General features: G+C 42.2%; 47 protein-coding genes (1 of these 47 running past the window's edge). 16 read left to right on the top strand and 31 right to left on the bottom strand.

Annotated elements, in window-relative coordinates:
• On the top strand, positions 1-187 hold the 3' portion of the coding sequence (locus tag FE394_RS15810) for a Grx4 family monothiol glutaredoxin (protein WP_319927349.1). Its footprint begins 164 nt before the window's first position; the window shows 187 of its 351 coding nt (coding positions 165-351); its start codon lies beyond the left edge, outside the window; the stop codon is at positions 185-187.
• Between the two features lie 80 nt (positions 188-267).
• Here FE394_RS15810 and rnt read toward each other — a convergent pair whose 3' ends face one another.
• The gene (gene rnt, locus FE394_RS15805) at positions 268-936 is read right to left on the bottom strand and encodes a ribonuclease T (RefSeq protein ID WP_319927322.1); all 669 of its coding nucleotides are present in this window, start codon (positions 934-936) and stop codon (positions 268-270) included.
• Between the two features lie 241 nt (positions 937-1,177).
• Positions 1,178-1,585, bottom strand: a complete 408-nt coding sequence (gloA, locus tag FE394_RS15800) for a lactoylglutathione lyase (protein WP_319927321.1) — start codon at positions 1,583-1,585, stop codon at positions 1,178-1,180.
• 328 nt (positions 1,586-1,913) lie between these two features.
• Here gloA and FE394_RS15795 point away from each other — a divergent pair, with 328 nt between their 5' ends.
• Together FE394_RS15795 and slyA are read left to right on the top strand one after the other, a co-directional pair.
• Positions 1,914-2,153: a DUF1289 domain-containing protein gene (locus tag FE394_RS15795; protein WP_319927320.1), complete on the top strand. Its 240-nt coding sequence runs from the start codon at positions 1,914-1,916 to the stop codon at positions 2,151-2,153.
• A 678-nt stretch (positions 2,154-2,831) separates the two neighbouring features.
• Positions 2,832-3,269, top strand: coding sequence for a transcriptional regulator SlyA (slyA, locus tag FE394_RS15790; protein ID WP_319927319.1), 438 nt, complete (start codon positions 2,832-2,834; stop codon positions 3,267-3,269).
• A gap of 79 nt (positions 3,270-3,348) precedes the next feature.
• On the opposite strand, the gene FE394_RS15785 is transcribed toward slyA, so the two are convergent.
• On the bottom strand, positions 3,349-3,822 hold the full coding sequence (locus FE394_RS15785) for an outer membrane lipoprotein (RefSeq protein ID WP_319927348.1): 474 nt from the start codon (positions 3,820-3,822) through the stop codon (positions 3,349-3,351).
• Between the two features lie 358 nt (positions 3,823-4,180).
• Between FE394_RS15785 and anmK the strand changes: the two genes are divergently transcribed.
• The 4 genes from anmK (at position 4,181) to pdxY (ending at position 8,519) form a co-directional block, all read left to right on the top strand.
• On the top strand, positions 4,181-5,290 hold the full coding sequence (gene anmK / locus FE394_RS15780; RefSeq protein ID WP_319927318.1) for an anhydro-N-acetylmuramic acid kinase: 1,110 nt from the start codon (positions 4,181-4,183) through the stop codon (positions 5,288-5,290).
• Between the two features lie 157 nt (positions 5,291-5,447).
• Positions 5,448-6,101 (top strand): pyridoxamine 5'-phosphate oxidase, encoded by a 654-nt coding sequence (gene pdxH / locus FE394_RS15775; protein WP_319927317.1) that lies wholly within the window; start codon positions 5,448-5,450, stop codon positions 6,099-6,101.
• Between the two features lie 184 nt (positions 6,102-6,285).
• Positions 6,286-7,557, top strand: coding sequence for a tyrosine--tRNA ligase (gene tyrS / locus FE394_RS15770; RefSeq protein ID WP_319927316.1), 1,272 nt, complete (start codon positions 6,286-6,288; stop codon positions 7,555-7,557).
• An 83-nt stretch (positions 7,558-7,640) separates the two neighbouring features.
• Positions 7,641-8,519 carry a pyridoxal kinase PdxY gene (gene pdxY / locus FE394_RS15765; protein ID WP_319927315.1) on the top strand — a complete coding sequence of 293 codons (879 nt, stop codon included), beginning with the start codon at positions 7,641-7,643 and terminating at the stop codon, positions 8,517-8,519.
• 265 nt (positions 8,520-8,784) lie between these two features.
• Here the strand turns inward: pdxY and fabI are convergent, their stop codons facing one another.
• The 7 genes from fabI to pspF form a co-directional block, all read right to left on the bottom strand.
• On the bottom strand, positions 8,785-9,573 hold the full coding sequence (gene fabI / locus FE394_RS15760) for an enoyl-ACP reductase FabI (RefSeq protein WP_319927314.1): 789 nt from the start codon (positions 9,571-9,573) through the stop codon (positions 8,785-8,787).
• A 256-nt stretch (positions 9,574-9,829) separates the two neighbouring features.
• A complete protein-coding gene (gene sapF, locus FE394_RS15755; RefSeq protein ID WP_319927313.1) occupies positions 9,830-10,639 on the bottom strand; it encodes a putrescine export ABC transporter ATP-binding protein SapF in 810 nt (269 codons plus the stop codon).
• A complete protein-coding gene (sapD, locus tag FE394_RS15750) occupies positions 10,640-11,632 on the bottom strand; it encodes a putrescine export ABC transporter ATP-binding protein SapD (protein WP_319927347.1) in 993 nt (330 codons plus the stop codon).
• Positions 11,632-12,519, bottom strand: coding sequence for a putrescine export ABC transporter permease SapC (sapC, locus tag FE394_RS15745; protein WP_319927312.1), 888 nt, complete (start codon positions 12,517-12,519; stop codon positions 11,632-11,634). The genes sapD and sapC overlap by 1 nt, the downstream gene beginning before the upstream one ends.
• A complete protein-coding gene (gene sapB, locus FE394_RS15740) occupies positions 12,506-13,471 on the bottom strand; it encodes a putrescine export ABC transporter permease SapB (RefSeq protein WP_319927311.1) in 966 nt (321 codons plus the stop codon). The genes sapC and sapB overlap by 14 nt, the downstream gene beginning before the upstream one ends.
• A complete protein-coding gene (gene sapA, locus FE394_RS15735) occupies positions 13,468-15,240 on the bottom strand; it encodes an ABC transporter substrate-binding protein SapA (RefSeq protein WP_319927310.1) in 1,773 nt (590 codons plus the stop codon). Before sapA ends, sapB begins: the two co-directional genes overlap by 4 nt.
• 413 nt (positions 15,241-15,653) lie before the next feature.
• Positions 15,654-16,673 carry a phage shock protein operon transcriptional activator gene (pspF, locus tag FE394_RS15730; protein WP_319927309.1) on the bottom strand — a complete coding sequence of 340 codons (1,020 nt, stop codon included), beginning with the start codon at positions 16,671-16,673 and terminating at the stop codon, positions 15,654-15,656.
• A 216-nt stretch (positions 16,674-16,889) separates the two neighbouring features.
• On the opposite strand from pspF, the gene pspA reads away from it, so the two are divergent.
• From pspA to tyrR, 6 genes are all read left to right on the top strand, one after another.
• Positions 16,890-17,561, top strand: a complete 672-nt coding sequence (gene pspA / locus FE394_RS15725; RefSeq protein ID WP_319927308.1) for a phage shock protein PspA — start codon at positions 16,890-16,892, stop codon at positions 17,559-17,561.
• Between the two features lie 32 nt (positions 17,562-17,593).
• Positions 17,594-17,824 (top strand): envelope stress response membrane protein PspB, encoded by a 231-nt coding sequence (gene pspB, locus FE394_RS15720; RefSeq protein ID WP_319927307.1) that lies wholly within the window; start codon positions 17,594-17,596, stop codon positions 17,822-17,824.
• Positions 17,824-18,192, top strand: coding sequence for an envelope stress response membrane protein PspC (gene pspC / locus FE394_RS15715; RefSeq protein WP_319927306.1), 369 nt, complete (start codon positions 17,824-17,826; stop codon positions 18,190-18,192). The genes pspB and pspC overlap by 1 nt, the downstream gene beginning before the upstream one ends.
• Before the next feature lie 182 nt (positions 18,193-18,374).
• Positions 18,375-19,772, top strand: coding sequence for a YcjX family GTP-binding protein (locus FE394_RS15710; RefSeq protein WP_319927305.1), 1,398 nt, complete (start codon positions 18,375-18,377; stop codon positions 19,770-19,772).
• A complete protein-coding gene (locus FE394_RS15705) occupies positions 19,769-20,815 on the top strand; it encodes a YcjF family protein (RefSeq protein WP_319927304.1) in 1,047 nt (348 codons plus the stop codon). Before FE394_RS15710 ends, FE394_RS15705 begins: the two co-directional genes overlap by 4 nt.
• Before the next feature lie 105 nt (positions 20,816-20,920).
• Positions 20,921-22,498, top strand: coding sequence for a transcriptional regulator TyrR (gene tyrR, locus FE394_RS15700; protein WP_319927303.1), 1,578 nt, complete (start codon positions 20,921-20,923; stop codon positions 22,496-22,498).
• Between the two features lie 78 nt (positions 22,499-22,576).
• Here the strand turns inward: tyrR and FE394_RS15695 are convergent, their stop codons facing one another.
• From FE394_RS15695 to tpx, 20 genes are all read right to left on the bottom strand, one after another.
• Positions 22,577-23,569, bottom strand: a complete 993-nt coding sequence (locus FE394_RS15695; RefSeq protein ID WP_319927302.1) for a serine/threonine protein kinase — start codon at positions 23,567-23,569, stop codon at positions 22,577-22,579.
• Positions 23,570-23,582: 13 nt separating this feature from the next.
• Positions 23,583-26,237 carry a type VI secretion system ATPase TssH gene (gene tssH, locus FE394_RS15690; RefSeq protein WP_319927301.1) on the bottom strand — a complete coding sequence of 885 codons (2,655 nt, stop codon included), beginning with the start codon at positions 26,235-26,237 and terminating at the stop codon, positions 23,583-23,585.
• A 77-nt stretch (positions 26,238-26,314) separates the two neighbouring features.
• The gene (tssG, locus tag FE394_RS15685; protein WP_319927300.1) at positions 26,315-27,382 is read right to left on the bottom strand and encodes a type VI secretion system baseplate subunit TssG; all 1,068 of its coding nucleotides are present in this window, start codon (positions 27,380-27,382) and stop codon (positions 26,315-26,317) included.
• Positions 27,383-27,415: 33 nt separating this feature from the next.
• Positions 27,416-29,290 carry a type VI secretion system baseplate subunit TssF gene (tssF, locus tag FE394_RS15680; protein ID WP_319927299.1) on the bottom strand — a complete coding sequence of 625 codons (1,875 nt, stop codon included), beginning with the start codon at positions 29,288-29,290 and terminating at the stop codon, positions 27,416-27,418.
• A 17-nt stretch (positions 29,291-29,307) separates the two neighbouring features.
• On the bottom strand, positions 29,308-29,862 hold the full coding sequence (locus tag FE394_RS15675) for a type VI secretion system baseplate subunit TssE (protein ID WP_319927298.1): 555 nt from the start codon (positions 29,860-29,862) through the stop codon (positions 29,308-29,310).
• 55 nt (positions 29,863-29,917) lie between these two features.
• Positions 29,918-31,669, bottom strand: a complete 1,752-nt coding sequence (locus FE394_RS15670) for a type VI secretion system-associated FHA domain protein (RefSeq protein WP_319927297.1) — start codon at positions 31,667-31,669, stop codon at positions 29,918-29,920.
• A gap of 103 nt (positions 31,670-31,772) precedes the next feature.
• On the bottom strand, positions 31,773-32,267 hold the full coding sequence (locus tag FE394_RS15665) for an Hcp family type VI secretion system effector (RefSeq protein WP_319927296.1): 495 nt from the start codon (positions 32,265-32,267) through the stop codon (positions 31,773-31,775).
• Positions 32,268-32,294: 27 nt separating this feature from the next.
• The gene (locus FE394_RS15660; protein WP_319927295.1) at positions 32,295-32,780 is read right to left on the bottom strand and encodes a type VI secretion system tube protein Hcp; all 486 of its coding nucleotides are present in this window, start codon (positions 32,778-32,780) and stop codon (positions 32,295-32,297) included.
• A gap of 111 nt (positions 32,781-32,891) precedes the next feature.
• A complete protein-coding gene (tssC, locus tag FE394_RS15655) occupies positions 32,892-34,394 on the bottom strand; it encodes a type VI secretion system contractile sheath large subunit (RefSeq protein ID WP_319927294.1) in 1,503 nt (500 codons plus the stop codon).
• 3 nt (positions 34,395-34,397) lie between these two features.
• Complete coding sequence (gene tssB / locus FE394_RS15650; protein WP_319927293.1) at positions 34,398-34,946, bottom strand: type VI secretion system contractile sheath small subunit; 549 nt, start codon at positions 34,944-34,946, stop codon at positions 34,398-34,400.
• Between the two features lie 77 nt (positions 34,947-35,023).
• On the bottom strand, positions 35,024-36,091 hold the full coding sequence (gene tssA / locus FE394_RS15645) for a type VI secretion system protein TssA (protein WP_319927292.1): 1,068 nt from the start codon (positions 36,089-36,091) through the stop codon (positions 35,024-35,026).
• Between the two features lie 44 nt (positions 36,092-36,135).
• A complete protein-coding gene (tssM, locus tag FE394_RS15640) occupies positions 36,136-39,876 on the bottom strand; it encodes a type VI secretion system membrane subunit TssM (RefSeq protein ID WP_319927291.1) in 3,741 nt (1,246 codons plus the stop codon).
• Between the two features lie 12 nt (positions 39,877-39,888).
• Positions 39,889-41,100, bottom strand: a complete 1,212-nt coding sequence (locus FE394_RS15635; RefSeq protein WP_419836351.1) for a DotU family type VI secretion system protein — start codon at positions 41,098-41,100, stop codon at positions 39,889-39,891.
• Positions 41,101-41,126: 26 nt separating this feature from the next.
• Complete coding sequence (tssK, locus tag FE394_RS15630) at positions 41,127-42,467, bottom strand: type VI secretion system baseplate subunit TssK (RefSeq protein ID WP_319927289.1); 1,341 nt, start codon at positions 42,465-42,467, stop codon at positions 41,127-41,129.
• Between the two features lie 110 nt (positions 42,468-42,577).
• On the bottom strand, positions 42,578-43,147 hold the full coding sequence (tssJ, locus tag FE394_RS15625; RefSeq protein ID WP_319927288.1) for a type VI secretion system lipoprotein TssJ: 570 nt from the start codon (positions 43,145-43,147) through the stop codon (positions 42,578-42,580).
• A gap of 122 nt (positions 43,148-43,269) precedes the next feature.
• Positions 43,270-43,671, bottom strand: coding sequence for a PAAR-like domain-containing protein (locus tag FE394_RS15620; RefSeq protein ID WP_319927287.1), 402 nt, complete (start codon positions 43,669-43,671; stop codon positions 43,270-43,272).
• Between the two features lie 58 nt (positions 43,672-43,729).
• Positions 43,730-44,347: a DUF3540 domain-containing protein gene (locus tag FE394_RS15615; RefSeq protein WP_319927286.1), complete on the bottom strand. Its 618-nt coding sequence runs from the start codon at positions 44,345-44,347 to the stop codon at positions 43,730-43,732.
• A gap of 71 nt (positions 44,348-44,418) precedes the next feature.
• Positions 44,419-47,010 (bottom strand): DUF2169 family type VI secretion system accessory protein, encoded by a 2,592-nt coding sequence (locus FE394_RS15610; protein WP_319927285.1) that lies wholly within the window; start codon positions 47,008-47,010, stop codon positions 44,419-44,421.
• A 304-nt stretch (positions 47,011-47,314) separates the two neighbouring features.
• Positions 47,315-49,228, bottom strand: coding sequence for a type VI secretion system Vgr family protein (locus FE394_RS15605; protein WP_319927284.1), 1,914 nt, complete (start codon positions 49,226-49,228; stop codon positions 47,315-47,317).
• 507 nt (positions 49,229-49,735) lie between these two features.
• Complete coding sequence (gene tpx, locus FE394_RS15600) at positions 49,736-50,239, bottom strand: thiol peroxidase (RefSeq protein ID WP_319927283.1); 504 nt, start codon at positions 50,237-50,239, stop codon at positions 49,736-49,738.
• Between the two features lie 165 nt (positions 50,240-50,404).
• Here tpx and FE394_RS15595 point away from each other — a divergent pair, with 165 nt between their 5' ends.
• Positions 50,405-52,021 (top strand): peptide ABC transporter substrate-binding protein, encoded by a 1,617-nt coding sequence (locus tag FE394_RS15595; RefSeq protein WP_319927282.1) that lies wholly within the window; start codon positions 50,405-50,407, stop codon positions 52,019-52,021.
• A gap of 36 nt (positions 52,022-52,057) precedes the next feature.
• Complete coding sequence (zntB, locus tag FE394_RS15590) at positions 52,058-53,041, top strand: zinc transporter ZntB (RefSeq protein WP_319927281.1); 984 nt, start codon at positions 52,058-52,060, stop codon at positions 53,039-53,041.
• 292 nt (positions 53,042-53,333) lie between these two features.
• Here the strand turns inward: zntB and ttcA are convergent, their stop codons facing one another.
• Entirely contained in the window at positions 53,334-54,257 is a 924-nt protein-coding gene (gene ttcA / locus FE394_RS15585; RefSeq protein ID WP_319927280.1) for a tRNA 2-thiocytidine(32) synthetase TtcA, read from the bottom strand.
• An 866-nt stretch (positions 54,258-55,123) separates the two neighbouring features.
• Between ttcA and FE394_RS15580 the strand changes: the two genes are divergently transcribed.
• Positions 55,124-57,671 (top strand): AMP-binding protein (locus tag FE394_RS15580; RefSeq protein WP_319927279.1); only part of this gene is annotated, 2,548 nt, incomplete at its 3' end.

Genomic DNA, 57,671 nt, shown 5'->3' with positions numbered 1-57,671 from the left:
AGATATCCTGCAAAATCCCGATATCCGGGCTGAATTACCTAAATATGCCAACTGGCCGACATTTCCTCAGCTTTGGATTGATGGTGAATTGGTTGGAGGATGTGACATTCTGGTTGAAATGTATCAGCGTGGTGAATTACAAGCGTTGATCAAAGAGACTGCTGACAAGTACAGAGCTGATGAATAAGAAAAAGTCACATAATTCACCTGATTGATGACTGTTTTCCGTAAGCCCCATACTTACAAATAAGTATGGGGTTTGATACTTCAGGACTCGTTGTCAGCAGAAGCAGCAGAAGCAATAGAAGGCAATGGCCAGCCACCGAGTCGCTTCCAGCGATTGACGAGTTCACAGAACAGCAGGGCAGTCCGGTCGGTATCGTAAAGTGCGCTATGTGCCTGATTACTATCAAACGGAATTTCCGCAGTAATACAAGCTTTGGCAAGAATGGTTTGACCAAGAACCAATCCGCTGAGTGCCGCTGTATCAAAAGTGGCGAACGGGTGGAATGGATTGCGTTTAAGACCGGAACGCTCAGCCGCCGCCAGAACAAAATTATGATCAAAACTGGCATTATGGGCGACTATAATAGCTCGGTTACAGTTAGTGTCTTTCATCCCCTTGCGGATCATTTTGAAAATAGCGTGCAATGCCGTGTATTCACTAACCGCTCCCCGCAGAGGATTGGTAGGATCAATTCCTGTGAATGCCAGAGCGGCAGGATCAAGATTGGCTCCTTCAAAAGGGTCAATATGGAAATGTAATGTATCAGCAGGCATCAGCCAGCCTTCTTCATCCATTTTTAACGTGATTGCCGCGATTTCAAGTAAAGCATCTGTACGTGCATTAAAACCACCGGTTTCGACATCAATGACAACGGGATAGTAACCGCGAAAGCGTCCACTCAACATGTTTTGATCGTTTTTATTAGACATCTGATTTTCAGTTCTTAACTTCAAGGATTCTGTTTTTAACTCTGGAATAGTGAGTATTATGACAAAAATTGGAGTCCCTTGCAGAAGTAATACATATACCCAATAGATTTCAGGCTGTAGCATAGTGGCAAGGGAACGAATCCCCAGAAACATAGCTAACTGTATGTTTATAAGCATGTAACTGGGGAAGTGAGTGCAGCCAACAAATCTGCAACTGATTTATATAGGTGGGTATAATAAATTAATTTCCTAATGCACTGCTGGCACTTGTGTTTTCAATGAGTTCAATCTTATAACCATCTGGATCTTCAACAAATGCAATAACAGTTGTTCCACCTTTGACTGGTCCGGCTTCACGAGTAACTTTACCTCCCGCGAGCTTGATGCGTTCACAGGTTGCAGCGACATCATCGACACCTAAGGCAATATGCCCAAATGCGGTTCCCATTTCGTAGTTTTCAACATCCCAATTGTAGGTCAGTTCAATAACTGCACCCTGACTTTCATCGCTATAACCAACAAAAGCCAGAGAATATTTATACTCCGGGTTTTCACTGGTGCGAAGTAAACGCATACCCATCACTTGAGTATAGAAATCAATTGAGCGTTGCATGTTGCCAACACGGATCATAGTATGGAGTAAACGCATAATTACCTCTTGAATTTTATAGTCTTATTAAAATAGTCTCGTCGCGGAGTAAAAACAGTGCCTTATCGCGAACTTTGCTCATTAAGAACCCATCTCATTAAGCTATTCAAACTGCCTGCAACAATAAACGCCTACTGGGACAGGCTCTGACTGCCAATGCCTTTAACTATAACTTGTATAGATAAAATAATTCAATTTGTCCTTTCATCTATTTTGTTTCAAATGGTTATTATTTAATTTTTAATTAATATATCTGAAGCTTATACTACTGGATAAGAAAGCTTCCTCATGAGGAAGAGTTTGATAAATCTGAGGGCAGGAGGATTAGATGGCTGAACAATTAGAATTTTTTGCTATTCCAAACCCTTGTCGAGGGATTTGTGAATCTGATTCCCGTGGTTTTTGCCGAGGGTGTTATCGGAGCAGGGAAGAACGATTTATGTGGATAAAATTATCGGATAGTGAAAAAAGGAAGATATTTAGGTTATGTCGCAATAGATATCTAAGATTATTAAAATCAAAAGAAGGTTCTGGAAATAATATATCAGATCAGCCCGAATTATTTTAATTTTATTCTGAATTGATCAAAAAATAACACTTATATGAGTAATGGTTTAGGATTACCTTAAAAACAAAAAATATTTCCATTAATAAATGATATATTACATATATTATGTTGTATTTATTTGACATAAGTCGAATTAAATATCCTGTCTTATTGGCTGATTCAACCATTTCAGTAAAAATTTCTTATCAAATAATTATTTATTGAGCAATAAAAGAGCTAATTTGTTATCTTATTGTTTTTTATATTGTTTGATCTATCATTGACTCTATCTGTAAGAGAAAAATGATATTAATGTAAAAATATATAGATTAGTATTTGGATGGCGGTTATTCTTATAGAACTTTAACCGAGTGGAAATGTATATATTTTTGAAGGTTTGTGTTTTTTTTGTTGATATTTAAAAGTATAATAGTTTAATCGAGGTATTATTTTATACAGTTTATACCGTTGGTGGATTAATGCGCGATTTTATTCGATGCGCTGTAAAACTTCGCCCTTTAGGGTGACGAAGATGTCAACTTTGAATAACAAGCCAACGTGACACTAATTAGTTTATTGCGAAATTTCTGACTCTGTTAATGCAAGCATAATATAGAGTGCTTGTCCATTATTCATATGAATAAACTGATTGGATAATTCATTGATGTTATATGAGTCTCTAATTATAAGGAGGGGTAATTGGAATTGACATTGGGATCAGACCTTGCACGTTTAGTCCGTGTTTGGCGCGCTTTAATTGATCATCGTTTAAAACCGTTGAAATTAACACAGACGCATTGGGTTACTCTATACAATATTAGTCAGCTGCCACCAGAGCAGTCGCAGATACAGCTTGCGAAAGCTATTGGTATTGAGCAACCATCTTTGGTGAGAACTCTGGATCAATTAGAAGAAAAGAAACTGATTACACGTCACACATGTGTCAATGACCGGCGTGCAAAAAGAATTAAATTAACCGGAGAGTCGGAAACTTTTATCAGAGAAGTGGATAGTGTTATTGGTTCGACAAGGAAAGAGATACTTGAGGGAATTACTCATGATGAGTTAATTCTACTTGCTTCTGTAATAAAAAAAATCGAAAAAAACATTAACCAATTACATAAACAGGTAATATAAAAATTAATTGATAACAAGAAAATCGCGGTCCAGATACTGGTAAACCGCGATTTTTTTATTCTTGTGTTATTTAAGCATTTCAGAGTGGTGATACAGTCAGCGAATTTCCGCTATCGGCGATCTTGACGCGCTGGCCTCTGCTAAACCCGACGCGATCCAATTTTTGTACGACGATTATATTTTTTCCACTGTCCGTACGGATTTCTAACTCAACACCTTTAGTTTGATCTATCGCACCTTCGATTCCTTGACCAGCCATTCCTCCAGCGATAGCACCTGCGGCTGTAGCAAGTCGTTGACCCGTACCACCACCGACCGTATTACCTAGCAGCCCCCCTAAAACGGCTCCACCAATGAGTCCCAACATATTGGGATCACCAGCTTCGTTACCTTTTATAGTGACGGGACGAACAGACAGGATAGTGCCATAAGTCACAGCCTGAGCTTGCTTGGCTTGACCAATAGAATAAGTATCACTAGAAAGCGCTCCCATGTCTGCACAACCAGATAATGTGGTTACTACAACTGCACCAACCAGGAAACGTTTGAACATAGTCACTCCTAATTTTAATGCCCGATAGGGGCGCTTGATAATAAACCGATAACCAAGCATTAAGCTACTATTGTTGTTAGCAGCAGAGCTATTAATCTTAGCAGTAGAGCCAATAAATTTGCCAGCCACTAATGACACATATCAACATATATAATAATTGATGACAATGGACCAGAAAGGAATAATCCCTAACCAAAAGCTTAGCATGTTTTGTGAAGGGCTTTCCAAAACTCAGATTTTATCTCTGATAATGATCATTAAACATATATAGTCCAAATAGATGTGCTTTATAGTTTGTTCAAGATCAAATGTAATCCAATCGCTAAATGTAATCCATTCTTTAAATAGGGGAATATTTATGAAGTCAGGGCGTTATATTGGTGTGATGTCTGGTACCAGTATGGATGGAGTTGATGTTATTTTGGCGGAAATTAGTGATAAAGCTGTTGTTCAGCAAGTAAGTTATAACCATCCTTTTCCGCAGGAACTTAAACAAAAATTGCTTTCCATCTGTCAGGGCCAACAGACGACATTATCAATGGTGGGAAGATTTGATTACGAACTCGGTACTCTTTTTGCGGAAGCAGTACAAGGATTAATGGATAAAGCAGGGCTGACCGCAAGTGATATTACGGCAATCGGGTGTCATGGGCAGACTGTATGGCACGAACCCGACGGTGAAAAACCTTTTACCATGCAAATTGGTGACAATAACCGTGTTGCAGCACTTACCGATATTACAACAGTAGGTGATTTCAGACGACGTGATATGGCGTATGGTGGTCAGGGAGCACCTTTGGTTCCTGCATTCCATATGGCTGTACTGGGAGAGCCAACGGAAAGGCGTATTATTCTGAATATTGGTGGTATAGCAAATATCTCCGCCCTTTTGCCTGATTCGGCTGTTAAGGGATATGATACCGGGCCTGGTAACATGCTGATGGATGCCTGGACGTGGCGCCATCAGCAACTGCCTTATGACAAAGACGCATTGTGGGCCAGTGAAGGAACGGTCAATCAATCTTTACTTCAAAAAATGCTTTCTGATCCTTATTTCGCACGAACTGCACCAAAAAGTACCGGACGTGAATATTTTAATATGGCATGGCTGGAAAAACAGTTGGCTGATTTTTCTGATCTTGCACCAGTGGATGTTCAGGCAACGTTGGTTGAATTAACTTCTGTAAGTATTGTTAATCAAGTCATGTTGAGTGGTGGGTGTGATCGCCTTCTGGTCTGTGGTGGTGGAGCACGAAACCCACTTGTGATGAGTCGTCTATCTACCTTATTACCGGGCACTGAAGTTGCTACAACAGACAAATACGGATTAAGTGGTGATGATATGGAAGCACTGGCATTTGCTTGGTTGGCATTCAGAACCATGTCTGGACTATCTGGTAATTTGCCATCAGTCACAGGCGCGGACAGAGAAACGATCTTAGGGGCGATTTATCCTGTAGTTAGATGAAATTAGATGTAGTTATATAATCATCATTTGTATCCAATGGATTTCGGGTTGCCGCCGACAAAGCAGCAAATTAAAAGATGAAGGATATAGCCGCTAATAGTGACCTGGCCGATAACAATGATATGCTAATACTCATTAAAAAAATCGAGAGTTAGAAATGTCAGAACATAATGAAACAGCTATTGCAGAACTACGCCGCGAATATATACGTGGCGGATTAAGGCGCAAAGATCTTACGAAAGAACCGATTGAACTTTTTGAGCATTGGTTTAAACAGGCTTGTGAAGCCAAACTCAGCGATCCAACCGCAATGTGTATTGCTACGGTAGACGAACATGGTCAGCCTTACCAGCGTATTGTGCTATTAAAACATTTTGACGCTCGCAGCCTGATTTTTTATACCAACCTTGGCAGTAGAAAGGCGAAACACTTGGCTCAGAATAACCGGATCAGCCTTCATTTCCCATGGTATCAACTCGAGCGGCAGGTCAATTTTCTCGGTAAGGCTGAAAAATTATCTCCAACTGAAGTAGTCAAATATTTCCATAGTCGTCCGAGAGACAGTCAAATTGCAGCTTGGGCTTCTCAGCAATCTTCGCGGATTTCTGCCAGAGGCATTTTGGAAGGGAAATTTTTGGAATTGAAACAAAAATTCCAGAATGGTGAGGTTCCTTTGCCAAGTTTCTGGGGGGGATTTAAAGTCGAATTTGATTCGGTGGAATTTTGGCAGGGAGGAGCCAATCGTCTTCATGATCGTTTTTTGTATCGGCGTGAAGGTGATGAATGGCATGTTGATCGTCTGGCTCCTTAACAGTACTAATAACCATTTTTAATACTGGCACTTATATTACTGGCGTTTTATGCTATAGCACGTAATTTATAACGAGATACTTATACCCAATAGATTTGGGGTTGCCGCCAACAAAGCGGCAACTTGAAAGGCAAAGGGTATATATAGATATATAGGCAAAGTATACAAACTGATGGAGTCATTGATGTCTAGCAATAACCTGATTAAACAACTGCAAGAGCGGGGCCTTGTTGCCCAAGTAACGGATGAAGAGGCGTTAGCTGAGAGACTGGCGCAAGGTCCGGTTTCTCTCTATTGTGGCTTCGATCCTACCGCTGATAGCTTGCATTTGGGCCATCTGGTTCCCTTGCTGTGTTTAAAACGATTCCAACTTGCTGGGCACAAGCCTGTTGCGTTGGTCGGTGGTGCGACAGGTTTGATTGGCGATCCAAGCTTTAAAGCAACTGAACGCAAATTAAACACAGAAGATACAGTTAAAGAGTGGGTTGAGAAAATTCGCAAGCAGGTTTCACCATTCCTCAGTTTTGATGGTGAAAATGGCGCGGAGCTGGCCAACAATTATGAGTGGTTTGGTGAAATGGATGTGCTGACTTTCCTGCGTGATATCGGTAAGCATTTCTCCGTTAACCAGATGATTAACAAAGAAGCTGTAAAACAACGTTTGAACCGTGATGATGTTGGTATCTCTTACACAGAATTTTCTTATAACCTGTTACAGTCATATGACTTTGCTAACCTGAATGGTAAATACGGTGTTGAATTGCAGATCGGGGGTTCAGATCAGTGGGGCAACATTACTTCAGGTATTGATTTGACTCGTCGTCTACACCAGAAACAAGTATTTGGTATAACAGTGCCACTGATCACCAAATCAGATGGAACTAAATTCGGTAAGACTGAAGGTGGCGCTGTTTGGTTGGACCCAAAGAAAACCAGCCCATACAAATTCTACCAGTTCTGGATTAACACAGCAGATTCCGATGTTTACCGTTTCTTGAAATTTTTCACCTTCATGAGTATTGAAGAAATCAATGCGCTGGAAGAAGAAGATAAGAATAGTGGTAAAGCTCCACGCGCCCAATACGTATTGGCAGAGCAGGTGACAGGTATGGTGCATGGGGAAGCAGGTCTGACTGCTGCGAAACGCATCACTGAAAGTTTATTCTCCGGAGTTGTATCTGACCTGACCGAAGATGATCTTGCGCAATTGGCACAAGATGGTATGCCAGCGATTGAACTTGAAAAAGGGGCTGATTTACAACAGGCACTGGTCACTGCTGAGTTTGTTCCTTCCCGCGGGCAGGCGCGAACCATGATCAGTTCTAATGCGGTCTCCATCAATGGTGAAAAACAATCTGAGCCAATGTATGTGTTTGCGGATGGTGATCGTTTGTTTGAGCGTTATACTTTATTACGTCGTGGTAAAAAACATTATTGCCTTATCAACTGGAAATAATCCATAAAGGTGTTAATAAGGGCAACAGAAATGTTGCCCTTAATGTATTCATGAATCTTAAAAATAATAAACCAGGTCTTATCATGAAAAACATTCTTTCAATTCAGTCTCATGTTGTCTTTGGTCATGCAGGAAATAGTGCGTCGGTTTTTCCAATGTGTCGTATGGGGGTGAACGTATGGCCACTAAATACGGTGCAATTTTCTAACCACACTCAATATCCTCAATGGCGTGGCTGTGTGATGTCCCCAGAACATTTGGCGGAAATCGTGCTGGGGATTGGGGAAATTAATAAATTAGCGTCCTGTAATGCAGTGTTGAGTGGCTATATTGGTTCTGCTGAACAGGGTAATTATATCCTTGATATCGTGAAACAGGTTAAGCAAGCTAACCCCGATGCTTGGTATTTCTGTGATCCTGTCATGGGACATCCGGAAAAAGGGTGTATTGTCGCATCAGGTGTTGCTGAATTCTTGAGTGAGAAAGCATTACCTGTCAGTGACATTCTTGCGCCTAATTTACTGGAGCTTGAAACACTGAGTATGCGAAAAATCGAAAATGTAGAACAAGCCGTATCCGCTGCCCGTGAATTATGTGAGAAAGGCCCTAAAATCGTGTTAGTTAAACATCTGAGTCGCGCGGGCTATCGAGAAGATTGCTTTGAAATGCTTCTGGTGACTAAAGAGCATAGTTGGCATATCAGTCGTCCATTGATTGATACCGGGGAGCGTCAACCTGTTGGTATTGGTGATTTAACCAGTGGTTTGTTCCTTGTCAATTTATTGAAAAGCCCATCTTTGACAAATCTTGCACTGCAATCTGCGTTAGAGCATATTACAGCCGCCGTTTATGAGGTTATGCTGGAAACGCAAAAGAGTGAGGCGTTTGAATTACAGCTTGTTGCTGCTCAAGATAAGATGGTTAATCCAGAACATCAATTTCATGCGGTACAAATAGACTGACTCTGAGATTTGCAGTGAAGCCATGCTTCCGGTAACTCGTGATTATATTAACTGATATGTTCTGAATAAATATGCTCACTAAGTCACTGTACCGGAAGCAGTTACAGCCAGATTTAAATTATTCCTTCCGCTTTTAAAACAGGTCGATGTCTGGGAGAGTCAAGGCGAAATTGATGTTGGGAACCGAGAATTGGAAATTAGAAAAAAGGACAACCCCCAACCATAATCTTTATGGCTGGGGTTGTCTCAATATATCAATGAGTTATTACTTCAGTTCCAACTCATTCATGGCAGCGATGCTGAAACCACCGTCAACGTGCAGAATTTCACCTGTAACACCACCAGCCAGATCAGAACACAGGAATGCAGCTGAATTACCAACATCTTCTGTTGTTACAGTACGGCGAATAGGTGTGACTGCCTCACAGTGAGCCAGCATCTTACGGAAATCCTTGATACCGGATGCAGCCAGAGTACGAATCGGGCCAGCAGAGATACCGTTGACACGGATGCCTTCAGGACCCATTGCATTTGCCATATAACGCACGTTCGCTTCCAGAGAGGCTTTCGCCAGACCCATTACGTTGTAGTTAGGGATCGCACGTTCTGCCCCCAGATAGCTCAGAGTGAGCAGGGCAGAATTAGGATTCAGCATGCCACGGCAAGATTTTGCCATCGCAACGAAACTGTATGCGCTGATATCATGTGCAATTTTGAAGCCTTCACGACTGACAGCATTAACATAGTCACCATCAAGTTGATCGGCTGGCGCATAACCGATGGAGTGAACGAATCCGTCAAATTTAGGCCATACTTTGCTTAACTCGGCGAACAATGCATCAATGCTTTCATCTTCAGCCACATCACATGGCAGAACGATATTTGAATTCAGTGATGCAGCGAATTCTTCAACACGAGGTTTCAATTTGTCATTTTGGTAGGTAAAAGCCAACTCAGCACCTTGTTCGTGCATTGCTTTGGCAATTCCATAAGCGATAGACAATTTGCTGGCGACGCCAGTAATGAGAATGCGCTTGCCGGTCATGAAACCCATAGCAGTATCCTTATTGTTCTTTGTGAACGAAATAGTTCTTTGTGGTCAAACACTAACAGTCATAAGTAACAAAAAATAATATACCCAATACGACGGCAGTGTTTATTTTTAATAAACAGGGGACAATTCTATCATGCCGGAGAGAAATGTGGTGAGTTTCCCTCGCTGTTCCGATCAGTGGATAGAATACACCCAACTATAATTAAAATATTGTGGAATCCGCCGTAAACCTTCGCTCAGTACGGGCGGAGAGCCGTCACACGATATCCTGTCGCCAAGCTTCCGCAGTCAGTGCTTCACCGAAATGGCTGGCTATCAATTTGCGCGTAATATCATGAAGTGGAGAAGCCAGTACTTCTGCTGTATTACCTCGCTCAACAACTTCCCCCTGATGCATCACCAGCACCTGATCACTGATATGTTTCATCATTCCCAGATGTTGGGTTACATAGATATACGAAATACCGTGCTCTTCCTGTAGCTCCAGCATCAAATTAATGATTTGCGAACGAATGGACATATCAAGAGAAGCCAATGCTTCGTCTGCGACAATGATTTGTGGTTGTAATATCAATGCTCGCGCCAGAGCCACGCGTTGTTTTTGTCCCGAGGCGAGCATGTGCGGATAATGGTTAGCATGATCCGGTAATAAACCAACTTGACGTAATGTCTGATGAATTCGTTTCTCCCGTTTGGAAGGGGACAGTTCCGTATTCAGGATTAACGGCATATCCAGAATCTGACCAATACGCTGACGAGGATTTAATGAAGTGCTCGGATCTTGGAAAATCATGCGGATGCGTTGACTACGATAGCTATAATCTCCATAAGCCATCTTATTGCCATTAATCATGATTTCACCCGAAGTCGGTTCAATAACTCCTGATAGCATTCTTGCCAGTGTGGACTTTCCTGAGCCATTTGCACCAATGATGGCCAGCGTTTTTTTAGGCTGTAAAGTGAAGCTCACAGGCTTTACGGCATCAAGATGAAAATGACGAAAAAGCTCTGTTCGGTAGCGAAATGTTTTCGTCAGATTTTTGACTTCCAATAATGTCTCAACCACTTACGATTCCTCAATATTCAAGGGGAAATGGCAGGCGAATGCATGATTCTTAATCACCCGTAACCGAGGGGTTTCAATACAGGTTTTCTGGGCGTAAGGGCAACGCGGTCCCAAACGGCAACCTATCGGTAGATGTTCCAGTGATGGAATGGCACCGGGCAGCGTATTTAACCGACTTTTATGTGGCAGTGGGCTACCAAAATCAGGAATTGAACGGATCAGCGCTTGCGTATAGGGATGATAAGGCCTTACCAGCAATTCATCAGGCGTAGCACTTTCCACGGTTTGGCCGCAATAGAGCATATTAATGCGTTTAACCAGCTTACTCATCATCTGTATGTCATGGCTGATTAGTAGGATGGTCATGTTGTTGTTCTGATTTAAGCTCGACAGCAAGCGGAATATCTGCGCCTGAGTCGTTGGCTCCATTGCATTGGTCGGTTCATCGGCAATCAACAGTCGTGGCTGATTGGCAAGGGCAATAGCAATCATCACTTTCTGACATTCACCCTCCGTTAACTCGTAAGGATAACAGCGCATGATATCATTGTGATCTTTGATGCCAACACGATGAAGTAATTCAATCGCCCGGCGTTTTCGCCAATTAAATCTCTGCCACCAACGGCCTTTGAATGTCCAGCCCGGGATAGACTGGATAAGCTGCTTACCAACATTTTCTGATGGATCGAGACATGACTGTGGTTCCTGAAAAATCATTGAGATATTGTGACCAATCACTTTACGGCGTTCTCTTGGCGTCAGGCGCAATAAATCAATGTCATTAAAGCGAAAACGGTCTGCGGTTACGTTCAGATTATCTTTTGTTACACCACATATTGCTTTGGCAATCAAACTTTTACCGGAGCCTGATTCGCCAGCCAGCCCAAGTATTTCACCTTCTGTCAGTGAAATACTCATCCGCTCAACGGCTTTGACGGGGCCTTCTGCCGTCATGAACTCAATGGTAAGGTTTCGAATATCGAGCAATGGCATCATTCGACTCCTGCGTTAATGGCACGGTGGAGACCGTCACCCAATAAGTTTACCAGTAGGACACTAAGCATAATTGCAGCTCCCGGTAACATGACGGTCCATGGTGCAGCATAGATCAATTCCAATGAATCTCCCAACATGGCTCCCCATTCAGGTGATGGTAATTGCGCACCAAGATCGAGAAAGCCTAATGCAGCAATATCAAGGATAGCGATGGAGAGCGCGCGGGTTAACTCGCTGACGATAACCGCAGTGATATTAGGTAAAACGGCATAACGCAAAATATGATAATTTGAAGCACCATCAAGGCGTGCCGCAATAATATATTCTTTATCCAATTCATCATGTACAGCCGTATAAATGGTGCGCACTATTCTTGGCAGCAACGCCAGCCAGACCGCAATCATAGCATGTTGCAGACTGGCACCAACGAAAGCAACGACAATCATAGCCAACAGCAGTGATGGAATAGAGAGCAAAGTATCAAGAATATGATTGAGAATCGCGGACTTAAAACCGTGGGTTATTCCGGCAAGGCTACCGATGATTAATCCGACAATGGCCGCCGCAGCGGTGACAACCAATGCAGATCCGAATGTGGACGATGTGCCAATCAACAGACGGCTGAAGATATCACGCCCGAGATCGTCTGTTCCAAGGAAGAAAGCGACATTACCGTGGTGGGACCATGAAGGAGGCATAAGTTGATCCAAAAATTGCTGATCAAGCCGGTATGGGGCGAGATAGTTTCCCAGTAAGCTCAATGCAATTAAAATCAGTACGCCATAAAAGCCAGTCATTGCCAATATGTCAGAATAGAAAAATCGCCAGATAACTTTCAGTGGCGAAGGCATTTTCTTTTCCCGGTAAAAGTTATCTAAGGGCATACCATTCCTTATGCTTCAGGGGGGTAGCCATCGCCCCAATAATATCTGTCAGCACATTAACAAAGATAACCAATGTTCCCACCACCATGACGCCAGCAGAGATAGCGGCATAATCTTGTTGGCGAATAGCGCTGATGAGCCAACGCCCTAAACCGGGCCAGTTAAACACTTGTTCTGTTACCATAGCCAGCGTAAGCATGGTTGAAAATTGCAATCCCAGTTTGGGAATAATGGGTGGCAAAGCATTATGCAACAGATGGCGACGGATGATGGTCAGCCGCGATAATCCCCGTGTTGCTGCCGATTTAATATAGTTCGCGGCAGATACTTCCTCGGCACTATTACGCATCAAACGAATGACTTCGGTCATGGGAGCAACAGCCAGAGTAATAACAGGCAGAACCATATGTAAAATTACGCTCATGATCATTTCATTGCGATAAGGCGCCTTTGACAGCCAGGCGTCAATCAGTGCCGAACCCGTGACCGGCTCCATCCGGTAAAGTAAATCAAATCGCCCCGAAACCGGCAGCCATCCCAAGTAAAGTGAAAAGAGGAGGGTCAATAGTAGGGCCAGCCAAAAGACCGGGATGGAAAAACCGAATAGAGCGAATGTGCTGATAAAGATATCTACTTTTTTGTTACGCCAGACACCCGCGATAATCCCAAGAGGTATCCCGATAAGCAACGCGATGGAAAAAGAGAGAATACAGAGTTCCATAGTGGCAGGGAGAACTTCATACAATTGATCAATAATCCGTATGCCATTAATGTTGGAAACACCAAAATCCCATTGAAGCAGGCTACGAAAATAGAATACATAAGCATCTATCAATGATGCACCACTCAAAGGGCCATTAGGTGTAAAGTACATCAGGCTGAAACTGATTAATGAAAGAAAAAACAGCGTCACAACCAGAAGCAGCAAACGACGCAGGATATAAATAATCATTTGCTTTCCTTTTTATTTTCAGCAGGAGCAGACGTTTCCTGTTCGCGATACACATTGCCAAAAGAGCTGTTGCCAAATGGACTTAAAACCAATCCCTTAATGTTATAACGAAATATCTGTAAGCGCATTGAATAAGCTAATGGTAGTACAGGTAATTGTTGCGCGAGAATTTCTTGTGCAACCTGATAATTTTTGATGCGTGATGCAAGCTGCTGATTTAATAAAGCCTGATGAAGTGCATCATCAAAATCCGGATCACACCACCGGCTCAGATTCGTTTGGGATGCGATGGCGGCGCAGCTCAGTAATGGACGGAAAAAACTGTCTGGATCGTTACTGTCAGTGGACCAGCCTGCCAAAGTCATATCGTGGGTTTTGTCCATCAATTTATTTTCCTGAAAACGGCCTTCAACAGGACGAATGGACATCTTAATCCCGACTTGAGCCAAATCGGCTTGAATGAGTTCAGCCATTTTCAGGGGACTTGGGTTATAGGACTGTGACGCAGTCGGAACCCATAGTGTTAATTCCAGTCCGTTTAATCCCAATTTGTTTAACATAGCGCGGGATTTTTCAGGATTGTATTCGGTGATTTCGGCTCGATTATCATACGCCCATGATGCACGGGGTAAAATAGATGCTGCGGTTTCCGCGGTGCCATAATAAATGGATTTCATCAGGCGCTGGTTATTGATGGCATAAGCAATTGCCTGACGAACTTCCAGTTTATTCAATGGTGGTTTGCTGGTATTAAATGCAAGGTACGCAATATTCATGCCTGAACGCAGGGCCTGACGCAGGTTTGGATCATCATGCAGGATATTCCACTGGTTGGCATCGGGATAAGCCAATACATCGCATTCACCTGTAAGCAGTTTTGATATTCTGCCTGTACCACCTGCGCCAGTATCTATAACGACCTGTTCCATGGGGGATTTGCCTTTCCAATATTTATCGTGGCGAACAAGACGGATAAATTGCTCCACCCGATAATCTTCCAGCATGAAAGGACCTGTACCAACGGGTTTCCAGTCTATTTGTGCCTGCCGATTCATTTGATGTAATTTTTCAGCATACTCCTGGGACAGTATAGGCGCATAGTGTGTTGCCAGATGCCAGATAAAGGAAGCATCGGGGGATTTAAGGCGAAATTCGACGGTATACTTATCAATTTTTCGAATGTCCTGGACTGAATCACCAAATTGCAAACTATCAAAATAGGGATAGTGCCCGCCATTGACATCATGATAGTAGTGCGTTTTAACAAGGACACGACGGAAGCTGAAAATCACATCATCCGCGTTCATGGTGCGGGTCGGTGTAAACCAATCTGTCGTTTGGAAAGTAACATTATGGCGCAGGTAAAATCGATAAGTTGCTCCGTTGTCCCGGACTTCCCAGTTAGAAGCCAGTTCAGGAATCAAACGATAGGTAAGGGGATCAACCCCCAGCAGACGATTATAAATTTGTGCGGCAAGGGTATCCACGGTCAGCCCACTGATCGCCATTTGTGGATTAAATGTATTCAGGTTGCCATTAACGCAATAAATAAAGCCATTCTGACGTAAATCGGTCGAAAGATGAGACAGATTTTCCGATGCACCGTTAAGTTTCGATTCAGGAACCGCCCTAAGAGACTCAGGGGTCGCTGCCTTAATAGTTTCCGGAGTAGTCTTAATAATTTTTGGAATCGGTTTGGGAATAGTATCCTCAGCCCCCAGAGCAGGGGTTGATAGCAATAATATGATCAAGTAAATCAAATTTCGCATATAAAACTTCAGTCATAAAAAAGAGTCCGGCTATTGTAACTTAATTGGCGCTTTTTGCTCAAAAACTACGATCAGATCACGGCAATGAGAAAAGTTCTCAATAAAACGCTTTACAAATACTATTGATAAACATTATCATTTGCATCGTGCTCTCAGAGAGACTCCTTGCGATACTTTCTTGCAAGATTTATTTGCAATAAGAAGTAAGTCATCTTTCGGAAAAGGCACGACATTGCTCACATTGCTTCCAGTATTTTTTTATTAGCCGGCTCGGGTGCCGGCTATTTTTTTATCCTTTTAGCTTTTGAACTATGCCCAGAACTATTCCCAGAACTATTCCCAGAACTATTCCCAGAACTATGCTCAAAGCTATGCCCACCAAACCTACCTGATTTCAAAGAGCTGCTTTTATATCAATCAGTAATATGGTGTTTTTTGATTAACCCACGTAGCTGGTGGTAAGTCAGATTGAGCTTTTCAGCGGCTTTTTTTTGATTGAATTGACTGTCTGCCAACGCCTGTATAATCAGAAGCCGTTCACTATGATTCTGCCACTGCCTTAAATCGAGAGGCAATTGAGGGAGTGAATAATCCGTGATTTCACCATTCGTGGATGGCTTAGTGGATGGCGGAATAGAGGGAGATGAAATGGTTCGTTGTGAGGGAGAAAACGGATTGATAATAATAGTATTTAATTCATTTTCATTATCGCCGTGACGATAAATGGAACGCTCTATCACATTTTTTAACTCACGAACGTTGCCGGGCCAATGATAAGAGAGTAATTGTTGTTTGGCATCATCGGTAAATCCGGGGAAGAATGGCAGGTTCAATTCACGACACATTTGGATCGCAAAATTCTGTGCCAGTAACATAATATCTTGTTGCCGTTGGCGTAATGGGGGGATTTGAACCACATCAAATGCAAGTCTGTCGAGCAAATCAGCCCTGAACCTGCCGCTAGCGGCCATTGCGGGTAAATCTTCATTGGTTGCACAAATCAGGCGTACATCTACCTGTAATGATTGGTTACCGCCTACACGTTCCAAATGACCATATTCAATGACGCGGAGTAACTTCTCCTGTACCTGCATGGGGGCAGTGGCCAGTTCATCAAGAAACAGCGTCCCGCCATCCGCCCGTTCAAAGCGCCCTTGATGCTTTGAATGAGCACCTGTAAAGGAACCTGCCTCGTGACCAAACAGCTCTGAATCAAGCAGATTTTCATTGAGCGCAGCACAGTTCAGAGAAATGAAGGGGCCTTGCCAACGTGGAGAAAGATAGTGCAAACGACGGGCGATGAGTTCCTTTCCCGTTCCCCGCTCTCCCAGAACTAAAGCAGGTTTGTTTAACTTTGCCAGTGCAGAGACTTGTTCCAGAATTTCAATAAAACAGTTGGCTTCACCTAATAGGTTATCAATGAACTCAGACATGGTATTTTTCACCAATAGTTGGTCAATTTAACTACGTTAACTTATTATGATAAAAAGTTAAAGAAAAATTATTTAAGTAATTTCAATCGGATAAGTAAGATATAAAAGTTGGCACGCATCTTGTATTTAATTAAATGTCTCACCGTGTATCTTGTATCCGTTTTAACAGTACACAGGCATAACGTACATACATTCTAATGAAAGAGGTTTATAACTATGGGTATTTTTTCTCGCTTTGCTGATATCGTGAACGCCAACATCTCTTCTCTGCTGGATAAAGCTGAAGATCCACAGAAAATGGTTCGTTTGATGATTCAGGAAATGGAAGACACGTTGGTAGAAATTCGCTCAACCTCAGCCCGCACACTGGCAGAGAAAAAACAGCTTCAGCGCCGTATCAGCATGGGTGAAAGCCAGATTGATGGCTGGCAGGAAAAAGCCGAGCTGGCACTGAGTAAAGACAAAGAAGATTTAGCCCGTGCGGCGTTGATTGAAAAACAAAAAGTGAGTAGTTTGATTGAAACGTTAAAAAATGAACTGTCTATTCTGAATGAAACCCTTGAGCGTATTAAAGGTGAAGTCACCGAACTGGAAAACAAATTAATAGAAGCACGTTCAAGACAACAGTCATTGACCTTGCGCCATCAGGCGACGGCATCTTCCCGCGAAGTACGTCGTCAGCTGGACAGCGGTAAAATAGATGAAGCAATGGCGCGCTTCGAACAGTTTGAGCGCAGGATAGATCACATGGAAGCGGAGGCAGAATCCGTCGGGCTGGGTAAACAAAAGTCACTCGAACAGCAATTTGCAGAATTGAAAGCAGATGATGAAATCAGTGCACAACTTGAGGCTTTGAAAGCTAAAATGAGTAGCAAAGATCCACAATGATGACATCTGTCATGTACAACTAAGGAAAGATAATGGGCTATTTATTATTTCTTTTGATTCCGCTGACCATTTTTGTGCTGTTTGTCTTACCAATCTGGCTGTGGCTACATTATAACAACCAGAACGTAAACCGAGGTCAGTTAGGGAGCAATGAAATTCAGCGTTTAGAGCAATTGACAGAGAACGCACGGCGTATGCAGGAACGGATTAAAACGCTGGAAGATATCCTTGATGCAGAACATCCGAACTGGAGACAGTCATAATGTCGAATACATACCGCCGGAAACTGTACCGTATGCCAGAACAAGGAATGGTGAAAGGGGTTTGTGCCGGGCTGGCAGACTATTTTAACGTGCCTGTTCCGCTTATCCGCACCATCACGGTATTATCGCTGTTCTTTGGATTATTTGGCATAACGGTATTGGCTTATATTATCTTGACCTTTGTCATGGATCCCGCACCTGCGGGATATCTGTCAGAGGAAAAAAATAGAGAGCCATCAGCATCAGCACAGAAAATGCTGGATGAAGTAGACTATCAATTGAGAGCGGGGGAAACCCGTCTGCGTCAGATGGAGCGTTATATTACTTCTGATACTTACAGTGTGCGCAGCCGTTTTCGCAACCTCTAGAGAGTCGATAACGTGAAGTCATAAATTTAATACGCTAAATTTGATAATTCTAAATTTGATAATTCTAAATTTGATAAATAGAAAAATGAAATCTGGCCAGTGACAGTGGGAATAATGTTAATCATTATGCTGGTGTTACAGGCCGGGTTAAACCGAGCTACGGTGTCCCATTTAGGAGAAACATGAAACGATTGCAAAACGAATTGACAGCCCTTGTTAATCGTGGAATGGATCGCCATTTGCGACTGGCGGTAACAGGATTGAGTCGCAGTGGAAAAACCGCATTTATTACCTCTTTAGTGAATCAATTACTTCATGTCCACAGCGGAGCCAGATTACCACTGTTTTCTGCTGTGCGTGATGGGCGATTGCTGGGAGTAAAGAGAGTCCCGCAACGAGATTTTGGTGTTCCCCGATTTTCTTATGATGAGAACATCGCAGCATTACACGATACCCCACCTTATTGGCCGATACCGACACGCGGTGTAAGTGAAATTCGCTTGGCGTTGCGTTATCGCTCTGAAGATTCTCTACTTCGTTATATTAAAGAAACCTCGACTCTTTATTTGGAGATAGTCGATTATCCGGGAGAATGGTTGCTGGATTTGCCCATGCTGGAACAAAATTATCTGGCGTGGTCACGACATATGAATGGATTGCTTAAAGGCGCAAGAGCCAATTTGGCCAAACCGTGGCTGGAATTATGTAAACAGTGTGATCCGTTAGCCCCAGCCGATGAAAACTTACTTGCCAGAATCGCTCAGGCTTACACCGATTATTTACATCAGTGTAAACAGCAAGGATTACATTTTATCCAACCCGGCCGTTTTATATTACCGGGTGATTTAGCCGGAGCACCGGCATTGCAATTTTTCCCCTGGCCGGATATTGACAGGGTCGGAGAGCTGCAATTAGCAAAAGCGGACAAACGTACTAATCTCGGCATGTTGCGGGAACGTTTTGCCTACTATTGTGAGCATATTGTCAAAGGATTCTATAAAGAGTATTTTCTTCGCTTTGATAGGCAAATTGTGTTGGTGGATTGTTTGCAGCCATTGAACAGTGGCCCACAGGCATTTAACGATATGCGACTCGCCTTGACGCAGCTTATGCAAAGCTTCCATTATGGGAAACGTACCCTGTTCCGCCGTTTATTCTCACCTTGTATTGATAAATTAATGTTTGCGGCCAGTAAAGCTGATCATATTACGGTGGATCAACACGCCAATCTTGTTTCCCTTTTACAGCAATTAGTACAGGAAGCGTGGCAAAACGCGGCTTTTGAAGGGATAAACATGGATTGTGTAGGGCTTGCATCTGTTCAGGCAACAGAAAGTGGCGTTGTACTCCATGATGGTGAAAAAACCCCTGCCATTAAGGGGCATCGTCTGTCAGATGATAAATTACTGACATTCTTTCCCGGTGAAGTGCCGCAACGTTTGCCGAATAATGAGTTTTGGCAGAAACAAGGATTTAATTTTGAATCATTCCGGCCAAGACAAGTCAATGTCGATACACCGTTACCCCATATTCGCATGGATAGTGCGATGGAATTTCTACTGGGAGACAAATTAACATGACCGATCCTTTAAAGCCGAGAATTGATTTTGACGATCTTGCACAAACATCGTCAGAGCCGTTATTGCGATCGAAAAAAGATTTTAATGGACAAGAGAAGGCATTCTATCCAGTCCAGCCAGAACTGGAAGCGGAAGATCAAGAAAGTGAATTTGAAGGCGCATTGAATGCAGCACTGAAACCAAAGCGTAGCTTTTGGCGAAAAATTTTTTCCGGCGCAGTGTTATTGTTAGGTGTCAGTGTCATTGCACAATTCGTGCAGTGGATTTACCAATCGTGGCAGCAAAACAATTGGATTGCACTGGGCGTCGCTGCTGCGGGTAGTATGATTATTTTTGCGGCAATAGGCGCGATGATAAGGGAGTGGCGACGCCTCTATCACTTACGTCTGCGTACAGAAGAACGCGATATAGCGAAGAACTTATTACAAAGCCACGGCATCGGCAAGGGACGTCAATTTTGTGAAAAATTGGCAGAACAAGCGGGAATAGGGCAACAGCATCCGGCGTTACAGCGTTGGCAGACGGCTGTTAATGAAACTCATAATGATCGTGAAATCGTTATGTTATACAGCAAACTGGTTCAGCCTGTTCTGGATGCACAGGCTAAAAAAGAGATCGGTCGCTCTGCGGCGGAATCTGCCCTGATGATTGCGGTCAGTCCGTTGGCTATTGTGGATATGGCTTTTATTGCCTGGCGCAATATTCGTCTTATTAACCGTATTGCGGCACTGTATGGAATTGAATTAGGTTATTTCAGCCGTATTCGCTTGTTTCGGTTAGTGTTGCTAAATATCGCCTTTGCTGGGGCTTCAGAATTAGTGAGAGAAGTGGGGATGGACTGGTTGTCACAAGACATTGCTGCCCGGCTTTCGGCTCGCGCCGCACAGGGAATTGGAGCCGGATTACTTACAGCACGTCTGGGCATCAAAGCAATGGAACTGTGTCGTCCTTTGCCGTGGATAGAAGGTGATAAACCGAAACTGGGTGATTTTCGCCATCAGTTATTGACTCAGCTTAAAAGTACATTTGTCACTTCTGCTTGACATCTTACTTTATTGTAAACTTTTGCTGACAAGGGCTTCATCTATTGCACTGTAACGGGTAACATTTCAGCCAGTTATGAACATCGTGTAAATAAGGTCAGAATAATGCGATTGGAAGTTACTTGTCAGGATCGGATTGGGTTAACTCGAGAGTTACTTGATTTACTGGTTTTACGAAATATTGACCTGAAAGGAATAGAAATTTCTCCTACACGTCGTATTTACCTTAATTTTACTCAAATTGATTTCAACACATTTCGTTTATTGATGGCGGAAATCCGTCGCATTAACGGTGTGATTGATGTCCGGACAGTTGCCTTTATGCCATCAGAGAAAGAGCATAGGGCAATGTGGACACTGCTGGAATCGGTTCCTGAGCCTATTTTTTCTATTGATATGAAAGGCAGTATCGAGCTGGCTAATCAGGCTGCTCTGGCACTGTTTAGTCTCTGTAAAGATAAGGTCAGTCAAAAAAACATTGGTCATCTGATTAGTAATTACAATTTCCTGCGCTGGCTTGAAAGTGAAACGCATCAATCTCATTCGGCACATTTAGCCGTTGAAGGACGGGATTATGTGATGGATATAATTCCTATGCAGTTAACGGATGAAAATCAGGTTGTTAGATGTGTGGGTGCCGTGATTATGCTGCGTTCAGCGGGAAATTCGGCTTCGCAACAGAAAAAATTAATTGTCAATGATAATGGTGCTTTTGAACCAATCGTGGCTGCCAGCCCTAAAATGGCTCAGCTCGTTGAGCAGGCGCGTAAAATGGCGATGCTTGATGCTCCTTTACTGCTTATCGGTGAGACAGGAACAGGAAAAGATGAATTTGCCAAAGCCTGCCATCTTCGAAGTGCAAGGGGAACTCAGCCGTTTCTTGGTCTGAATTGTGCTTCCCTGCCAGACGATGTTGTAGAAAGTGAATTATTTGGTTATGCGGCGGGAGCCTATCCTAACGCCCTGGAAGGGAAAAAAGGATTTTTTGAACAAGCTAATGGCGGTACGGTTTTATTAGATGAAATCGGAGAAATGTCCCCGCAGATGCAGATCAAATTGCTTCGTTTCTTGAATGACGGAACATTCCGCCGTGTTGGTGAAGATAATGAAGTTAAAGTGAATGTCCGGATTATCTGTGCGACTCAGAAGAACTTGGTTGAGTTGGTACAAAAAGGAGAATTCCGTGAGGATCTCTACTATCGGTTGAATGTCTTAACCATCACATTACCTCCTTTACGGGAGCGTCAGGCGGACATTATGCCACTGACAGATTACTTTGTGACGCGTTTTGCAGAAGAACAAGGTTTGGAGAAGCCTAAATTTTCTCATGACTTAGCACAATTCTTGTGTGCTTATCATTGGCCTGGGAATGTGAGACAACTGCGCAATGCCATCTATCATGCATTAACTCAGCTTGAAAGTAACAAATTATGTCCACAGGATATTCAGTTACCGGCGTTAGAGACAGAGATGGCATTTAATGAAGATGTCCTTGTGGGATCTTTGGATGACATCAGTAAGCGGTTCGAGCGCTCTGTATTGACACGCCTCTACCGCCATTATCCGAGCACACGGAAACTTGCAAAACGACTGGGTGTTTCTCACACAGCCATTGCCAATAAATTACGTGAATATGGCCTGAGTGGTAAGAAACACTCAGTTGAACTTGAAGCTGATGAATAACATGAACATGATGAATAGATTGAAAAAATCTATTCATCATTGATTATTGATCATTCATTTATCACGCGTTACTTGAACCTACAGAAGGCGTGTAGGGGTCAATATATCTGATAGAGCGCCAGAACCAGATAATGTCAGGGATGGAGATGATTCTCCGGTGGATGATTCCATCAGAGTTATTAATTCGGAAATGCTCATTGGACGTTCCGAAGGCTGAAGAGCCAGAGTACAGTCAATGGCGTGTAAAAATGAGAATGAATAACCCTCAGGGCGAAGTTTGACCAAGGATTGGTAGTTATCTTCAATATTACGCACAATGCTGACCGGGGGAGGGCAGCCTGTAATCAGGGTGTAGAGAGTTGCCCCCAGAGCATAAATATCTGTCCACGCTCCTTGCTGATCTTCTTCTTCATTGTTGGTGTAGTGCTCGATTGGCGTAAAGCCCGGTCTTATAGTGACTTCAAACTCATCCGATAATCGGTCAGTTATTTTCCTTGTTGAACTGAAATCAAACAGGATGGGTACGCCATCTTCCTGAATCAAAATAGTATCCGGTGAGATATCACAGTGTAGATAACCCGCCTGATGGAGTGTGTTGATTGCATCAAGTAAAGGATACAAGATATTGCAGATCCAGCGTTGATTGATCATTTTTGGCTGTACTGCCTGCAATGTTTTTAACGTCATACCATCATAAAAAGGCGTTGCAATATACGCCGTATGGTTGTTTTGCCATAAGCGGAGAAAAAATGGCAGGCATGGATGATGGAAATAACTCATAACATGGGCTTCTTGTATAAAACGTGTCAGCCCGGTTTGATATCTTTTTTGGAAACTCCCTTTACGTAGTTTGAGTTCTAAGTCTTGCTCCCGTTTTACCAGAAAAGAGGGGATGTATTCTTTGATAGCAATCATGCAATTCAGTCGATGATCCCAAGCACGATATACAATACCAAGTTCGTCTTTATTAATGATTTTTTCGATTTCAAACTCATTAAAACAGTACCCGATCGGCAATGCATAAAGGGGAGAGTGATTATAATTACAATGGTTATTATTAGATTTTGACATGGTATGGAGTCTCTTAATCCATGAACTTAAATTGAAACTTACCTTGTTCAAGAGATACATGTAACTGATGATATTGTTGATCATTGGCGCTGGCAGAAAGCAGGTGTTGACTGATTTGCGGCAGCAGAGTGTTGGTCAGTATGGCATCTACCATACGGCCACCTGATTCGATTTCTGTGCATCGACTGACAATATGTTGAACCATTGCATTATCGAATGTGGCGGTAATGCAATGATTATCCAGCAAACGTTTTTTAATTCGCGCTAATTGCAGGTGAACGATGCTTGTCATGACTTCATCATTTAATGGATAGTAGGGAATAACTAACAAACGTCCCAGTAAGGCGGCGGGAAATACGTCCAGTAGTGGTTTTCGCAGTGCTGTACTGAGTTTTTCCGGATCTGGGCTGGGATCTTGTTGCAAACATAGTGAACTGATGAAATCAGCTCCGACATTGGATGTCAGGATGATGATGGTATTGCGGAAATCAATGTGGCGACCTTCACCATCTTCCATCCAGCCTTTGTCAAAAACCTGAAAGAAAATCTCATGAACATCTGGATGGGCTTTTTCAATTTCATCCAGCAATACCACACTATAAGGGCGACGGCGAACCGCTTCTGTCAATACCCCGCCTTCACCATAGCCAACATAGCCCGGAGGGGCACCTTTTAAAGTGGATACGGTGTGAGCTTCCTGAAATTCACTCATATTGATGGTAATCAGATTCTGTTCACCACCATAGAGTGTTTCTGCTAATGCCAGGGCTGTTTCAGTCTTACCGACCCCAGAGGGACCACAGAGCATGAAGACACCAACAGGTTTATTGGGATCATCTAATTTGGCGCGTGAAGTGCGTACCCGTTTTGCTATTAATTCCAGCGCATGATATTGACCGATAACACGTTGGTTAAGTGTGTCAGCCAACTGTAATACAGCTTCAATTTCGTCTTTTACCATGCGACTAAGAGGAATACCCGTCCAGTCAGAAACAATGGCGGAAACGACATTGCTGTCTACTGAGGAAAAGATAAGGGGAGTATTTCCCTGCACAGCCTTCAATTGTTGTTGTATTTCTGTCAGCTCAGTATGGAGGATATTAGTATCGCTGTGCTGCGGCTCATTTAACCGGATTCGCAGGTCAATAATTTTATCAACCAGAGCGAGTTCTTGTTGCCAGCGGTTTTCCAGTTTTTTTCGTTCTTCTTCCAATATAGATAATTTAGTGGACAGTTTGCTGAGGATAGCGTTTGAACGTTGCTGATCGCCGACGCCTACTCTGGATTCCCGTTCGATAATCTCCAACTCCGTTTTCAGGGCATCAATTTGATGGCGGCAATTTTCCAGCTGGGGTGGTTCTGCATGTTGACTAATAGCAACTCTGGCGCAAGCCGTATCTAGCAAAGCCACTGCTTTATCGGGTAACTGGCGGGATGGAATATAGCGATGTGAGAGACGTACAGCCGCTTCAACAGCTTCATCCAGTAAAAGAACATGGTGATGTTTTTCCAGAGTATTCACCAGACTACGAAGCATCAGTAGCGCTTTGGATTCATCGGGTTCATGGACTTGGACAACTTGAAAACGACGAGTGAGAGCGGGATCTTTTTCAATATATTTTTTGTATTCTGACCATGTGGTAGCTCCAAGAGTCCGTAACTGACCTCTGGCTAATGCGGGTTTTAACAAATTGGCTGCATCACCGGTTCCCTGTTGTCCTCCTGCACCAATCAGAGTATGAATTTCATCAATAAACAGAATGATAGATATCGGGCTTGATTGCACTTCATCAATCACTTTGCGCAAGCGGGATTCGAATTCACCTCTGACACCGGCACCCGCCTGCAACATGCCAATATCCAATAACCAGAGTTGAACATTTTGCAGAGGTGGTGGAACATCGTTTGCTGCGATCCGCAACGCCAGCCCTTCAATAACGGCAGTTTTACCAACTCCGGCCTCTCCTGTCAGTAGGGGGTTATTTTGGCGGCGACGCATCAGAATATCGATAATCTGGCGGATTTCTTCATCGCGTCCAGATACGGGATCAATATCGCCATTGCGGGCACGGGCCGTTAACTCTTGCCCGTATTGTTGCAATGCATTATTAGATGTTTGTTTAGATGTTTGTTTAGATGTTTGTTGCTTTGCTGGCTGAGTATCGGGAGATGCTGCGGTATTTTCTGCATTTTCATCACTGCTACCGCATATGGCATTGAAATTATCTATCAATGAATCAGTATTAATCCGGTCAAACTGTGGGGAAATAGCTTTCAGCGTATTGTGTAAATTGAACGTTTTTAATAGACCAATCAACCAATGCGCACTCCGGATCTTGTCAACACCGAATTTCAATGAGCCATATACCCAGGCCCGTTCTACGGAGCTGTCAATGTGTTCGGAGAGATCAGAGATTGTGCTGGCTCCGCGAGGCAGGCGATCCAGTGCTGCAACAATATCCTTTGTCAGACCGGATTCATCCAGCGCAAAATGGCGGATAATCAGCCGGAAGTCATTATTTTGTTGCTGCATAAGCTGGTGTAGCCAATGCACCAGTTCAACATAAGGATTACTACGTAATTTGCAGAATGTTGTGGCATTTTCCAATGAAGTAAATAAGACTCGGTTGAGTTTACCAAAGAGCACAGAACGGCTGATTTCTGACATAAATATAACCCGCAATAGTTGTGTTTATACCCGTCTTTCAAGCGGCAACTCGAAATCTATTGGGTATATGGGAGAATTTAACCAGAGGCTAATTGGCTTGGGTTTGTTCCGGGAAATTCTGGATTATAGATTAAATCATCATAATGGCTTGGTCTTGTTACTTTCCCAAGCCAGCTATTCAGGCCTAATTTTATCGGATCTGACAAATGCATCTCGGTTATGGCTGTTTTATTAAGTATCAACTTAATATCCCAGGCATACTCAATGCCCAAATACTGATAGACCCAATCACGTAATTGCTGCGACTTAGATTGCCCGGGAAGAAACATGTCATATTCTGTTCGTGTTAGTGGCCCTATTTCAATGCGGAATTTGTGCTGCATATCATATACCGCCGTTCCCAAAAATGTAGATTGCCCTAAACGTGGCATATAACGCCCTGCTGTTAATCTGGCCTGATCCTGAGTTTCAATTTGTAACCATTGTGGAATATTCTGGGTGATTTTTACGGGGACCCTGAAATAAAAGATCAGGATTTTCTCCAGTCCTTCCGCACTATGCCCTTGACGGGAAAGATGGCCGGAAAGTGCATAACTTGCATGGTTGCTGGTAGCTTCATGATTTTGTTGAGCGGGTAATCCCATACCTATCAGGCTGGCTAAATAATGGCAAAACCGCTGATTATCTGGTCTGTCTAGTGATGATGTGGGTTGTGCATCCGCCCAGGAACGATAGAACAGCTGTATCAGCCGATGATGAAATATATTGGCAAAAGCCCCCAACGTCGGGTCGTGATAATTATATTCCCGAGAATAGGCATATTCAGTCAGATGTAGTGGCAATGGTCCATTGGGACCGAATAATCCGAAGCTGTAAATGAGGAGTTCATATAATTTTGCATTTTTCTGTATCTTAGTTTCTGCGATTGTCGAGGGAGCAAATATCATTGATGCTTTTTGCCCCAAACGTAGAGATTCGTATCGCGGCAACGGGGCAGTTCCGAGCTTATAATATTCCCCGCACTGGGCATCAATGCGTCGTAGAGTCTGAAACAAATCGAATTGCCACGGTGTTTGAGTTAGCTGTTGCCAAAAATTATCTGGCAAGCGGCATACACGATGAATGGCGATAATGTCTGTATTCATATCCATATCCATATGTCTCTTTTCTATTATCTCTTATATTAATTTCTTATTACCTATACGAGCAGGCCAAAAACCGATCTGCCCACGTTGTTGGCTATACAGTGACATTTCGATAAATGAATTCATGGTCACCAGACGCGAGAATAATTTTTCCAGAACACTACCCAAAAGCCATGGGCTGGTGCCGGCAAACTCTTGTTCATTCACTTCCAGCTTAATGCTGATCCCACGGACGAAAGCCACGGGACCTGGGGCGGGAACCCTGCGATAGATTTCCTTTAATGAGCAGTGGCGTATTCCATTGATTTGGCGTATCACTGCCGGTTCTGCAACATTGGCATAGAGGCTTAATAATTGTCGTAATGCCTGCGTTCCTTCTTTGGAGTCTTTATCCATAAAATTCATGTAGTTAATTTGAAGTTGGCTAATTAATTTCCATGAGATTGAGCCTTGTGCCAGAGCAAGGCGTGGAATAGTTGGTCTTTTAATAAATTCAATCTGACTGATGGGAATGGAATCCAACATAGCAAAGCTGCTGATATCCTGCTGTCGCAGCATTGCAGGCAGATCGCGGTTAGTGCACATAATTTCGGCACTCAAATACTTTAATGCATTAGGCCATGGCGAATGGTGCTCATCAACAATTGAAATAAATGTTTCTGTGCCGATATAGCTGGTACGCATTCCATAGTGATGAGCATGCTCAGATAAAATGCGGGGATCACGGCGCAGGGAAAAATAAGCACCGTAATTTCCCTTGTCGTCACTGTTAGTTGACCAAAAAGGGCGAAACTCACGTTCTGATTTTTGTTGTGCATCGACGCCATGCAAACGTTGCACAGAGAAAATTTCATAATCCAGTGGCCGGATATTATCCACGACCAGATGATATTCATTCGTGCTTTCATCAATAGTGACGCGTTCAGTCACTTTGGGGAACAGATTAATCACAGGAGTACAGTTCAACGCCAGATAGGAAGTATCAACCAAACTCTCCAAATGACTGTCGATTTTGTCCAAAAGTAGAATCAGTTCAAATTCATTCTCTTTTTCTGTTTTTTCCAGCAAAGATTGCATACCACGAATACTGAAAAATCGGAAACGCGCCGGAAAGGCAAAATATTCTTGGACTTGGCGATAACCGCTGAAATTACGGGAATCATTGGGTAAAAGAGCCTGATTATCTTCAAACCCTTCATGGTGTGGTGAAATATCAGGTAGCACTTGATATTGTGGCGTTTCGCCCAAAGTTTGGCATACCATGCCAACCGAGTGTTCCATAATCAATTCCAGTAATTTCTGGGACTGAATATCTGGCCCTGAAAGAAAAAATGTCAGTTTGTTCAGATTGAGCTCATTGAGAAAAAATCTTCCCTGACAGACAAGTCTGATACGCAAGGCATTGACAGCACCATATTGATGAAGATTTAGTCCCATAAGAGGAAGATTGGCCGGGATCTTGCCAAGCTCAACTTTTTGCAAACTCAGTGGTTGTAAAATCACATCTTGAGTGGTGGAGTACTGGAAAGTAATTCCTTCTTTTTTCAGTGTTTGGCAAAGCATAATAGTGCCACGAGGCACTAAAAATCCGTGGCTGATATCACCTTTACTCAAGTCAGGATAAAGTTCAGTGATAGCCATAGAGGGTGTTGGGGCCAGATAGTTGGGATATAACATCTCCAGTAAGTGCTGGGAAAAATGCTGAAATTCGGCATCCATTTTTAATTGAATGCGGGAAGTCAGGAAAGCAAAACCTTCCATCAGACGTTCAATATAAGGATCAGCAACATCAATGCCGTGCATTCCAAGCCTGTTAGCTATTTTTGGATAGCGATCAGCAAACTCTTTGCCCATTTCACGTAAATACATCAGCTCCCGGTTGTAATATTCCAGTAGCTTACTGTCCATTATTCCTCCTGAGTTTATTATCCTTCTTCTTTCATGACAAAATAACCATTTTCCAGATCGATATCACTGCGGAAAATAAATTCAAGGGGCCAGGGAATACACCATAAAAATCCTTTTATTTCTATGGATAATATATTGTATAACGACAGGGAATTTATATCTGAAATGCAATTAACCTCAAGTTCATCGGGAATAATACGCGGTTCAAAAACATGAATGGCACTAATGATCTTATTTTTAATATCATTCCATTCGACATCAGATATATTTTTACCGGCCAAGGATGTTAAACCAAAATTATAAGTAGAGCGGATGATCTCTGGAAAAAGAGAAATGTCTTGCTGAGATTCCTTATTGATACTGTTGAGTAACCATTGTAAATCCCGGAGTAAATTCTTTCTCAATGTACCGTGTGACAGAAGATAATCATTGATCGCTTCTTTTTTCTTGTTGGGGAAATTATCGGTGAGCTTGTCAAGCAAAGAAGGTTGCATTCTATCTCTGGCTGTTATGCGCGCAGGAGATTTACGGGCATGATGACCGCCATGCAGCAAAGTTATATTGTCATTCATTTTTCACCTATAAATCTATAAATAAGGTTTCATCATAATCGTAAACTTTTATGTTTTATTTTTTCAATTTATCTTGAGAGTGTCTATATCGTTCTATTTCTGTCTCATAGGCTTGCAGAAAATTTTCGCCAAACAAGGCATGATCTTTCTCAAACGTATGGACAATTGTTTGATAATATTTGATGAGATAATCCCATAGATAGGATTTAGTAGTTGAAGATAATGACAAACGGGGAAATTTAATTTCTTCATGTGCTTTTTTCTCAATAACGTCAGGTTCGAATGTTCGTAAGATATCTGCTGTAATGGCATGCAATCCGGCAATCATACCTAATTGATGAGCCTGTAATTCGATTAAAATATCTCGCGTTGCTTTTTCGGGTGACATAAATCCCGGTATATGATCACCAAACATTTGAGTCAGCACAGCTTGACCGGAAGGCAGCAATTTAAACGGATTGTTGTTATCCGGCAGGATCTTCGTCATATCTGCATTTATTTCATGTTTTAGTCGTGAGCATGAAGCGTTCAGGGCCACAATACCCTGCGATAACTGACTGAGTAATTTCCCCAATTGATACATTGTATGTTCATCAAATTGTGGTTTTTTAATATTGTTAAGCCCCATGCCATCCAGCAAAGCTGCCAGTAATTTTCCCTCTAATTGGATTTTATCTGCTTGATGGGGAAAAGGCGCGTCAGGTCTGTAGGACATTGGTTCAATATTAAGGCAGTCATAGTCATTATTATAGTTACTCTTGTCATGGTCATCATTGCCATTATTGTTATCATCAATACCATGATAATCCGGATTATCATGGTATTGATGACTGGCTGAATTTTTATAATGACTTTGCTTCAGATGATCAGAATCAGTCAGATTGCTGGTCAAGTCTGGATTTGCCTCTTCCGTTGCGAAGAGCGGGGGTAAAGGCGGTGAGGATGTCTGAGTATAATAGGATAAATCATCCTGATCGCGGATTTCCTGAGACTCAGAGATAGCCGAGTCATCCAAAGATGCCAGTGGTTCAGCTTTACCTAACATTAGGCTCAGGGGATCATCATGCTTAATGTCCCTTGCATGTTGATCAGAAAACAGTGCTAACGGGTCAACTTCCTGTTTATTCTGTTGTAATAGCGTGCTGGGTGTTGTGTCATTCAGAATATTTTCCCGCTGGAAACCGCTATCTGAATTAAACATCGTAATAGGATCGGTGGCGTTAATTTGCAGAGTATTAAGGTTGACTTTTGACTCCATTTGTTCAAGCGGATCAATAGGATTGCGTTTCTGATATTGTTGAGGTGTTATAAGTGGATTATTGTCATTCAATTCTTGAGGCACTGGTTGGGTATTTTGTACTGATGTTGCATTAGCTGTGGGGAGTTTACTTTCTAATCCGTCCCATACTTCACTGGGAATATTTTTCAATTTATCATGTTGGGGTTGTATCGTATTGAGAATATGGGTTTCAGCCAAAGGTGGGGCACTTTGGGCAATATTAACAACTTGAATTTGATAATCGCCAATATTAAGAACATCACCATCACAAACTTCAATTTGACGATCAGGCGCCACAGGTATTGTGTTCAGTAAAACCTCCGAGGCGGCACCACGATTAGTAATACGGCATCCGCCATCGGCAGAAATGGATACAATGGCCTGTAAACGTGCGATGGCGTGTTCTTCGCCCGGGAGAACCCAGTTATTTTCGGTACTGCGACCTATAGTGCCACCCGGTGGTATAAAATCATAACTGAGTTGTGGTGGTCGGTTTATACCGATGTTTTTAATAATGGTGAATCGCATAATCTTGGATACCTATCGTATAAATAGATGCCTGTTATTGATGATAATAACCTCTCTTAGAAACAGAGAGGTTATTATTGCAGGATTTTAACATTATTATTTATTAAGTGATTTCTTTAGTTTTAATATTATAACCACCAGAAACGTCAGCAGCCGATTTTCCATCAAAAGTTTGACCTGTATAAATTTCAGTGAATTCTTCGAAAGCAAGACAGATAATAGTATTGGCGTAAGTACATGCTGAATCGTAACTTGTCGTACACAGAGTAACCATAACTTTCTTCATTTCAATTACGTAGAATTTCTTTTCTTCTTCTCCGCTTGATGATGTTAACATAAATATACTAGCCTCGGGAATATGCTTCCCTTTAAATAAATAATCACGCAAGGCAGTACTCGATTTATCATATACTATCTCAAGAGTCACTTCACCGATAATAGGCGTGCCTGCGCAAAGTCCTGTTTTTTGGTTGAGAGTGGCTGAATTACTTACTGAATGTTTCAGATTTATGATCGATATCATATCGTTATATTTTTTATGTTTGGATTCGCCTTTAATATCCTTTATGCTTAAATAACCACAAATAAATTCGCTCATGATTATATCCTCTGTAAATTAAATTAATCAGATTACTTCATTAGTAAAACGATTATAACCATGGTGAATGGAAGCATCGGAAATACCAGTTTCTTTTTGTCCTGTATATGTCTCTTCATATTGTTCATAATCCAGACCAATTTCGAACATACAAAAACCAGCGCTAATATTTATAGAACTATAGACAATCAAAGCGTTTGTTAGAACAAAGCTCTGCCATACTATATTTTTTGCTTCCCCTCTCTTTAGTAATTCTATTTTTATTGTTGCAATGTGTTGGCCCTTATATAAGAACTTACGCATTGTGATATAAGCTTTTTCGAGTTCACAAAATAACCGCACTTCATCTATTACCGGCACACCCGCACTTAGGCCAGAAACACCATCTGCACTGGGTTTATTTATAGTCTGAATGCCAATGTTATTAAAAGATACCCAGTTCTTATGGTTTGATTCACCAGTTTCACCGTCAATACCTTCAAGTTTCATGAACCCATAATTAATTTCAGCCATAATTTACTCCAATTAACTAAGAGATAAATAATACCTATTTTAGCGTTATGCATATAATTCGGGATTAGAAATAAATATTGCTATATAAATTGTCATATAACCGGATTGGTTTTAACTTCTTTTTAATGAAGGAAGTTTTGATACTAAGCGAAGAGATACGGTTAAACCCTCTAATTGGTAATGAGGGCGCAGGAAGAATTTAGCGTTATAATATCCCGGGTTTCCTTCAACTTCTTCTACTTGTACTTCTGCGTTTGCCAGTGGTTTTTTAGCTTTGACGACTTGTGAAGAATTTACCGGATCACCATCGACATAGTTTATTATCCAACTATTAAGCCAATTCTCCATATCACCCCGCTCTTGAAATGTCCCTATTTTATCGCGCACAATACATTTCAGATAATGGGCAAAACGGCAGCAGGCAAATAAATAAGGTAAGCGAGCTGAAAGATTTGCGTTGGCAGTAGCATTAGGATCGTAATACTCAATGGGTTTCTGAAGTGATTGCGCCCCAATAAATGCGGCCATATCTGTATTTTTACGATGTAATAATGGAAGAAAACCATTTTTTGCCAATTCAGCTTCACGGCGGTCACTAATGGCTATTTCGGTGGGGCACTTCATATCAACGCCCCCATCATCAGATGGGAAAGTGTAACAAGGCAGATTTTCTACGATCCCACCGGATTCTACACCACGGATAGAAGTACACCAGCCATACAGTTTAAATGAACGATTGATATTAACGGCCATAGCATAAGCGGCATTGGCCCAGGTGTAATTAGTGTGTGTAGGTCCCTGCGTATTCTCTTCAAAATTAAAAGTATCTACGGGATTGGTTTTGGCCCCATAAGGCAGGCGAGAGAGAAAACGCGGTAGCGCCAATCCTACATAACGAATATCTTCAGATTCGCGCAAACTGCGCCAGGGCGCGTATTCAGTATTCTGAAAAATTTTGGTCAGATCCCGGGGATTAGAAAGCTCCTGCCAGGATTCCATTTGCATGACATCCGGTGCCGCGCCTGAAATAAATGGACAATGCGCTGCTGCGCTAATTTGTGCTATTTCACGCAAGAGCTCAACATCGGGCGCAGTATGATCGAAATAGTAGTCTCCAATCAGGCAGCCGTAAGGCTCACCGCCAAACTGACCATACTCTGCTTCATAGATCTTTTTAAAGATAGGGCTTTGATCCCAACTGACCCCTTTGAAACGTTTTAGTGTGTTACTCAATTCCTTTTTGGAAAGGCACATCACCCGGATTTTCAGCATTTCATCGGTTTCAGTATTATTAATCAAATGATGCAGGCCACGCCAGGCTCCTTCGAGCGTTTGGAATTCGTCATGGTGCAGAATATGATTGATTTGCTGGGATAGTTTGTTATCAATTTCGGCAATCAAAGCCTGAATGGTGCGATAAGTATCATTAGAGACTGTAACTGTATTTTCCAGCGCCTGCTGTGCCAGCGTTGTTACTGCATTTTCAACAGCGCTGCGTGCTTGATCATTTTGCGGACGGAACTCTTTGTTCAGCAATTGGCTTAGTTCATCAGGAGAGTATTCTTTCAAACCCTGCTCTTGTTGAAGTTCAGTGTCTTGTTCTATTGTGCTCATTGATTACTCCTTATTTTCAGTCCCTTCTTCAGAGATATTTTCTGCTTCAGTGGCACTCTCTGGGGATTTTGGCGCTTCGGCTAGTGATTTCAGCAGGGCTGGATTTTGCAAAATATCGGCAATTAACTGTTCTGCACCACTTTTACCATCCATATAGGATAATAAATTGGTCAGTTGGATTCGGGCTTCAAGCAACTTAGCCAATGGTTCGACTTTTCTGGCAATTTCATCTGGTTGAAAATCCTCCATTTTTTCAAAAGTCAGTTCAATATTGAGTTTTCCTTCCTCGGTTAATGAGTTGTCCACCTGAAAAGCAACCCGAGGTTTTAGTGATTTCAGACGCTCATCAAAGTTATCTACATCTATTTCCATAAAATTACGTTCACTTACTTCAGGCAAGGCTTCTATAGGTTGTCCTGCTAAATCAGCCATCACACCCATAACAAACGGTAACTGAATTTTCTGCTCTGAACCGTAAAGTTCGACGTCATATTCGATCTGTACGCGAGGAGGGCGGTTTCGACCGATAAATTTTTGTCCACTGGATTTCATAGCGAATTCTCCATGACGGGCTAAGTAAATAGATTAATAAGGAATAAAACAGGCAGATAAAATAAGGCAATTAACGATTAATTCGGGTCAAGATTATCTGGGCGGCCAAAGATGATTTCGAGTTGATTTAAACCCTCTGGTGCAAGGTCATAAACAATGTCTATAAAATCACGATCAATTAACCGCTGTATACGAGAAATCATCATAGGAGCAGGATGACTTGGTTCATGTATGAGAAAATAGTTTTTAGCTTTTTCCAATAACATACGTGCTTCATCGCGGTTGTTGGCTTCAATCTCGCTCCAATAAATAGAAACCTTATTTTCCGGGGTTGTTGATGAGGGCAAATCCTCATGACCCAGAGATGGTTTTAGATGAGGTAATTCTGGGGCAACTGATTTTTCCTGTGTATCAGAGTCATTTATTCCTGATTGAATGGCAGGGCAAAATTCAATCACCGTATTTAAGTTTTTTAAAAGTCTTGATAATTCAGGGGCATGGACGGCTGATAATTTCTGACTGATGATATCGATTATTTCGATAAGGTGATTGCGAATATGGATGACTGCTAAAATTTCAGGATTATTAATTTGTTGTTTTAATTCATCCAGTAATCGAGTCCGCCCGCCAGTATAGCCACTGATTTCGCTTATTGAACCATCCAATAATGAATATACTTCCTGCAATGATAATTCCTTCGAAATACTTTTTAGCAGAACAGAATGTTGTACCTGCAATGTGATAGGCGAGCTATCCTCAATGGCAGCCAATATATTAAGACGAAATAAAGGATCATATTCACCATCAAATTCCAGCTTGGGCCAAACCTCTTCCCAATAGCGCTCCAAGGTTTTCTTGAGTAAATCCATGCCATCTGCATAACCACACAATCCCCGTAGCTCTAACCATGATTGTGCCAGTGCCAGAATGACACGCAGATCTTTGGTACGGGTTAACAGGCTGATGGTTTGCTCTTCCACTTGTAGCCAGTTAGGCGATTCTGCCGGAATGATAATATCACCAAATTGCTGATCGACCTTTCCGAATAAAGACTGCTCTAACGCCATAAACTCGGCATCGTATTCCAAATCTTCTCCACACGGAGACTCGGCACTGATCGGTTTGAGTAATGCATCGATATTCATAATAAATTTTCGCTCATATTAATGATTAAATATGCTACCGATTTTTATGAGTTTATTAGGACCGGACAGGTGAAATTAGGTAGCTGAAACGGACTGAAAATACTATTTGGGATAAATTCCAATGTGACAAAATGACCGTTGATGTTGAATCTGGCCAGTAGCTTCGTATTATCGTCAGAATTCGGGTTCTGTCTGCGTTTGGCTCTATTTATATCTCCACTACTTATATCTGCACTACTTATATCTGCACTATTCATATCCAGCAGGCGGTTCAGGGCCCACGGGCCAGAAATGGTCAGATTGGAGGTTGTACCATCGTCTAAATTTAATTGAATGTGAATCTGATTTGTTTTTCCGGTACCCGGCCAGTTGATCAGATGTGGAATTTGCGGGCCGTGGCTGTATTGTAATTGTTGACCATCGATATCCAGTATCATGCTTAATATGTTGTTGTCCATGTTAACTGCACGAACGATGACACGAAATGAAGGTACGGGCATTCCGCTGTTAAAAAGAGTATCGCGGATGATTTGAGCCTGTTTAAACGGTCTGAGTAGCTTTTTATCTCCTGCCCGCATTTTTCTATCTATTCCTGCTATTCCTGCTATTCCTGTTCCCGCTATCATGTGCCAGTCAGCTTGCGTCGTATCGACTTTTCCGGCCAGATATTTCTGGAAAAAAATATCCATTATTCCCGTTCTTGGGGTAAACATCCGTGCCATATCATCGGGCTTTATGTCGTTACGCGCGCCTTGTGTCAGCGGATAACGATTGGCGATCGCTCGATGGCAAAAGTTACTCACTTCTGTCTTTAGATGCTTCTCAAGATTTTTCATATCACTGAGCTGAGTATCATTACTGGCACCCGTCACCAGAGAATAAATTATATTCTTGAATGGCATCGGCAGGTGTTTCGCTGTTGCCTGTAGCTGTGTGATCGCTTTATCTGCGGGCGCTGGCATTCCTGCATCGGCGGCATTCTGCACTGAAATTAAGTATCTGTATAACTCACCGATTTGTTGGATCGTACTATCAAAAGGGATTTTTCCTTTTTCTTCATCAGAACTGTTTGCCAATTCAGTCAGTTGTGCAAAGTGTTCTTTCAGTATTTGTTCTGGTTCCGGTTGTTTGTTGTCTGGCAACATTTGTTTCGGGACTAATTGAGTCAATGAGCCGGCTTTACTTTTTTCTAATGAACGGGTCTTACCAGTGACAATATTGCTGATTTTATCAGCCTGGTTATTCTTCAGGCTGGTATCCAGAGTGATATTTTTGCTGATGTTAACCAGCAGGTTACGAATGGGGGAAAAACTGGATGAAAGCAAACGAGCCATATTGGCATGTTGGTCCAGACTATCAATATTGTTCAGCCGGATGTCAGACAGGAATTTATCCCATTGATAAATGTAATCATTAATATAAAGTTGCCGTACATAAAGAGCGATTTCCCCGGCAGACTGTTGTCTTGCATAGGAGCCGAGTACCCAGCTATCCTGATTGTACAGGGTATCAATCAGCGAATTGAGCTCTTTGTCCATCGCTGTTTGGTAACCTGTAGGCGTGAACATTCCCGGTATACCTTGAGTTATGGATGCGCCACTGATCCGCGAAAAAACGAGTTCGGCTTTGGGACCGGCAAGGGTTGCCAGACTCACTGTGGATAAATTGGCGTTGCTCAACAAGTTATTTTTCAAATGGATGTAGATGTACTGTGCTGGTGGAATGCTGCTGAGTAGAATCTGTTTTTTTTCCACCAGTTGATCTTCACGGACATAGGGTGAAGTGACAACTTGGTTATCCAGTAATTGACTGAGATGTTCGTTAATTTGGCGTAACTGGAGGTGTGGAATACTCGATTGTGAGTGGGTATACAAATATTGCATCACCCAATTACGCAAAAATTTACCGTTATAATGTTTGGGCTGATATAACATCTGATAGGCTTTTAACGTACGATAAATTCCATCTATGCCATCCATACCTTCCATATCCGCACCCCTGTCTTGATGCAACTGAGAGGTTATTAACTGTGCTACTTGTGGCAGCAGCAAAGTTTGTAATGCTTTTGTGTACAATGACCAACTTGCATCGCTGACCTGTTCACCACAATATAATCCCATTTGGTAGGATAGCGGAGGGTTATCAAGGGAGAAATGCCGGCTTTTTCCTAAACTCTCCAGATCGTTCAAAATAGGCAGTAAGGGATAAATATCGGCACTATCAGTACTTTTTTTTAACTCAGAAAATTGACGCAGTATCAGGGGCGTTTTAGCCTGAACTTCCATCAGGTAATTTTTGTTGTTGTTGTAACTGGCAAAGAGCAAAGCAACAATAGCGCCCATAATCGCCATCAAAATAATGTAACCTAAACCATTTAGCAGACGGTTACGGTATACCCACCAACGGTTGTAATCAGCGAGTCCCGCCTCTTGGATGATGCTGCCCAGTAAATTTTTCAGAAAATAAGCCTGATGCTGATGAAAAGCGTTTTTATTATTCCCCCGTGAAAGTGAGCTGTTATCACTGTTATTATCACTATCTGTAGGTAATTGGAGAGCGTGGTTGATTTTCTCCATCACACTATCAAATGACACACCTTCCTGTATTCCACTGGTGAAATAAAGTCCTCTCGGTGAATAAGGGATCTCAAATCCCGACTTAGCGAATGTGACCTCCAGATATTGTTCTATCTTAGGTCCCAACGCAGCAAATTCTTGTGGGAATAAATAACTGTCGGCGCAGTTCCGCAGATCATGCTGACGCAGCAAAATATCAGGTAATTCGGCATCTAATCTTTGTTGTAACAAACTATATTGCTGTTCAAAGATTTGCTTCATATTCCAGTTAGCTTCATTCCACGGAAAGTTAAATCCCCAGATTTGATCTCGCTGTGCTTTATCTAAATGAGTAAAATAAGCACTAAATCCTTTTAATAAGTCAGTTTTGGTGATTATGACGTAAATCGGCAACCGAATTTTGAAGTGGTCATGCAATTCCGATAGACGTCGGTGTAACATATAGGCTTGCCGTTGCTGCGCTTCCTTTAATGGATTAAACAAATCTTCTACGCTGACGGTAACAATGACGCCATTGACTGGCTGGCGAGTCCGGTATTTTTTCAATAACTTAATAAAAGACGTCCACTCAGAGGCATCTAATGTGTTCTGAGTGTCCTGCGTGATATATCGTCCAGCAGTATCCAGAAAAACCGCATCATTGGTGAACCACCAGTTACAATTTCCCGTTTCTTGCTGGCTATATAAGACAGAGTTTTCAAAATGATCAGCCAATGGAAAGTGCAGGCCGGAATTTGCCAGTACAGAAGTTTTCCCGGAGTGGGGAGCGCCTATGACGACGTACCAGGGTAATTGATATAAGTACTGACGATTGGAAAGATGTCTCCAACCGGATTTATATTTAGGGTTAAGGCCATAGAAATTAGCATTTTTCAGCAGTCGTGCCACATCAGAAAAGCGTTCTGATAGTGTTCCATCTTGTATCGCATGAGATTGCTCGCTCTGCTTATTGTCTTTGTCTTTGTTCAATTGGCTGGATAATTTTTTATTCAGCCAGGTCCGGTATAAGGGCGGTACTGACTGGATTAACAACCAGATAAGGAATAACGATATGATCGTGATGACTCGTACCGTATTTGATTCAAAAGGTACGGCCCTGCCAATTGATATAATGGGACCAATAAACCAGATAATGAAAGAAATTGCTGTTATTCCCAGAAAACTCCACATTAGCCGGTTAGTAATGATAGAAAGAATTATATTCAACATGTTTCAGTTCTCTCAGTTCATCTGATTTACAGGAGAAACTAACAGTGTGATTTCTACCCGTCTGTTTTTAGCCCGATTGTTTGGAGTATCATTTGGTACTATGGGATTACTGGCTCCTCTTCCTTCTGTTCTGATCCATTCTGACTGATCCAAATATCTCTGGAGTTCTCTTTTTACCGATTTGGCTCTGGCTAGTGATAATGAATAGTTGGATGAGAAACTGGGGCTGTTAATAGGGATATTATCGGTATAGCCAACAACCAAAATTTCGCCTTTGATATTATTCATCGCCTCGGCGATATGTCTGATAACATTCAGATACTGGTTTCTAATTTGGGTGGAACCTGTCTTGAATAAACCGTCACCTTTTAGCGTGACAATACTTCGGTCAGCCCAATCCGTCACATCAAGTAACCCGGCTGCAATTTCATCTCTCAGCAAATCTTGCAGATTCAGCGTGGGTGGCACGGAAGGCGATATCCGATCATCGACTGATACATTAGGCAGATTGGTTTGATAAATGCTTGCCAATACCGGGCTGGCTATATCTCCCAATTGCCAATCCAATCCTATATACAGGACACAAACCAAAAAACTTAACACTGCGGTACAAGACCATAGAGGAAAAGGGGGTTGCCAGAGTTTATTTGGTGCAGTGATATTACCTAATGCAGGTGACAGCTCCGGAGGGTAACCGCCACGAACTGAATGGATTAGCTGAAATAAGCGTTGTTTCACGGTTTCTAACTGGGAGCGACCATTATCCATGACGCGGTAACGCCCTTCAAACCCAAGCTGGAGGCAGAAATTCATCAGTTCCAGCAAAAATAAATTTTCTCTGGGGTTTTGTGATAATGTGGCCAGAAGCTGGAAAAATTTTTCACCTCCCCATGTTTCATTATGAAAAGTAACCAATAATCCACTGCCTGACCAGACTCTGTGAACTCCCCAGGGCGTCAGTGCTGCTGCTTCATCCAATGTGGTACACAGACAGTAACGTGCACCGATGATGACTTCATAAGGCAATTTGGCGTGTTGGCACCGGACTTCAAAATTTCGCATCTCATCGATCAACTTTTGTCGTAATCCTGTCGGATCAGGATGTTCTGTCGAGTGGCGGATCCGCGCAATGCTGTTCAGCAGTGGGTTGGCAGCAGCGACTAATGGATTATGACGAGTATCATCAGACGATATGGTGTGCTTCTTTGTATTTTTTTCCTGCATCATATGAACGGTGACCTCTATTTGGTTTATTCGGACTGATTGCGAATAGCCCAAAATTCCATGTTCAAGCCAGGAAACTCACCAGCCAGATGTAACGCAAAACCACCGGATTTCTCCATTTGATTCCATATCTCCCCCTCTTTTTCTAATTCGAAGTAGGTATAACCTGCATGCCAGGGGAGCTGTCTGGGAACTGATGGCATGGTATGGATTGAAATGCCGGGTAACTGTAATTGCACGAGTTCGCGTATACGGCTAATCGGCGCAATTTTCATCTGTGCAGGAAAATGATTCAACAATGTGTCTTTGGCGACATCAGCATAGACGGCCAACACAAAGCTGAAGGCTTTTATCATATTGGCGTTTGGTAAAGTGACCACATTCAGTCCATGAGAATATTCTGTCAGAGGGAGTTGAATCGCATGTTCTTCCAGAATGATTGATAATCCTTGGCGCAATAAGAACATGAGCTGATTAAAACACACCGCCAAATTATTATGATCATAAGTGGGAAGTTTTCTTTCCGGCGTGCGTGTCTTGGAGAAACTGGCTAACTCAGTCGCAAATTGCAGCCACTCACTGAACAAACGTTCTGGATGCAGTGATGACATATGCTGTATATGGTTTACTTGGCCGCTATAACGATTTATCAGCGTCAATAAAAGAAGGTTCATGACTTCTGAATCATTGCGTTGTCCCAGCTGTAACAAGTGTTGGCTGAGTTGTTGGCTGCGTTGTTCCAGTAAACCCTGTAAATTAATGATGAATCCCGTAATCTGTGGATGAGTATGGCAGTTGAGCAGGGGAGGAATAAATTGTGAATCGAGGTGCAATTTATTATCACGGTTTTTATTCACAACACGCACAATACTCAGTGAAGTCCACTCTGGTGTCAGATCTGATTCCAGCATCAACCGCAGACGCATCTGCCCAAACTGCACAATGGCACTGCCGACTGACATGGAGTTAATATCATTGACTTCGGATTCAGTGCTGACAAAGCGCGCCATAGAATCTTCAGTTTCACTGAAAATGATTTCCTCTTTTCCTCCCCGGAATATTGGCAGTGCCAATACAACATTACTTTCTGTCTGATTATCCGGAACTTGTAATGGCACCGGCGCATATGCTTCTGTGAAACTAAATGGTGTTCCATCAGGAAAAATTCCACTGGCGGAGGAAATCATGATCTTACCTTGGTCGAGGAGAGGTTGATTTAACGCCAAAGTTAAAAATCCCCAATAATACGGCGCTTGAGCCATTCCCCAATCCCGGATATAGGATTCCAGATAGTTTTCAGCTTGTTGGAAATGATGAGGGCGTAAAAACATGCCTTCTGTCCAGATAACTTTTTCTGGTCTATTCATTATTATGCAGTCCCTTTTCATGAAGCAGTACGCTGGTTGTAGCTTTCGTTTTTCAAGCTGTAGCTTTGTTGGCTGCGCTCAGCAACTCAAAATCCATTGGGTATACCTTTCTAATTACATTTTTGGGTGGAATTTAAACCATTGGCTGTGACTTTAATGTATATGTTTAATTCGTCTGGCGGTGAGGCCCAAAACGCGTAAAAAGAGGGTTGTTCAGGTATGGGAACGGGCAATGAAATACGCCATCTTTTTCCATTCAGTTGCTTATATTCAGCAAAAATGCCGATGCAGCGGATTTCTGGTGTATTTTTTTCCAATAGAAACCGTTGGTGTTGGAAAGGAAGTAAAAAAAATTGATCGGCATTCACCCATTTATCGCTCAGAACCGCTTGCGCATTACTTTGCAGAGAAAAAAAATCAGCAGACATAAACTCTGTATCCGACTGCAATAAAATAATGTGTATCTTCAGTGGGGCTGCATCATTTACGTTCGTTGTGGCATCGAAAATTAATTTATAGGGCGGTAATTTTTTCTGTTCTGGTGATGAGGAACATCCTGCAAACGCCATCAAAACAAGCGTCATAAAAACAAGCGTCATAAAAACAAGAACTATAAAAATATGAGAATGTAATATTCTTCTTATCGACTTGATGGTTAAACTTAATCTGTTTATTGACATTAACCTTCTGATTCTAATGCTGAAAGACGAGTTCTCATGGACGGTATTTCCTGTATTAGGAATCCATTAGGTATAAAAAAAGGGTATAAAAAAAGGGTATAAAAAAAGGTATAAAAAAGATCTCAACTTCCTGATATATCGACCTTGGTTTGACTTGGATTAGTGCGTGATCCTATGGCATTGGTTGAGTTCTGCATGGTTAAACTTGATAGCCGGGTGGCTGGAGAGCCTTTAATCAGAACGCTATTGGCACCCATGGTGTGATGGGATGGTCCCATGACCGTACCTGACATGAGGCCTAAATTGACGCCGGGGTTATCGCCGGTTGTCATGGGAGTCGTCGTTGTCATGTTATGGGCAGGGCTTCCCATGAAAAGGATCGTGGAAGTACTGGTACTGATAGCATTAGTACCAGAAGCCGTATTGACATAAACGACAGGCACTGGTGGGCCGGGAGGAGCGGGGGTCAGACAGATATCGGGTGTTGCCATATCTGTACCTCCTCCCTGAGTATTGGCGAACATAACTTTTTCCTTATAATCAAAAAATTTCCTTATCATCAAAAAATGATTTGGGTTATTCCTATCCAATATGGATTTGCTCAGCATCTATTTTTGTGATTGCTTTGGCAGAAACAATGGTATTTTGGGCATGTAGCCGCATATAGTTTTCAGCCTGCATATCTAATTGCCCGGCGTGAACTTGCTCTGTTTGTGTTGTATGGCGCAATAGACGATGACTCAATTGTGTTATGGATTGCCAAACGGATTCAAATTGATTACCGACTATCCTAGTGATAGAGACCCAAGCTGACAGCGATTTGCCGCTGTATTGCATTTCGTTGATATGGCAGCTTCCATTGTCGGCTGTGATATTCAATCCATTGCTGTTCAGATTCAAATTGCCTTGAGAATTAATGGTCAAATCACCCAATATATTGATTTCAGCCGGATGTTGTTGTTCTGCCCGTTCTAATATAGCCAATATCCAGAATTGTTCTTCGACCTTGGTAATCAGCACCGTATCCCCTATTTCAGGAGTCAGCAGACAACTGGCGGCTTGTCTGCAATGCCAGCCACGATCCTGGCTTTCGACCATTAAATTGCTGTCCTGAAGAATATGAATGACTTGACCTGAAATCTGTTGTAGTGGTTCTGTAGAAAGGGTGTACGAAGAAAGAGCATAAGGAGATTTCTTCATTGTGATTCTCCAGATTTAAATTCTATGTTGGCGTTGCTGCGTACTCCATGCTTAGGCCGTCATCAGCGTACTCATATCACTTCCTGATCGCGTTTAGGCAACGTTTTGGTACGTTGTATATAGGCCCGCTCAAATAAGGTTGAATGATCAATGATTGACTGAGACATATCGGTGCGGAAAAGATTGGTTTCCCGCAAATCAGTACCATTAAAGCTACATTTCTGCATTAAAGCTCCCATTAGATTGGCATGATTCAACAGTGCATCTCGAAAATCTGTTCTGATGAATGTACTGTTGACAGTATGCAGATACTGCATATCAGCGAATTGACAATTAGCTTCGCTTAAGTCGCTGTTATGAAGTGTAGCGCCATGGAAAGTAGCCTGAATCAGAGGCATCTGGCGTAAATTACATTCTACCAATGTGGCGTAACTGAAATCTGCCTGATTAAGATTACTGTCCATGGTGAACGCACTGGTCAGTAGTTTGGCAGATCGGAACCGGATGGCTTCTGCCTTTGTTTCTACCCATGAACAACTATCAAGTCTGGCGTGATCAAAAATAGCCTTTTCTAGTTCACACTGAATAAAGGAAACTTTATTCAGGTTTGCGTGATTGAATTTAAGCGCAGGCAAGGACATTTCCAGAAAAGTGCAATTTTGCCATTGCGAATGTTGAAAGCGACAATGTGCAATGAATGTTTTTTGCAGGAATAAATCTGTGAATAGAGCATGATTAAATCGGCAATGATCAAATAACGTTTCCTGCATCTGAGTTTCTTTGAAACTGGCAGCGGAAAAATCACTTTCTACACATTTTGCTTGTATCAGACTGGCATTATCCAGATTTACGTTATAGAGAGAGGCATGACATATTTCAGCTCTGGCTAGCATGGCTTCACTGAAATCAGCACCATCCAATTGACTGTTATTAAAACAGGCGCTTTCCAGTAAGGTACGGGTAAAATTGGCACCCCGCAGATCCATGCCGGAAAAATCGACTCCCGTAAAGTCCATATCACTGAAATCACGGTTTTTATGCATGATCCGTTGGGCATGTTTACGAATGATTTGTGATAAATCCCCCATTAAACGCAGAGCAGGGCCTTGTGACAGTACAGAAGCAAGATACATTTTGTGCAGAGATTGTTCCATCTGAGCTAACTTTTGATCGCTAAGCCCCATTTGTTGCTGCTGCTGGTACAGTACATCCCTTATCTGATGGATATTTTGTGGTCCCCTGAGCTGATTTTTCATGGCAGATTGTTCGGTATCAATACCTTGTTCTTTCGCTTTTGCGCAAAGTTCTGCTCTGGTCAGCTCCGCCTCAGCGTATTTTTGAGCCGCATCCTGTTCTATTTTATCCACAAACTCTGGCAGCTCATCGGGTTTAGGATTAACGGACCTCTCAGTATCAGGCGAAAATAACGTATTGATGTCTATTCCATATTTTTCCATGCGCTCACGTTGCTGCTCACGCAGGCGTTTTGTCCGATTTTGTAAATTTTCGCTTAATGGGCTGTGACGCTTATCATTATCAGGCTGTTCGGTATCTACCCATGGGCCAATGATCTCTTCCGGAATCAGATCTTTTTCCCGAAAAGCGTACAATGCCCCTTTTTCCTTATCCAGTCGTTGATTGAGTATCCGGAGATAATGCTGTGCAGTACATTTATCAGAAGACGGCTCATTGCTCAGTTCCATTGCGGAGAGCATTTGCAAAACATCGCTGGCATCATCTTCATTGACATGCGCGCAACCATGCCAAATTAGGATCATTTGTTCTAGATGAGGAAAAAACCACACTGTCGTATTGCGCATTATTATTTCTTCGAAAATCTCTTCATCGACACGCAATCGTCTGATGAAGCAACGTGCCTGCCATGGTGGCAGAGTTCCTTCCTGAACAGGTTTTTCAGGATGCATATTCCAGATGCGCCATGTGGCTTTTTCTGGCAGTTCTTCACATTGTTCCCACCACTGATCGCGAGGCGCCGCATTAAACAGCCTCCAGTCTATATCGCTGGAAAAGCCGGGAAACTCATTTTCCAGCCATTCTTTATCGTATTTTTTCCCGACACGGGTAAAACGGCGTGGCCACGTTAAATCCAGCGGACAAAAGCTGGCAGGATTTGGCGTATCTTGTGGTGATAGCAATTGTCTGTGCAGGGATTCAATATTAGGTAATGAGCGGATCTCTACGCCATTTTCTAATGTTTCCGGAATGAATTCGATACCGTATGGGTTCTCATCATAATTTTTTCCACCGAAAGAGCGGCTCCAATCCAGTCGCATCTGTTCAAATTCTTGGGGCTTTGACGGAGTATCATTAATCCAGTGGCGATCACCGAAAGCAATCAGTGTTTTGTCTAAGCGATCTATCTGAATACGTGCAGAACACGATGTTTTATCTGTCTGGTGATGGGTATAAGCATAACCGGTAGCGAGAAATTCAGCGCGAGATTTGGGCATTGCGAGATCAATGATGCCATTACAGGTTTTCAATTCACGTTCTGCAAGCTGCCAGAGTTCAGGTTCAGGTCGCAGGCGGGGGGATGGACTCATATCAGTTAGAGCCATAATGGATACCCCAAGATAATTCTTTTTCAACCAGCGATAAGGGCGATAAAGCATACTTAAGCGCAGAGGTTTAATGATTTTCATTGAAATTCCCGGATAGTCCAGACCATTTTATGAGAAAACGGTATGTCTTTGTTTATTTTATAAATAAAAATATTATGTAATAAGGATTGAATTTAATTTAATCATTGTTTGGTTTAATCAGAGTTTAATTTGACCATGATAGGGTTAAATAAGGAATATTGACTGAGTGATTCCTCTGAATAAATAGGGGGCTATATAATATAGAAAAATTACTATAGACAAGTTTTTTTCATATATTACAAACTTCTTCTCTTCGACTATTAAGTCATAATGACAGGAATATCATCAACAAATAAAAAACAGATTAACCTAATTGAATAAGCGCTGCTTTTATAGAAATTTTCGCTGTGGTATCTATATCTATAGAAGTATTGGATTTTAAAGTCAGTTGATTTGCTTTTACTTCAGCACTTCCTGTGATGGATTCATTTTTATTACCCGTAATATCAAGTTTGTAATTTCCACTGATACCTTCGGTAAAGTTACCTCCAACATCCAATTTATAAGAACCACTGATTTTTTCTGATTTATCACCAGTGATATCTGCTTTATATCCATCAGAAATAGTATATTTAATGCCGCCACTGGTGACTTCGATTTCCTTGCCATTGGTAACAGTGCTCTTCTGCTTATTTTTGATTTCTGTGGTACTGGCACCTTCAATGGTGATTTCCTGATCATTCTCCACAGAGATTTTCATATCCTTTTCAGCATGTAATTCAAAGGACTCTTTACTTTGGGCATCATCGATAAATAAGTAACTGGCATTATCTTTCCCACCATCCAGACTACGTGACATTATGCCCGTTTTGGTGGCTTCTTTCGGTAATTCCCAAGGAGGCATATTATTTTTGTTAAAATTGCGTCCCACAACAAGAGGTTCGTCAGGATTGCCATTAATAAAACTGACGATCACTTCTTCGCCAACTCTGGGGATTTGTACTGTACCGAATTTAGCGCCGGCCCAATTGCTGGATATTCTTACCCAGCAAGAACTTTTATCGTCTTTCGCATCACTTCTATCCCAGTAAAACCTGAGCTTGATCCGGCCATATTCATCTGTCCATATGGTTTTGCCATTCGCCCCGACTACAATCGCCTGTTCCGTACTGGCGATCGGCCATGGTGTCACACGAGGAGCTCGCCAATTCACTTTGGCTGGAATGGCTGTAAATTCAGTTTTGAGTATTTGTTTAATATCGTCAGACGCATCTTCTTTAATAAATTGAGATAATTCATAAAATTCATACGTTGCGCTGACAATAAGGTATTCATCATTATCTTCATCGCGTAATGCCTTAGATAATTTGAAGGTGTGACCCGGTGCAATGCCTGAGTGTATACTTTTTGCCTTTATATACTGACTCTGTGCAGTAGAAGACTGCTGTAATATTCGGACGTAAAACTGACCTTGCGTATTTTCCGTATAATTTCCCGGCCACTCAAATAATTCTGTTGTGGGTACAGAGGAGTCTGGATTTTGTTGTGTTTCTTTTAGTTGGGCATTTGGCTTAAGGAAGTTATAGTCACTCATTGTATAAAGTTTGGGTGTGATCGAATAACTTACCGTCCAATCAAACAGATAGCACTTGTCTTTATGACTTGGTGGATAATGGTTTGGATAATATTCAATGGATGAACATCCGGGCAGAGCAGAATGGGATTGTGGTGAATCAGCCAGGATAAGCGTATGGTCACTTTCACTATGTTGAAAATAGTAATAAATTCCTTCTCGTTCCATTAGACGACTCAGGAAATCGAAATCAGTTTCTTTGTATTGAGTGCAATACTCTAGTGATTGATATTTTGAATTAAGCTCATTCTTAAACTTTACTTTATGTTTATCCAAAATATCTTTGATAATTTCGGGGGCTGTTTTCTTTTGCCAGATCTTGAAATCTTTGTTTAAAGTTAAGGTAAACAAAGCTGGTTGGACGATGATCTTATATAAATAGAAGTACCCATCATAATAGTCGCAAATTATAGCTTCACGGATCAGTCCATTCAGATAGCGTGATTTTGCTGACATATCTTCCGGATTTTTTATCTCAATACATATCTGCTTGTTTCGTAATGATTTTATATCAAGATCTTTCTTTTCACTGAAAAGTTCCACCTCAAAACTATAAATATTTGATAGCTTCTCTTCTCCTTTTAATGACTTAAAAATTAATGTGTCATCACCCAGAGAAGAGTGAGCAATAATGATTTTTTCCATTAAAAGTTCCTTGTGAAAGCAAAGCTACCGCATGAGCCTTTAGATGAAGGTTCGGTGATGAATCAAAATATCTTATGACTTCAAATTACTACAATTAACCTAATAATATTCATAGGTTATTAATTCATGATGAATATTTCACATGATAAATTATTATTCAACATAATTATAACTTTTTTTCTATTTGGTTCACAAAATAGTACCATTATGAAATATCATATTATGATTGAATGGGAGGTGGTTGAAAAATATGCATCTTAGATGGAGTTATCTGATTTAAAGATATTTTTTATACAACATGGAATGTAAACTTTGACGGGAAATTTGAGAGGTTGCTCTTGGTAGCGGAATAGCTGAGATGTTTTTTGTAGATATATATAAAATAAATTGACAGCAATCAGTTCATTAATCGTTCAACTCATTGCTGTCAAAAAGTAAAGTTTATTATAAAACAATTAGTTTGCTGCGCTGAAACAAAGCACTAATATTATTTTAATAATAAAACAATCATTTTAATGCTGATAAGGCGCTGTCATAATCAGGTTCATTGGTGATTTCATCAACCAACTGACTATAAATAACTTGGTCATTCTCATCCAGAACAACAACAGCACGAGCAGTTAATCCACCCAGTGGGCCTTCATTGATCGCGACGCCATAATTTTCGTGAAACTCACCACCACGAAGAGTCGAAAGGGTCACAACATTAGACAGACCTTCGGAACCGCAGAAACGAGACTGGGCAAAAGGCAAGTCCGCTGAAATACACAGGACGATAGTGTTATCCAGTTCACTGGCGAGTTGATTGAATTTACGGACAGATGTGGCACAAACACCGGTATCAATGCTTGGGAAGATATTAAGCACTTTACGTTTACCTGCGTACTGGCTCAATGTTACATCAGCAAGATCTTTAGCGACCAGTGTGAATGCTTTGGCTTTCTGACCTGCTTGTGGAAAATCTCCGTTGACGGTGATATCGCTACCTTGAAACTTAACTGTTTGTGTCATGGTTTTATCCCTCTAAAAGTAAACTGCGCCGTCAGTTTAAAGGAATAGTGCGATCTTGCCCACAAAAATAGATGTAATATTCATGAAATACTCTATCTCCCTTTAATTAACAATGTCTTATGATTTACTTTTAGGATAATTATTAGATCCATAAGGCAAAAAATTATGCATAAAGTTACGCTGTTTCCTTCCGTATTATTGATGGCTGGATTGTCTTTTTCTGCCTCTGCGGCAAATGTTCCTGCCGGAACTCAGCTAGATTCTCGTCAGGAATTGGTTCGTCAATTGAAAAATGAACCTGCATCGTTAGATCCAATAAAATCTTTCGGTTTGACAGAGGCTCAAGTCTTACGTGATCTATTTGAAGGGCTGGTGAATCAAGACGCCCGTGGTCAGACTAGTCCCGGTGTTGCCACTGATTGGAAGACAACAGATAACAAAACGTGGATATTTACGTTACGTCAGGATGCACACTGGTCTAATGGTGACGGTGTCACGGCTTCTGATTTTGTTTATAGCTGGCAGAGATTGGTCAATCCAGCGAATGCCTCTTCTTTTTCTTGGTTTGCTGCTTTATCAGGCATGCAAAATGCACAGGAAATTATTGATGGAAAGTTACCACCAGAGGCGCTCGGCGTGGAAGCCATCGATCCTTATACATTAAAAGTGACCCTGAATCGTCCTGTGCCTTATTTTCCCAGTATGACAACCAACTTTAGCCTTTATCCGGTTAATAAACAGGGCGTTGAAAAATATGGCAACGATTGGACTCGGGTAGGGCATTTGATTGGTAACGGGGCATTCATGTTAACGGGAAGGGTCGTGAATGAAAAAATTATCCTGACACCAAACCCGCATTATTGGGATAACAAAAATACAGTACTGAAAAAAGTCACTTTCATGCCGATTAACCACGAATCCCATGCAACCAAGCGCTATTTGGCGGATGATCTGGATATTACGGAGTCTTTCCCTAAAAACATGTACCAGAAATTGCGGAGTGATCTTCCGGGGCAAGTCTTCACGCCAGATCAGTTAGGGACATACTATTATGCTTTCAATACGCAACGGGCACCAACGAGTGACATTCGGGTCAGACAAGCACTTGCTATGGCAATAGACAAGAGACTGATTGCGGAAAAAATCGTCGGGACAGGCGAAAAGCCGGCATGGAATTTTACCCCTGATGTAACAGCAGGATTCCAGCCAGAGAAAAGCCGACAGGAAACAGTGAGTCAGCAAGAGTTAGATGAGCAGGCAAAGGTGTTATTGAAAGCTGCTGGATATGGAAGTGAGCATCCGTTGAAAATATCACTGCTTTATAACAGTTTAGAAAATAATCAGCGGATCGCTATTGCGATTAGCTCAGAATGGAAGAAAAAGTTGGGCGTAGAGGTAAAATTAGTCAATCAGGAATGGAAAACCTACGTTGATAACCGCAATACCGGTAATTTTGATGTAGTCAGAGCCTCTTGGACCGGAGATTATAATGAACCATCAAGTTTTCTGTCCCTTCTGACATCTACTCACAGCGGTAATCTCGCGAAATTCCACAGTGCTGATTATGATGCGCTGCTAAAGGCCGCCAGTGATGAAACGGATAATGCAACAAGAAACCGCCTTTACGGTCAGGCTGAAAAAATGATCACGGAACAAGCGCCGATTGTCCCGATTTACCAATATACCAATGGCCGATTAATCAAACCGTGGCTAAAAGGATACCCGATCACCAATCCTGAAGATGTCGCCTATAGTCATACCATGTATATCATCAAGCATTAAATTAAGTACGAGAAATCAGTACGAAAAGGAGTCGATGTGGAAACGATCTATGGCTCGGTGTTTAAAGGCTCAAACGCAATTTACGCTTGTCAATTGAATGGCAAGGGAGGTGTTACGGCATTTGGGGATGATTCACCCGCAACAGCAGAGCAGCCATTTTGGCAACATCTTGATTATAAAGATCAAGATAGCCGTCAATGGATTATAAATACGCCTTTGCTGCCATCTCCTGTAAAAGAAGGATTATTGGGTGAAAGTATTCGTCCGAAAGTGCTGCGCACCGGTGAGGGCACTTTGATTACCCTGAGATCGGTAAACCGCAATGATAATGCGCGGCCTGATCATCTGGTATCGTTCCGCATCTATATTAATGACAGAATAATCATCTCCAGCCGCCATCGGAAAATTCACTCCATCGATCAAGTGGTGGATGATTTACACAATGGCGTCGGGGCAATAAATACAGGGCATTGGCTGGTTGAAATTGCTAGTGCCATTACGGATGAAGTGAATGAGTTTATTGAAGAACTACATGATAATTTGATTGAACTTGAAGACAACATTCTGGAACAGAAAGTGCCGGGGCGAGGGGAACTGGTCTTGCTGCGTAAGCAATTAATTGTCCTGCGTCGTTATATGGCTCCACAACGGGATGTTTTCATTCGTTTAGCCAGTGAGCGACTGCCTTGGATGAGTGATGACGAGCGTCGTTTAATGCAGGAAATTGCAGATCGATTGGGTCGTGGTTTGGATGATCTTGATGGTTGTATTGCCCGGACCGCAGTCCTTGCCGATGAGATTACCTCCATGATGGCAGATGCCATGAATCGCCGCATTTATATGATGTCTCTGCTGACGATGATATTCTTGCCAACGACCTTTTTGACGGGATTATTTGGTGTCAACTTAGGCGGAATACCCGGTAATAAGTATCAATTTGGGTTCGGTTTATTCAGCCTGTTGTTATCTATACTGATGGTCATTTTCTCATGGTGGTTAAGGCGAACCAAATGGTTATGAAAGCTATTGAAACTCATCGGGGTGTTTTGGTGAGTGGATAACTATCTGACTATCTGACTATCTGACTGACTATCCGAATAGTGCCACAGATTTGAGATATATCAATAATCTTATCCCACAATTAAGGCACTATAACTTCCGCAGGTGAATACAACGTTGAGCGATGAACGTTGTGCTCCATAATTGTAGTTTTTCTTATCTTGAGTTTGATACAGAATAATTGACCATTATTATGCCGATGTTAGTTTTAGCATCGGCAATTTTTTATTCCTGTCAGTTGGATGTATGATTTTTAAACGTTTGTAATATCTATAAACATTGATTCATCAATGTGAGTTGCAGACATGTCAGCTAACGAAATGTTGGTTGATGATACTACCGCTTCGCTGAACGCATACTCTTCTCTTTCTCCCTCACGGTGCAATGGCAAATTGACAAAGTCGAAAAGCGTTTTATCGGCTAACTGGCTTGGGCTGACATTTTGGAGAGATTTGAAAATACTTTCTACCCTGCCTGGTGTTTTCTTATCCCAGTCTACCAACATCGCTTTGATCGCCTGCCGCTGTAGGTTTTCTTGGGAACCACACAGATTACAAGGGATGATTGGGAATACTTTATGTTCTGCATACTTGATAAGGTCTGTTTCCCGACAATAGGACAATGGTCTGATGACGACATTACGACCATCGTCAGAACGCAATTTCGGCGGCATTGCTTTCAGACGTGCGCCATGGAACATATTCAGGAACAGTGTTTCAACGATGTCATCCAGATGATGTCCAAGTGCAATTTTTGTTGCACCGATTTTTTCTGCGAAGGAGTAGAGTGTGCCGCGACGCAGCCTTGAACATAATCCACAAGTGGTTTTACCTTCAGGGACTTTCTCTTTAACAACAGAATAGGTGTCTTTATCGACGATATAGTATGGAATATCCAGACTTTCAAAATAGTCAGGCAAAATATGTTCAGGGAAACCGGGTTGTTTCTGATCAAGGTTGACCGCAATCACATCAAATTTGATTGGCGCTACCTTTTGCAGATTCAACAGGATATCCAACATCGCAAATGAATCTTTGCCGCCACTGATACATGCCATTATCACATCATTATCTTCGATCATATTGTAATCAATAATGGCATTACCAACGTTTCTCCTCAGGCGTTTCTGGAGTTTGTTGAATTCAAGTGTCTCTTTTCTGGTATCTTTCTGATTCATTGCGACTTCTCACATTGCCGATTGTATCGACTGTAGATTTTCCATATGGATTCTTTGCAGGAAGTGGATTATACGGATTTTTCTTTTTGTTTGAAATGTATCTGTGCTCAAGCAGTATGCCGATAAAACCCCGATACTTATTCTGATGCTGGCTTACGGCTCATTCCGACATCCACCGTATGTTTTTTTGAACAATACGAGACAGGAAAGGCGACCTCATTTCTTAATGAAATTTGCTTATATTTATCTATGCCCAATAGATTCCAATATGCTGTGCGACGGTAAGAAAACGCATCCCCGGGCGCGTTGATATAGTCATCCCACTATTTAACACATGATCAATCAGAATGCGTTTTATTGTATTAATTGTTATGCAGTCAGTGTTTTTTATTATGGTGAAATTAATTTTCATTCATAATATTTAATATGATTTTTAGTGTGACTTAATATTTATTGGTTGTGTTGTTTAATTATTTTAAAAATAACTTAAAGTGTAATTATTATTAATCTTTGGTGATATTTTTCCCCTGTTAATTTACTAAGATAAAATAATAATAATTGAATTTGTTCATGTGGTGAATAAGAGAGAAAAATAGAATATTTTACTCCAATTTAGCAGGTTGATTATTTACGCTATTGTTAGGGGAATTATTACGGTGTCGTTGTCTTTTTATAACAATTAATCGGGCTATTGCATTAAAAGCCTGATGGAAAGTACTGCCTAAATATCCTGATTAATGTCTGATGCATTAGTCGCATGCTTCTCCAGCCAACTGAACAAAAATAAAAAACATTAGTGAAGGCTCTCAGGATTGACCGTCTTCAAATAACTAACAAATTCGTTGAGGTAATTGATGAAAGGTAACATGGCTACAAAAGGAAATGTTCTTAAAGACGAAGAATTTTCTCAGATATCAAATGAAAAGATAACTAATAATAATGCAGATGACATATTGATTTTACCACGAACGTGTATTGTGGTGGGAGAGACGACCCTCGCAGTGTATTGTGCTGAGCAAATTCTGGCGGCCGGGCATATCATACAGGCCGTGTTATCTACCGATACTGTTCTGCGGACATGGGCTATTCAGCAGGGAATTGTTTGTGTGAATTCGGTTGAGGAATTACAAAAACAAATCATGTTGCATCCTGTCGATTGGCTTTTCTCAATCGTCAATCCCATTATTCTACCTGCGTCATTGATTAAACAGATCCGTAGTGGTGCATTTAATTATCATGACAGTCCATTGCCTCGTTATGCGGGCAGTCATGCCACTTCTTGGGCGTTATTAGCTGAGGAGACACATTACGCTGTTTCCTGGCACTGTATTGAAGACAATGTGGATGCCGGAAATATTGCGGTGCAATGGCCGGTATCGATTGAGGAGCATGATAACGCTTTCTCCTTGAATCTGAAATGTTATCAGGCTGCTCAGGAAGGATTTACTGAACTGTTAAACAATCTGGCTCATCGCACTCTGGTGACTTATCCGCAAGATCTCTCGCAACGGAGTTTTTATGCGCAGTCGCATCGTCCTGATGCGGGTGGGTATTTGTGTTGGGATCAACCTGCGGAAGCTCTGTCGGCGTTGGTACGGGCATTAGATTTTGGGGAGAATTACCCCAATCCATTGGGATGCCCGAAACTGCGACTGGAACAGGGTACGGTACAAATTTCTTGGCTTCAGCGCTTGAATCAGCGTTCTGAAGGGAAACCCGGTACGTTGATTTGTGTGGAGGAGGATGCCTGGCAGGTGACGACCGGCAGTGAAGATGTTCGGATAGGTGGGTTTGCCACCCTTGAAGGTCGGTTACTGTCAGCCAGAGAATTTGCTGAGACATCAGAACTAAAATCAGGTAAACAGTTGCCTCTGCTTTCTCCTCAGCAGGCTCAGAATATAAAAAATACCCTTCAGGCACTTGCACCCAGTGAACCATTTTGGCGTAAGCGTCTTACTGCTTTACAACCCGTACAGTTACCTTTCGAAACCATCAGAAAGTCGGCAGAACCCCGTTGGGCAGTGAGTCCCTGGCAGTCTCCGGTCCCCGAAAGTGATAAAGAAGAACCATGGCGAATGCTACTTCAGGCATTTGTTATCTATCTCGCGCGCCTGACTCAGCAGACGGCATTCCAAATCGGCTGGAGCGTGAGCGCAAACGATAACCTGACCGATCTGTCATCGGTAGTGCCCATGGAGATTGATGTGGCACTTGATAAAACATGGCGTGAGATTGCCGACTCGCTTAATGATGAAGTTGCCCGATTGACACAACACCGTACATTCAGTCGCGATCTCTTTTCCCGTTCTCCTTCACTGCGCGCCATTCCGGCATTAAGAACCCGCCATCCGTGGCCGATAGCTGTCTCGGTGATACAGGATGACAGGATGAGCGAACCAGAAACCTCTGGCGAATTGCTGACACTCCAGATGAATGCGCAGAACAGCTTCCGTTGGATCTATGATGAAAATCGTCTGAGTGAGGACGTGATCCTGCGGATGAGTGAACATTTACAGGGGTTGCTGTTATCAAAAAGAATATTGTTATCAAAAAGAATGTTGTTATCAAAAAAAATAGGTGAAGAAATCCCCGTTGGGCAACTTAATTTTCTGCCTGACGCTGAACGTACATTGCTGCTGGAAACCCGGAATGCAACCGAAACTGTGTATCCTGATCAGTCATGTATTCACCAGTTGTTTGAACAACAGGCGGAGAACACCCCTGATGCGCCAGCATTAGTGTATGAAGGGCAAACGCTCAGTTACGCTGAATTAAATATCCGGGCCAACAGACTGGCTCATCAACTGATTGTGCTGGGGGTAGAACCAGACCAACGGGTGGCGATTTGTGTGTCACGATCACCGGCTATGGTGGTGGGGTTACTGGCGGTATTGAAAGCCGGCGGTGCCTATGTGCCGCTGGACCCCGTCTATTCGAGTGAGCGTTTGGGACTGAGTCTGATGGATGCCGCCCCGGCTATTGTGCTGGCAGATAATATCGGCCGGACAGCACTGGGTGAGCGGGCACTGGCAGGACGAACGGTGCTTGATCCGAATACCCGCGTTGACCAGCCGGACAGCAACCCGCAGATAGCCGGATTAACGTCACGGCATCTGGCCTATGTGATTTACACTTCCGGCTCAACGGGGACGCCGAAAGGCGTGATGGTGGAGCATCGGGGGGTAGTCAATCTGGCTTTGGCGCAAATCACCCGGCTTGATGTCCGGAAAACCAGCCGGATGTTGCAGTTTGCTTCACTGGGCTTTGATGCCAGTGTCTGGGAAATCATGATAACGCTGAGTGGTGGTGCCTGTCTGGTCATCCCTGACGATGAAGTTCGTCAAGACCCCCGTCATCTCTGGCGTTATCTGGAAGAACAGGCCGTGACGCACGTTTGTCTGACCCCGGCCCTGC

The organism is Xenorhabdus littoralis (genome assembly GCF_033949345.1).
In the GTDB taxonomy this organism is placed as follows: domain Bacteria; phylum Pseudomonadota; class Gammaproteobacteria; order Enterobacterales; family Enterobacteriaceae; genus Xenorhabdus; species Xenorhabdus littoralis.
The sequence above is the reverse complement of the archived record's forward strand: the minus strand, read 5'-3'. Positions and strand labels throughout refer to the sequence as shown.

Coding starts and splice junctions, on each gene's coding strand:
- rnt (WP_319927322.1), bottom strand. CDS start 936: ATGTCTAATAAAAACGATCAAAACATGTTGAGTGGACGCTTTCGCGGT.
- gloA (WP_319927321.1), bottom strand. CDS start 1,585: ATGCGTTTACTCCATACTATGATCCGTGTTGGCAACATGCAACGCTCA.
- FE394_RS15795 (WP_319927320.1), top strand. CDS start 1,914: ATGGCTGAACAATTAGAATTTTTTGCTATTCCAAACCCTTGTCGAGGG.
- FE394_RS15785 (WP_319927348.1), bottom strand. CDS start 3,822: ATGTTCAAACGTTTCCTGGTTGGTGCAGTTGTAGTAACCACATTATCT.
- anmK (WP_319927318.1), top strand. CDS start 4,181: ATGAAGTCAGGGCGTTATATTGGTGTGATGTCTGGTACCAGTATGGAT.
- pdxH (WP_319927317.1), top strand. CDS start 5,448: ATGTCAGAACATAATGAAACAGCTATTGCAGAACTACGCCGCGAATAT.
- tyrS (WP_319927316.1), top strand. CDS start 6,286: ATGTCTAGCAATAACCTGATTAAACAACTGCAAGAGCGGGGCCTTGTT.
- pdxY (WP_319927315.1), top strand. CDS start 7,641: ATGAAAAACATTCTTTCAATTCAGTCTCATGTTGTCTTTGGTCATGCA.
- fabI (WP_319927314.1), bottom strand. CDS start 9,573: ATGGGTTTCATGACCGGCAAGCGCATTCTCATTACTGGCGTCGCCAGC.
- sapD (WP_319927347.1), bottom strand. CDS start 11,632: ATGCCATTGCTCGATATTCGAAACCTTACCATTGAGTTCATGACGGCA.
- sapC (WP_319927312.1), bottom strand. CDS start 12,519: ATGCCCTTAGATAACTTTTACCGGGAAAAGAAAATGCCTTCGCCACTG.
- sapB (WP_319927311.1), bottom strand. CDS start 13,471: ATGATTATTTATATCCTGCGTCGTTTGCTGCTTCTGGTTGTGACGCTG.
- sapA (WP_319927310.1), bottom strand. CDS start 15,240: ATGCGAAATTTGATTTACTTGATCATATTATTGCTATCAACCCCTGCT.
- pspF (WP_319927309.1), bottom strand. CDS start 16,673: ATGTCTGAGTTCATTGATAACCTATTAGGTGAAGCCAACTGTTTTATT.
- pspA (WP_319927308.1), top strand. CDS start 16,890: ATGGGTATTTTTTCTCGCTTTGCTGATATCGTGAACGCCAACATCTCT.
- pspB (WP_319927307.1), top strand. CDS start 17,594: ATGGGCTATTTATTATTTCTTTTGATTCCGCTGACCATTTTTGTGCTG.
- pspC (WP_319927306.1), top strand. CDS start 17,824: ATGTCGAATACATACCGCCGGAAACTGTACCGTATGCCAGAACAAGGA.
- FE394_RS15710 (WP_319927305.1), top strand. CDS start 18,375: ATGAAACGATTGCAAAACGAATTGACAGCCCTTGTTAATCGTGGAATG.
- FE394_RS15705 (WP_319927304.1), top strand. CDS start 19,769: ATGACCGATCCTTTAAAGCCGAGAATTGATTTTGACGATCTTGCACAA.
- tyrR (WP_319927303.1), top strand. CDS start 20,921: ATGCGATTGGAAGTTACTTGTCAGGATCGGATTGGGTTAACTCGAGAG.
- FE394_RS15695 (WP_319927302.1), bottom strand. CDS start 23,569: ATGTCAAAATCTAATAATAACCATTGTAATTATAATCACTCTCCCCTT.
- tssH (WP_319927301.1), bottom strand. CDS start 26,237: ATGTCAGAAATCAGCCGTTCTGTGCTCTTTGGTAAACTCAACCGAGTC.
- tssG (WP_319927300.1), bottom strand. CDS start 27,382: ATGAATACAGACATTATCGCCATTCATCGTGTATGCCGCTTGCCAGAT.
- tssF (WP_319927299.1), bottom strand. CDS start 29,290: ATGGACAGTAAGCTACTGGAATATTACAACCGGGAGCTGATGTATTTA.
- FE394_RS15675 (WP_319927298.1), bottom strand. CDS start 29,862: ATGAATGACAATATAACTTTGCTGCATGGCGGTCATCATGCCCGTAAA.
- FE394_RS15670 (WP_319927297.1), bottom strand. CDS start 31,669: ATGCGATTCACCATTATTAAAAACATCGGTATAAACCGACCACCACAA.
- FE394_RS15665 (WP_319927296.1), bottom strand. CDS start 32,267: ATGAGCGAATTTATTTGTGGTTATTTAAGCATAAAGGATATTAAAGGC.
- FE394_RS15660 (WP_319927295.1), bottom strand. CDS start 32,780: ATGGCTGAAATTAATTATGGGTTCATGAAACTTGAAGGTATTGACGGT.
- tssC (WP_319927294.1), bottom strand. CDS start 34,394: ATGAGCACAATAGAACAAGACACTGAACTTCAACAAGAGCAGGGTTTG.
- tssB (WP_319927293.1), bottom strand. CDS start 34,946: ATGAAATCCAGTGGACAAAAATTTATCGGTCGAAACCGCCCTCCTCGC.
- tssA (WP_319927292.1), bottom strand. CDS start 36,091: ATGAATATCGATGCATTACTCAAACCGATCAGTGCCGAGTCTCCGTGT.
- tssM (WP_319927291.1), bottom strand. CDS start 39,876: ATGTTGAATATAATTCTTTCTATCATTACTAACCGGCTAATGTGGAGT.
- FE394_RS15635 (WP_419836351.1), bottom strand. CDS start 41,100: ATGCAGGAAAAAAATACAAAGAAGCACACCATATCGTCTGATGATACT.
- tssK (WP_319927289.1), bottom strand. CDS start 42,467: ATGAATAGACCAGAAAAAGTTATCTGGACAGAAGGCATGTTTTTACGC.
- tssJ (WP_319927288.1), bottom strand. CDS start 43,147: ATGTCAATAAACAGATTAAGTTTAACCATCAAGTCGATAAGAAGAATA.
- FE394_RS15620 (WP_319927287.1), bottom strand. CDS start 43,671: ATGTTCGCCAATACTCAGGGAGGAGGTACAGATATGGCAACACCCGAT.
- FE394_RS15615 (WP_319927286.1), bottom strand. CDS start 44,347: ATGAAGAAATCTCCTTATGCTCTTTCTTCGTACACCCTTTCTACAGAA.
- FE394_RS15610 (WP_319927285.1), bottom strand. CDS start 47,010: ATGAAAATCATTAAACCTCTGCGCTTAAGTATGCTTTATCGCCCTTAT.
- FE394_RS15605 (WP_319927284.1), bottom strand. CDS start 49,228: ATGGAAAAAATCATTATTGCTCACTCTTCTCTGGGTGATGACACATTA.
- tpx (WP_319927283.1), bottom strand. CDS start 50,239: ATGACACAAACAGTTAAGTTTCAAGGTAGCGATATCACCGTCAACGGA.
- FE394_RS15595 (WP_319927282.1), top strand. CDS start 50,405: ATGCATAAAGTTACGCTGTTTCCTTCCGTATTATTGATGGCTGGATTG.
- ttcA (WP_319927280.1), bottom strand. CDS start 54,257: ATGAATCAGAAAGATACCAGAAAAGAGACACTTGAATTCAACAAACTC.